Here is a 41293-nt window from a genome sequence, read left to right as displayed (position 1 = left end):
AGCAATTCGGGCTCCAGCCGGGCCCGCGAGAAATGTTTCTCGGCCGCGGTGTAGCCGACATTGGCCGGCGCGCTGGCCGGCATGTAGGGACGCGTGTCGTAACTGGTCTTGTAGCCGGGCAAAGCGATCAGGCCCACCAGCGCCAGCGCGCAGGCCGCGGCGAGAACGGCCCCGGGCCAGCGGACGATGGCGGTGCCGATCCGCCGCCAGCCACGGGTTCTGACCGCCCGCTTGGGGTCGAAGATGCCCACCCTGGCGCCCAGGGTGAGGATCGCGGGCCCCAGCGTGAGGGCCGCGAACAGCGCGACGATGATGCCCAGCGCGGCTGGAATGCCCAGACTCTGGAAGTACGGCAGCCGGGTGAAGCTCAGACAGGCCACCGCGCCGGCCACCGTCAGCCCCGACCCCAGCACGATGTGCGTCGTGCCGTGATACATGGTGTAGAAGGCTTTTTCGCGGTCTTCACCGGCCCCGCGCGCTTCCTGGTAGCGGCCCACGAAAAATATGGCGTAATCGGTGCCCGCGGCGATCACCAGAAGTGTCAACAGATTGGTCGCGTAGGTGGACAAGCCGATGATCCCGGCGTTCCCGAGGAACGCGACAAGGCCGCGGGCGGCCGACATTTCGATCAGGACCGTGGCGAGCACCAGCAGGGTGGTCAGCACCGAGCGGTACACGAAGAACAGCATCAGGGCGATCACGCCGACCGTGATCAGAGTGACCTTCGCGGTTCCCTTGCTGCCGACGTCGAATTGGTCGGATATCAGTGGCGCCGCGCCGGTCACGTAAGCCTTGACGCCGGGCGGCGGCTTGATGCGATCGACGATGTCGCGCAACGCCCCGACGCCCTCGTTGGCCAACGCCGAACCCTGGTTGCCGGCGAGGTTCACCTGAACGTAGGCGGCCTTTCCGTCGCTGCTCTGCGAGCCCGCCGCGGTCAGGGTGTCGCCCCAGTAGTCCTGGACGTGCTCGACGTGCTTCTTGTCCTGCTCGAGCCTGTGGATCATCTCGTCGTAGAAACGGTGCGCGTCCGCGCCGAGCGGCTTGTCGCCCTCCAGCACGATCATCGCCGAGCTGTCGGTGTCGAACTCGCCGAACTTCTCACCGATGCGCTTGATGGCCTTGAGCGAAGGGGCGTCGGGCGAGTTCAGCGCGACATTGTGCGTCTTGCCAACCTCTTCCAGCTGCGGCACCGCGATGTTGGTGATCGCGGCCAGCGCCACCCAGAACAACAGGATGGGCCAGGCGAGCCGGCGGATGGTGTGCGGGACGCGCGCCCGCGGCTGTTCGTGGTCGCTCATCCTGATTTGTCCAAGCAGAAGGTGTAGGCGTCGGCTTTGTCCACGGTGCGTTGGTCTTTCACTTCCCCATTGACGGTGATGCGGCAGCCGAGGCTGTCGCCGTTGCCCTGCGCCACGACGTTGCCCAGGACCGCGGGCTCCGTGGTGGTGATCGTGAACGACCACGGCAGCGGGGCGTCCTTCACCTGCTGCGGTTGGGCGTTGACATCAAGGTAGTTGATGGTCGCGGTCGCGCCGGGCCTGCCGAAGACCTCGAGCACCACCCGCTTGGGGTTGAACGGGACGATTTCGTTGGCCATGGCGCTGTTGGCCGAGGCGCTGCTGTCCGAGCCGAAGATTCCGTGCAGGCGGTAGATGGCAAATCCCGCAAGCGCGACGACTAGCACCGCGACCAGCACCATCCACCCCCGCCTGACGAGGGATGCCAACGAAATCCCCTTCACCCGTTCACCTTTCGATCATCGGGCGACACGACCACCCTCGAGGCGAGTGCGGCTGCCAGCGGGTCGGGCGCGATCGACAGGTATGACAGTACGGTACGGGACCGTACTGTACAAGAGACGCGCGCGTACACATTCCGTCTCGGCGGGTTTACGCCCGGATTACCCGGTGGTTCTGGTCAAGCCCGGGATGAGAAACCCGTCCACGAGGGCTTGGACGGTTCGACGGGTGGGCGGGCGGCCGGGGATGATGGACCGGAAGATGAGATAACCGGGCAACAGATCCCAAAGCTCGTCGCTGATGACGTCCTCGCGGATCTCACCGCGTTCGACGGCCTGGCGCAGCACATGCTGCAGTAACGCCTTGCGCTGCTTGAGGAATTGCTCCTGCATAGCGTCATTGAGCGCCGGGTGTCGCGACACCTCGACCATCACCGCGCGGATGGTGCTGGCGTGTTCGACGCCGTGCTGCCCACACGTCTCCCCCAGGCTCAGCAGGTCGCCGCGCAGTGTGCCGGTGTTGGGCGCGACGGCCACCACGCGGACGCCCTCGATGAAGGCGGCCAACACCAATTCGGCCTTGGAAGGCCAGCGCCGATACACCGTGGCCTTGCTCGCGTGGGCGGCGGCGGCGACCGCGTCGATCGTCAGTTGGTCGTAGCCGTGCTCCTGGAGCAACCGCAACGTGACCGCCAAAATCTCGCCCTCTCGGGGCGACCACGGTGATTCCTGCGTGAACCGGTCCGCCGTCTGGGTCATAGCGCCCACGATAGAGCCGCTTGCGCGGTGCGGACCAATTTCGGGCCAGGCCGTTATCCCGACGCCCGCAGAGCGCGTTCGATGTCCGCGACCAGATCGTCGGTGTCTTCGATGCCCAACGAGATGCGCGCGAACCCGTCGCCGACCACATCGCCCCAGCGTGCCCGGCGATCCACCGACGTGTGCAGGCCGCCGAAGCTGGTCGCCGCGACCAGCAATTCGCTGCGCTCGACGAGGGCGTGCACCGCTGCGGCGTCGGCCAATTCGACCGAGACGAGTGAACCGAACCGGCGCATCTGCGCCATCGCCACGCGGTGAGCGGGGTCCTGCGCCAACCCCGGATAACGCACCACCCGGGCCGCCGGATGGTGGGCCAGCATCGTCGCCACGGCCCTGGCGTTCTGGCATTGCCGCTCGAAACGCAATCCGGCGCTGGCCAGGCTGCGCAACAGCAACCATGCCTCGAACCCGCCCAGGATCGCGCCGGCGAGCAGTCGTTGGCGCTCCACGGCGGCGCGCAACTCGGGGTCGTCGGTTGCGACGTAGCCGGCCAGCAGGTCACTGTGGCCGGACAGCGCCTTGGTGGCGCTGGCCACCACCGCGTCGGTGCCCAGTGCCAGCGGTTGCTGACCCAGCGGCGTGGCGGCGGTGTTGTCCACGATCAACCGCGCGCCGCGGCCGCGGCAGATGCCGGCCAACCGGTGCAGATCAACGACGTCCAGCGCCGGGTTGGTGGGGGTTTCGGCCAGCACGACGTCGGCGCCCACCGCGGCGTCATAGATCCGCGAGCTCGACGCCTCGATGACGGTCACCCCCGCGGGCGCCAACTCTTCGCGGGCGAAGCGGCGGACTTGGTAGTAGCCGTCGGCGGGCACCACCAAGACCGATCCCGGCGTGGCGAGCGCGCGGAGCACGGCGCCGACGGCGGCCATGCCCGAGCCGAACACCAGCGCACCCGTCGCTCCCTCGAGGTCGGCGAGCGCCGACTCCAGCTGCCGCCACGTCGGATTGGAGCTGCGGCCATAGGTGTCCGCTGCACCGGTCTCGTCACTGCTGAGGTGGTAGGCGGCCGCGAGCACGGCCTGCGGCGCCACCGGCTGTCCCGAAATGGCCGGCGGGCCGGCGGCTTTGAGGCTGCGGGTGGAATCGCCGTAGCGACCGGTCATCAGCCTAGCCCGCCGGGGCTTCCGGAGGACCCTCGGCCAACAATTTCCGGAACCCGTCCTCGTCGAGGACCGGCACGCCCAGCTCCACCGCCTTGTCGTACTTGGAACCCGGTGCGTCACCGGCGATTACGAAGTCGGTCTTCTTCGACACCGAACCCGCGGCCTTTCCGCCGCGGGCGATGATCGCCTCCTTGGCGTCGTCGCGCGAAAAACCGGTCAGCGAACCGGTGACGACCACGGTCAGCCCCTCCAGCGTGCGCGGCACGCTGGCGTCGCGTTCGTCGGCCATCCGCACCCCGGCGGCCCGCCACTTGTCGACGATCGCGCGATGCCAGTCGACGGCGAACCACTCGGTGAGCGCGGCGGCGATCGTCGGCCCGACCCCCTCGACCGCGGCCAGCTGCTCGGTCGACGCCGACATGATCGCGTCCAGGCTGCCGAACTCGGTGGCCAGTGCGCGCGCCGCCGTCGGGCCGACATGCCGGATCGACAGCGCCACCAGCACCCGCCACAGCGCCACCGTCTTGGCCTTGTCCAGATTGTCGAGCAGACGCCTGCCGTTGGCCGACAATGCGCCGGCCTTGGTCCGAAACAGCTCGGTGCGCACCAGGTCGTCCTCGGTGAGGGTGAACAGGTCGCCCTCATCGGCGATCACGCCGGCCTTCAGCAGCGCGATGGCCGCCTCGTAACCCAGCCCTTCGATGTCGAGCGCTCCCCGGCCGGCGACGTGGAACACGCGCTCCCGCAGCTGCGCCGGGCAGGACCGCGCGTTGGGGCACCGGATGTCGGCGTCGCCCTCCTTGGCCGGGGCAAGTGTGGTGCCGCATTCGGGACATGTTGTGGGCATGACGAATTCGCGTTCGGAGCCGTCCCTGAGGTCCACGACGGGGCCGAGCACCTCCGGGATGACGTCACCGGCCTTGCGGATCATCACCGTGTCGCCGATCAGCACCCCCTTGCGCTTGACCTCGGCGGCGTTGTGCAGGGTGGCCAGCCCCACGGTCGATCCGGCGACCTTCACCGGCCTCATGAAGGCGAAGGGCGTGACGCGTCCGGTGCGGCCGACGTTCACCCGGATGTCGAGCAGCTTGGTCTGCGCCTCCTGCGGCGGGTACTTGTAGGCGACCGCCCACCGCGGCGCGCGCGACGTCGTCCCCAGTCGGCGTTGCAGCGCGAAGTCATCGACTTTGACCACCACGCCATCGATTTCGTGGTCGATGTCGTAGCGGTGCTCACCCCAATAGCCGATCCGGTCCTCCACGGCGGCGAGGCCACGAACGCGTGCGGTCTCGGCGGCCACCGGCAGGCCCCAGGCCTTCAGCGCCGTATAGGCCTCGTGCAGGGTCTTGGGCGCGAACCCGTCGGTACGGCCGATGCCGTGACAGATCATTCGCAACTTGCGCCGGGCGGTGACCGCCGGGTTCTTCTGGCGCAGCGAACCGGCCGCGCTGTTTCGCGGGTTGGCGAACGGCGCCTTGCCGTCCTCGACCAGGCTGGCGTTGAGCGCCTCGAAATCGGCGAGCATGAAGAAGACCTCGCCGCGCACCTCGAGCACGGCCGGAATCGGCAAATCGGCAGTGGCAGTGAGCCTCTCAGGAACGTCGTCGATGGTGCGGGCATTGAGCGTCACATCCTCGCCCACCCGGCCGTCGCCGCGCGTGGCGGCCCGTTCCAGCCGGCCGTCGCGGTACACCAGCGACAACGCCACGCCGTCGATCTTGAGCTCACACAGGTAGTAGGGCTCGCTGCCGACCTCGTTCTCGACGCGGTTGCTCCAGGCGACCAGCTCGTCGCGGTCGAACACGTCGTCGAGGCTGAGCATCCGCTCGAGATGTTCGGCCTCGGTGAAGTCGGTGGCGAAGCCGGCCCCGCCGACCAGCTGCGTCGGAGAATCCGGGACCCGTAGCTCCGGGTGACGGTCCTCAAGTGCGAGAAGGTCGTTGAACATCCGGTCGAACTCGGCGTCGGAGACGATCGGGGCGTCCTTGACGTAGTAGCGGAACTGGTGTTGACGGACTTCATCGGCCAGTTCCTGCCACTGCCGCCGCACCTCGGGCGACACCTGATCAGCTTCTGCTGAGCTCACCCTCGCAGGCTATCCGAGAGCGCCGACACCCCGCCGGGGCGATGCCGCGTCCGCGACGGCGGACCGATATCAGGCCGATTGTTCGGCCGTATCCGGGAAGCCGCCGAATGGAACTTCCACCCCTTTTTGAAATGACAAAGCCGCGCCCTGGATCAGCAACGTGCCGGCAAGCACGCCGACCCACGACCACGCCTCGGCCGGGCTGATATGGGTGGCGGTATTTGCATAGCGCAATTCGACAATGGACCGCACAATCACGGCGGAGACGACCACGACGGTGAGGTACGGCACGGCCATCCGGAATTGCCGGGCAATGCGGCTGGCGGGCAATTCCGAACGCCGCCTTTTGCTGCCGAGAAACCAAGCCACGGCGCCCACAAATCCGATTGCCAGCGGTATCGGAATCGCGAGCCTGCTGGCCCAATCCCAAAGCGGCTGAAGCGGCCGGTGCGTTTCCGGATCGCCCAGCGCCAGCGCCAGGTGTGTGAGCGTGTCTTCGACCAAGAACACCGAGATCGGGGGCACGAGCACCACCAAGACGAAGACGCAGTGGCGGGCCAGCACGCCGGCGCTGCCCGAGAAGAACTGCACGATGGCGTTGAGCAGCATGTAGATCGAGGCTGCGAACGAGACGGCGGCAAGGACTTCGGCGGAGGCCGCGCGGCCTTCGGTCAGGGCGCATCCGCCTTCGCCGGCCAGCAGGCCATATCGCAGCGTCGTCAAAAACAGCCCCAGAAACGCGCACACCAGCGCAATTCCGACTTGTGTCTCGTGCTCGACCTCACGCGTGACCAGCACGCGACCGTCGGTGCGGCGCCGGTAGGCGCGGTCGATCACCAGATTGATGACGACAAAGGCAAAACCGGCGAGGATTCCGGTGAACTGGGCGTAGGTCCTGGCCACGATCGAGATGTCGAAGCCCGTCCAAAGGGTGCAGGAGTCGGCCATCAGTCGCGTCACCATTGTCGAGATGGTAGTCGCCGCGGCCACGGCCCTCGTGAATTTGCCGCTACGTCGCTAATGGAATTTCCGCCACGAAAAGCTAAATGGCGTCCGGGTCCTCCGCGAATGCCTCGGCCGCCCCGCGGGCGAGTTCGATCGCCAGTCGCGCCCACTCGGGCGTCGCACCGGCCAGGCCACACGCCGGGGTGACGCCGATGCGATCCCGCAACGACGAGCGTCCGAAGCCGAGCCGATCGGTCACCGCGACCAGTGCGGCGGCCACCTCCTCTGTCGAAGGGCGCCGCGGCGGCGCGCTGGCCGCAACCACCCCCAACATGACGGCCCGACCCGATTCGACGAACGCGGCGATACCGTCGAGATCCCCCGCCGCCAGCGTGCTCGCGTCCACCGAGACCGCGCCGATCCGGCTGTCCTGCAACACCTTCCACGGAAGTGCCGGGGCGCAACTGTGCAACAACACCTCGCCTGTCACCGCGGCGACGCACGTGTCGAGCAGGGCGACGGCCACCGCCTCGTCCAGCGGCGCCACCGGGCTCAGCGCCGTCACCCCGGTCAGCTGCCCGCCCAACGCCTTCGGCAGCGACGGCTCGTCGAACTGGACGACCACCGGCGTCTCGAGCCGACGGGCCAGCGCCGCGCGGTGAGCGGCGACGCCTTCGCCCAGCGACGCCGCCAGATCCCGCACCGCGCCCGAATCGGTGATCGCCCGGTGGCCGTTGGCGAGCTCGAGCTCGGCGGCCAGCGTGATCGGCCCGGCGGCCTGCACCTTGACCACGCGACCGCCGCCGCGCAGTCCGGCCACCTCCCAGGCCTCTTCGAGCGCGTCCATGTCCTCGTCGAGCAGGCTCACGGCGCGGCGGGTGACCGCGCCGGGCCGAGCGGCGAGGCGGTAGCCGCGGGGCGCGACGTCGATGGCCACATCGATCAGCAGCGCGCCGGCCCGACCGAGCATGTCGGCGCCGATCCCCCGGGCGGGCAGCTCGACGATGTGGGTCAGCGCGCCGGCCAACTCCCCGACGACGACCTCGGCGGCCGCCCGAGCATTGATGCCGGGCCACGACCCGACGCCGCTGGCCTTCGCGAAAACGCTCACCGGGCCAACCGTATTCGACGTCACCCAACCCGCCGGTGGGCAGGGGTGTCTGCCGCGCCGCGGCACGGTAGGTTCAACGCAAGAAGGGTGCGAAGCGTGTCACGGATGGCGGGATTGGCACGGCCGCTGCTGTTGTGCGGGGCCACGGTGCTGGCTGCGGCGTGCACCCGGATGGTCGACGGTGCGGCGGTGGCCGAATCCGGCGCTCCCCGGAGGGCGGTGCAGGGCGTCAACGTCGACACGATTCTGTTGGACCAGTCGCGGATGCGCGCGATCACCGGCGCGGGCGAACACCTGACGATCATTCCCTCGATGGACGGCACCAGCCCGGTGGACATCGACGCCCTCGCGGACACCACGCCGCGGGAATGCCGGTTCATCTACGCCGAGACGGCGACGTTCGGGCCCGACATCGAAGAGTTCCACAAGACGACCTTCCAAGACCCGCCCGACGGCGCGTTGATCTCCGAGGGGGCTGCGGCCTACCGGGATGCCGACACGGCGCGTCGCGCCTTCGGGGCGTTGGTGAGCACGGTGGGCGATTGCGCGAACGGCTCGGCCGGCCAGCAATACGTCGGCGACTGGAAGTCCGACGCCGCCTCGCTGCACCTGCGCCCGGGTGGCTGCGGCCGCGACTACCGGCTGCGATCGGTCGCGATTGTGGAGGTCACCTTCTGCGGCTTCGCGCAATCGGTGTCCGACATCGTGATGACGAACATCGTCGCGAACATGCCGGCCTAGCGCGCGGTGCCGGCGATGGTGGCGCTGCCGAGCACCTCGTCGCCGTCCGGGTCGGGTCGGTAGAGCACCAGCGTCTGGCCGCGCGCGACGCCCCGCAGCGGCGCGCGTAACCGCACGACGAGCTCGTCGCCGACCAACTCCGCGACCGCATCGGCGGTTTCACCGTGCGCGCGCACCTGAACCGCGCACTCGATGGGGCCCGACGGCGAGGTGCCCGTCGTGAAAACCGGTTCCCGCCCGCGCAACTCGCGCACGTCGAGATCGGCCGCCTGACCCACCCGAACGGTCGCGGTCTCGGCATCGATGGCCGTCACGTACCGCGGGCCCCCGTCGGGCCCCGGCCCGCCGATGCCCAGGCCCTTGCGCTGGCCGATGGTGAATCCGTGCACCCCGTCGTGTTCGGCGAGCACCGCGCCGTCGGCGCCGACGACGGTGCCGCGGCGCACCGCGATGCGCTCGCCCAGGAACGCGCGGGTGTTCCCGGACGGGATGAAGCAAATATCATGGCTGTCCGGCTTTTCGGCGACCGCGAGGCCGCGCCGCGCGGCCTCGGCGCGAATCTGCGCCTTGGGGGTGTCCCCGATCGGGAACGTGGCGTGGCGCAGCTGCTCGGCGGTCAGCACGGCCAGCACGTACGACTGATCCTTGTCCGGATCGACCGCGCGGCGCAGCCGCCCGCCGGAGAGCCTCGCGTAGTGGCCGGTGGCCACGGTGTCGAAGCCCAGCGCGAGGGCCTTCGCGGACAGCGCCGAGAACTTGATCCGCTGATTGCACCGCACGCAGGGGTTGGGCGTCTCGCCGCGCGCGTACGACGACACGAAGTCGTCGATCACGTCCGCTTGGAACCTCTCGGCGAAATCCCAGACGTAGAAAGGTATTCCGAGCACATCGGCGACGCGGCCGGCGTCCGAGGCGTCCTCTTTCGAACAGCACCCGCGTGAGCCGGTGCGCAGGGTGCCGGGCGCGGTCGACAACGCCAGGTGCACGCCCACCACGTCGTGCCCCGCATCGACCATGCGGGCGGCGGCGACCGACGAGTCGACGCCACCGCTCATCGCGGCGAGGACCTTCACTTAGGGAGCCCCCGCAGCGGCCAGGGCGGCCCGGCGCGCCCGGTCCACGGCCGCCGGCAGCACCCGCAGCACGGCATCGACATCGGCGTCAACACTCGTGTGCCCCAGCGACATTCGCAGAGACCCGCGGGCGCTGGCCGGGTCGGCACCCATCGCGAGCAGCACGTGCGACGGCTGCGCGACGCCCGCGGTGCACGCCGATCCGGTCGAACACTCGATGCCGTTGGCGTCCAGAAGCATCAGCAGCGCGTCACCTTCGCAGCCGCGGAACGTGAAGTGCGCGTTGCCCGGCAGGCGCTGCGGGTCGCGCGCACCGTTGAGCGTGACGTCCTCGATGCCGGCGAGCACCCCGTCGATCAGGCGATCCCGCAGGGCCCGCAGCCGTGCGCTGTTGGCCTCGATCCCGTCCACCGCGATTCGGGCCGCGGCCGCCATGCCGACCGCACCGGCGACGTCGGCCGTGCCGGAGCGAATGTCGCGTTCCTGCCCGCCGCCGTGCGCCAGGGGCACGCACGTCACGTCGCGGCGGATCAGTAAGGCGCCCACGCCGGGCGGGCCACCGAACTTGTGCGCGGCCACGCTCATCGCCGAGAGCCCGCTGGCGGCGAAGTCCACCGGTAACTGACCCACCGCCTGCACGGCGTCGCTGTGCATCGGGACCCCGAATTCGGCCGCGACGGCGGCGAGCTCGGCGGCCGGCATCACGGTGCCGACCTCGTTGTTGGCCCACATCACCGAAACCAGCGCTACGTCGTCGTGGTTGCGCAGCGCCTCGCGCAGCGCGGCCGCCGACACCGAGCCGTCGGCGGCGGTCGGCAGCCACGTCACCTCGGCGCCTTCGTGCTCGGCGAGCCAATTGACCGAATCCAGGACGGCGTGGTGCTCGACTTCACTGGTGATGATGCGCCGATGGCGCGGTTCCGCGTCGCGGCGGGCCCAGTAGATGCCCTTGACGGCCAGGTTGTCGCTCTCGGTCCCGCCGCCGGTGAAGATGACCTCCGACGGGCGGGCGCCCAGCCTGTCGGCGATCAGCTCCCGCGACTCCTCGACGCGCCGCCGCGCCGACCGGCCGCTGGTGTGCAGCGAGGAGGCGTTGCCGGGCGTGCCCAGCACCGCCGTCATCGCCTCGACGGCGGCGGGGTGCATCGGCGTGGTAGCGGCGTGATCCAGGTAGACCATGACTTGACCCACGATACCGGCAGGTCTAAGGGCCTTTGACCCGTGGTGATCGCAAGCGCGGCGAAGCCGGGCGCCGCGGGTCGCCACGATCAGGTTCCGTGGTGATCGCAAGCGCGGCGAAGCCGGGCGCCGCGGGTCGCCACCACCTGGCTAGGAGGCCACCAGCATGGACCCGCGACCGGCGGACCGGGCCGTGCCCACGCCCACCACCGACTGGCAGCGGCTCGCCAAGGCCCGCCGATCGGTCCCCGGGAGCTGCAGGGACTCGACGTGCACCCGCGCCAGGGTGCGGCGCACGGTCAGCAGCCTGCGGATGGAGCCCAGCAGCGTCTCGTCGCCGACGAAAGCGGGCACGGTCGAGACGCTGCCGTCGACGTGGTGGTACGTCAGCCGCAGCGGCTGCACAGGACGGCCCGCGTCGATCGCGGCCTGGAACATCGCCGGATAGAACGCCCCCCGGCCCCGGTGCGGCTGCCCGCCCGCAGTCGCGGCCGCCGCGCGGCCGGGATCGTCGCCGGGCGCGCCGCACCAGGTGGTGCCCTCCGGGAAGCACACGACGGTCTGGCCCGCGCCCAGCCGGCGGGCGACGGCGTCCACCACCGCGGGCAGTCGCCGTAGGCTGGCGCGCTCGATCGGGATGATCTTCAAGATGCGGGCCACGATTCCGGTGGCGGGCCCGGTGAACATGTCGGCCCGGGCGACGAACGACCCGGGCAACACCGAGCCGATGGCGAAGACGTCCAGCCACGACATGTGCGGGCTGACCACCAGGACCCCGCTCAGGTTGCGAATCGGGCTGCCCGTGACCGTGATCCGAATTCCGAAGCAGCGCAACACCATCCGGCAGTAGACGCGCTGCACGCGCGTCCGGCCGGGCAGCGGTACCGCCAGCAGCGCCACTCCGGGCGCCAGCAGCAGCGCCAGCATGACGCGAAGCGTCACGCGCAGCGCCACCAACAGCCCCGGCGACCCGGCCACGTCGCCGACGCGCACACAGCGGGCGTCGCACGATGCGCGCGGTAACCAGGAGTGCCCGGTGCGGGCGGGAGCGCTCATCGGTCGCCGCCGGCCAGCTGCGACGCGGCCGAGACCGAGCGCAGCCGCTTCAGATATCGCGTATCGGCGCGCTGCTTTTCCAGTAGGACACAGAAATCGCCCACCCCGAAGTCGGGGTCGTGCGCGGGCTCGCCGCACGCCTGAGCGCCCAGCCGCAGGTAGCCGCGCATCAGCGGTGGGATCGCCGGACGCGCGGGCGCCGGAATCTGGTCGAGCGGCCGCCCGTCGACCACCACCGGCCGGTGCGGACGGACCCGGTACTGCGGCGGCGCCGCATGACGGCTGAGGACGAAGTCGCGGACCCCGCGAAGCTGGCTAGCGGGGGCTTCGGAATCTCCGCCGATCGGCACCGACACACAGCCCGTCACATAGTCGTAGCCGTAGCGATCCAGGTAGGCCAGGATGCCCGCCCACATCAACAGCACGACGCCGCCGTTGCGGTGCCCCTCGCGGACCACCGCGCGCCCCATCTCCACCAGCGACGGCCTGAGCGCGTCGAAGCCGCGGATGTCGAACTCCGTCGCGGTGTAGAGCCCCCCGGCCGCGATGGCGCCTGCCGGGGCCAGCATGCGGTAACACCCCACCAGCTCGCCGGTGCCGTCGTCGCGGACCAGCAGGTGGTCGCAGTGCTCGTCGAACCTGTCGACATCCCGTCGTTCGCCGTCATTGGTCGGCAGCGCGAAGCCGGGCGTGCTGCTGAAGACGTCGTACCGGAGCCGCTGCGCCGCCTCGATCATGCTGGGGTCGGTCGACAGCAACAGTGAGTATCGGGGCCCGGCGGACGACGCCGTCGTCGCGCCGTCGGGCTTGTCGCTGGGGATCAGGACAGAAGCAATGCTCATGTAAACCAACGTTGCGCAATCGGTGAGCGAGTCGGCATCGTGGCTGTGACGTGTCCGTGCACGTCAGATGACGAAATGTGGATGCGGGCCCCGTGCCGCGCGCAGCCGGAAGGGATCGGGCCACGCCATTTCGGGTATGCCGGTCACCATGTGGCCAACCGATTCGCGACCGGCGGCGTCCCCGGCGGCACCGCGGGCCTTCCGCCGGTGGCCCCGGTGAGTCCGGACGTGCGCCGGTGGTGCTTCGCCGACCAGCTGGGTCCGCACTTCCTGGACCATCCCGACCAGCCGGTGTTGCTGATCGAGTCCAGGGCGGCGTTCGCACGCCGCCGGTTCCACCGGCGCAAGGCCCACCTGGTGCTCTCCGCGCTGCGTCATCGCGCCGCCGAACTCGGCGACCAGGCCATGTTTCTGCGGACGCAGGCGTATCGCGAGGCGCTGCGGCACGTCGGGGGCCGCATCAGCGTGTGTCAGCCGACGTCGCGGGCGGCGGATCGTTTCGTGCGCTCGCTCCCCGATGTCGAGGTGCTGCCCGGGCGTGGCTTCTGCACCGGCCGCACCGAATTCGAGGAATGGTCCGGACGGCAACGAACCCTGCTGCTGGAAAACTTCTACCGCGACGCGCGCCGTCGGTTCGATCTGCTGATGGAGGGCGACCAACCCGCCGGGGGCAGATGGAATTTCGACGCCGACAACCGGCAACCGGCGCCCAAGAACGCCGACGCCCTGCCCGTGCCCGCGCCGTGGCAACCCGAAGAGGATGAGATCGACGAGCAGGTGCGCGCCGACCTGGACCGGTGGGAACGCGACGGCGACGTGGCCTTCGTCGGCCGCGACGGCCCGCGCGAATTCCCCGTCACCGCAACCGAAGCGCGCGCAGCGTTCCAAGTGTTCCTGCGAGATCGCTTGCCGCACTTCGGTCCCCACGAAGACGCCATGCTCTCCGGCGATCGGTTCATGGCGCACAGCCTGTTGTCGGCGCCCATGAACCTCGGCCTGCTGGACCCGTTGGAATGCGCCTACGCCGCCGAAGACGCCTACCGGGCGGGGCATGCCCCGCTTGCCAGCGTCGAGGGTTACATCCGCCAGCTGATCGGGTGGCGCGATTACATCTGGGGCGTCTATTGGCATTTCGGCGCGGATTACCGCCATCGCAACGCGCTGCGGGCGCACGCGGAATTGCCCGACTGGTTCGCCGAGCTGAACGCCGACGCGGTGCGCGCGCATTGCCTCAAAGACGTCCTGGCCCAAGTGCGCGATCACGGCTGGGTTCATCACATTCCGCGATTGATGGTGCTGTCCAACTACGCGCTGCAGCGCGGCTGGAAGCCCGCCGCGGTCACCGACTGGTTCCACCGCTGCTTCGTCGACGGCTACGACTGGGTGATGGTGGCCAACGTCGTCGGCATGTCCCAACACGCCGACGGCGGGCTGATGGCGACCAAGCCGTATGCCGCGGGCGGCGCGTACATCAACCGGATGAGCGATTACTGCGGCCGCTGCCCCTACCGGCCGACGGAGCGGGTCGGCGAGCGGGCCTGCCCGTACACGGGTGGCTACTGGTGGTTCCTTGACCGCAACAAGCAGCACCTCGCGGGCAACCGGCGGATGAGCCAACCGCTCGCCGGGCTGCGCCGGCTCACCGATCTGGACGAGGTCGTCGGGCAACAGCGCCGACTCGGGCGGTCGGCGCCGTGATGGGCGGCGGCCTCATGCTCACGGTCGACCGCACGGTCGCGGCGCCGCCGTCGGCGGTGTGGGAGCTACTGGTCGACCTGGACGCGTGGCCGAAGTGGGGTCCGACGACCCGGGGCGCCCGCCTCGACGAACCGCACACCGAACTGGCATTGGGCGCGACGGGCGTGGTCCAGACGTCGCTCTTGGTTCCGGCCCCGTTCGTCGTGACCGACTTCGAGCCGGGCCGGCACTGGGCCTGGCGGGTGGCAGGCGTCCCCGCGACGCGCCACTGGGTGGACCCGGTGGGCGAGGGATCGCGGGTCGGCATGGCCGCGCCGTGGTGGGCGGCGCCCTATGTCTCGGTGCTGGCAATCGCGTTGCGGCGCATCGACGCGATGGCGACCGCGGCGCGATAGCCGCCGTGATGCGCGAGAGCCCCCGACACCGTGGCGTCGGGGGCTCCCGGGTCGAAGACTCAGCCCTTGCGCTGCTTGATGGCGTCGGTCAGCTGCGGGGCGACCTTGAACAGGTCGCCCACCACGCCGTAGTCGGCGATCTCGAAGATCGGCGCCTCTTCGTCCTTGTTGACCGCGACGATCGTCTTGGACGTCTGCATGCCCGCGCGGTGCTGGATGGCCCCGGAGATGCCCAGCGCGATGTACAGCTGCGGCGACACCGTCTTACCGGTCTGGCCGACCTGGAACTGGCCCGGGTAGTAGCCGGAGTCGACCGCGGCCCGCGACGCGCCGACGGCGCCGCCCAGCGAGTCGGCCAGCTCCTCGACCACGTGGAAGTTGTCCGCGCTGCCCACGCCGCGACCGCCGGACACCACGATGGTGGCCTCCGTCAGCTCCGGACGGTCGCCGGCGACCGCCGGCTCGCGCGCGGTGATCTTGGTGGCGTTCTCGGCGGCGGCGGGCACCTCGACGGTGACCTGCTCCCCCGCGCCGGCCTGCGGCTCGGCGTCGATGGCGCCGCCACGCACCGTGACCACCGGGGTGTCGCCGTTGGCCTGCGCCTCGACGGTGAACGCGCCACCGAAGATGGAGTGCACGAACTTGTTGCCCTCCTGGACGCCGACCACGTCGACCAGCAGGCCGGACCCGATCCGGGCCGCCAGCCGGCCGGCGACCTCCTTGCCGTCGGCGTTGGCCGACAGCAGCACGGCCGCGGGCGCGTTCGACTCGGCCAGCGAGGCCAGCACGTCGACCACCGGGGTGATCAGGTAGTTCTCGGCGTCGTCGGACTCGGCGACGTAGATCTTGGCGGCACCCGCCTCCTTGAGGCCCTCGACCAGCGGCTCGGCCGTGCCCGGCTTGCCGACCACGACGGCGGCCGGGTCGCCCAGCGCGCGGGCGGCGGTGATCAGTTCGGAGGTGACCTTCTTCAGGGCGCCTTCGGCGTGCTCAACGAGCACCAAAACTTCAGCCATGGTTTCTTCGCTCTTCTCGTCTGTGGGATGGGTGCTCGTCTAGATGATCTTCTGGGCCACGAGGTACTGGGAGATCTGGTTGCCGCCCTCGCCCTCGTCGGTGACCTTCTCGCCCGCGGTCTTCGGCGGCTTCGGCGTCGACGACAGCACCGTCGACCCGGCGTTGTCCAGCCCGACCTCGTCGCTTTCGACGCCGATTTCGGCCAGCGTCAGCACCGTGACCTCTTTCTTCTTGGCGGCCATGATGCCCTTGAAGGAGGGGAAGCGCGGCTCGTTGATCTTCTCGGTCACGCTCACCACCGCGGGCAGCGAGGCCTCCAGCGAGAACACGCCGTCGTCGGTCTCGCGCTCGCCGGTGACCTTGCCGCCCTCGATCGACAGCTTGCGCAGGTGGGTCAGCTGCGGCAGGCCGAGGTACTCGGCGATGATCGCCGGCACCGCGCCGCCGGAGCCGTCGGTGGACTCGTTGCCGGCGATGACCAGCTCGGTGCCCTCGATGGTGCCCAGCGCGCGCGCCAGCGCCCACGCGGTTTGCACCACGCAGGAACCGTGCATGCCGTCGTCCTTGAGGTGCACGGCCTTGTCGGCTCCCATCGACAGCGCCTTGCGGATCGCCTCGGTGGCGCGTTCGGGACCGGCGGTCAGCACCGTGACCGATCCCTCGCCGCCCTCCCGCTCGCGGATCTGCAGGGCCTCTTCGACGGCGCGCTCGTTGATCTCGTCCAGCACTGCATCGGCGGCCTCGCGGTCCAGCGTGTAGTCGCCGTCGTTCAGCTTGCGCTCGGACCAGGTGTCTGGGACCTGCTTGATCAGGACCACGATGTTCGTCATGAGTGTGGTTCGTCCTCCTCGAAGGAGTCTCGCAGCAGTCGACCACGAGACTTTCAGTACGCGTTTCGCAGCGCACGGTCGTGTTACTACTCGGTAACTTTGTGCAGCCTGCCTTCACACCATAGCGGGTGGTACTGCGGGTTCTTCCGGCGTGTCCACCCTCGGTAAGCGGGGGCGCCCCGTTCCCGGTTCGCGAATCCGACACTTCGCGTTAGCCTGCCTATGCGATGAGCGCAACCGTCCCCGACGTCCCCTGGCACAGCCCCGGCGATCCCTCGCCGGCGGCTGATCCCGTGCTGGCGTTGACAGGTGAGCGCACCATTCCGGGCCTGGATGTCGAAAACTACTGGTTCCGCCGCCACGAGGTGGTCTACCAGCGGCTGGCCGGACGCTGCGCGGGCCGCGACGTGCTCGAGGCCGGCTGCGGAGAGGGGTACGGCGCGGACCTGATCGCCGCCGTCGCCCGCCGGGTGGTGGCCGTGGATTACGACGAGGCCGCCGTGTCCCACGTGCGCGCCCGCTACACGCGCGTGGAGGTGATGCAGGCCAACCTCGCGGCGCTGCCGCTGCCCGACGCCGCCGTGGATATTGTGGTCAACTTCCAAGTCATCGAGCACCTGTGGGATCAGGCACAATTCGTCGCCGAATGCGCGCGGGTGCTGCGCCGCGGCGGGTTGCTGATGATGTCGACACCGAACCGGATCACCTTCTCGCCCGGCCGCGACACCCCGATCAATCCGTTCCACACCCGTGAACTCAACGCCGCCGAGCTCACCGAGTTGCTCACCGACGCGGGCTTTCGCGACGTGTCGATCAGCGGGCTTTTCCACGGTCCGCGGCTGCGGGAAATGGACGCCCGCCACGGCGGCTCCATCATCGATGCGCAGATCGCCTTGGCGCTGGCGGGCGCGCCGTGGCCGCCGGAGCTGGTGGCCGACGTCGCCGCGGTGACATGCGACGACTTCGACATCGAATGCGGTCCCCGCGACATCGACGACAGCCTGGATCTGATCGCGATCGCGGTGGCGCCGTGAGCAATTCGCATGACCGGGTGCCCGGCATGTTCACCCTGGTCCTGCACACCCACCTGCCGTGGCTGGCCCATCATGGCCGGTGGCCGGTCGGCGAGGAGTGGCTCTACCAGTCCTGGGCGGCCGCCTATCTGCCGCTGATGCGGGTGCTGACCACGCTGGCCGACGAGGACCGCCGTGGGCTGATCACGCTCGGCGTCACCCCGGTGGTGAACGCGCAGCTCGACGACCCGTACTGCCTGGACGGCATGCACCACTGGCTGGCCAACTGGCGGCTGCGGGCCGCCGAGGCGGCCAGCGTCCGGTCCGCGGCGCGGTCGAAGTCGGCCGACTACCAGTCCTGCGCGCCGGACGCGTTGCGCACGTTGGGGATTCGGGAATGCGCCGAGGCGGACGGGGCGCTGGAGGACTTCGCCACCCGGTGGCGGCACGGCGGTAGTCCGCTGCTGCGCGGCCTGATCGACGCCGGCACGGTGGAATTGCTCGGCGGCCCGCTGGCCCACCCCTTCCAGCCGTTGCTCGCGCCGCGGCTGCGCGAGTTCGCCCTGCGCGAGGGGCTGGCCGACGCGCGGTCGCGCCTAGGGGCGCGAAACGGGCAGGGCCCCACCGGAATCTGGGCGCCCGAGTGCGCCTACGCCCCAGGCATGGAGCACGACTACGCCGCCGCGGGTGTCACCCACTTCATGGTCGACGGCCCGTCGCTGCACGGCGACACCGCGCTGGGCCGGCCCGTCCGCGACACCGACGTCGTCGCGTTCGGGCGCGACCTGCAGGTCAGCTACCGGGTGTGGTCACCCAAATCCGGCTACCCCGGGCACGCCGCCTACCGCGACTTCCATACCTATGACCACCTCACCGGGCTGAAGCCGGCGCGGGTGACCGGCCGCAACGTGCCGTCGGAGACCAAGGCGCCCTACGACCCCGAGCGCGCCGACCACGCCGTCGACGTCCATGTCGCCGACTTCGTCGACGTGGTCCGCAACCGGCTGACAAGCGAATCCGAGCGCATCGGGCGGCCCGCGCACGTGGTCGCCGCCTTCGACACCGAGCTGTTCGGCCACTGGTGGTACGAGGGCCCGACGTGGCTGCAGCGGCTGCTGCGCGCCCTGCCCGCCGCCGGTGTGCGGGTGGGAACGCTCAGCGACGCCATCGCCGGCGGATTCGTCGGGAGCTCGGTGGCGTTGCCGCCCAGTTCGTGGGGCTCGGGCAAGGACTGGCAGGTGTGGGCCGGCGAGAAGGTGGCCGATCTGGTCCAGCTCAACAACGAAGTGGTCGACACGGCGCTGAGCACCGTCGACAAGGCGCTGGCGGAGCGGGCCTCGCTGGACGGGCCGCTCCCCCGCGACCACGTCGCCGACCAGATCCTGCGCGAGACCCTGCTCACCGTTTCCAGCGACTGGCCGTTCATGGTGAGCAAGGACTCGGCCGCGGACTACGCGCGCTACCGCGCCCACCTGCATGCGCACGCCACCCGCGAGATCGCCGGGGCGCTCGCGTCCGGGCGGCGGGACGCCGCCGGGCGCCTGGCCGAGGGATGGAACCGCGCCGACGGACTGTTCGGCGCGCTCGACGCGCGCCGGCTGCCCCGATGAGCTGGGCGGCCGCGTGAAGATCCTGATGGTGTCGTGGGAGTACCCGCCGGTGGTGATCGGCGGGCTCGGCCGGCACGTGCACCACCTGTCGACCGCGCTGGCCGCGGCCGGGCACGAGGTCGTCGTGTTGTCCCGCCACCCCACGGGCACCGACCCCAGCACGCACCCGTCGTCCGACGAGGTGGTCGACGGCGTCCGGGTGATCGCCGCCGCCCACGACCCGCACGAGTTCTCGTTCAGCACCGACATGATGGCCTGGACCCTGGCCATGGGCCATTCCATGACCCGCGAGGGCCTGGCCCTGAAGAAGCGGGGCACGAACCGGCCGTGGCGTCCCGACGTCGTGCACGCGCACGACTGGCTGGTGGCCCATCCGGCCATCGCGCTCGCGCAGTTCTACGACGTGCCAATGGTTTCCACCATCCACGCGACCGAGGCCGGGCGGCACTCCGGCTGGGTGTCCGGCGCGATCAGTCGTCAGGTGCATGCGGTCGAGTCGTGGTTGGTGCGCGAATCCGATTCGCTGATCACCTGTTCGGCGTCGATGGCCGACGAGATCACCGAATTGTTCGGACCCGGCCTCGCCGGAATCACGGTGATTCGCAACGGGATCGACGCGGCGCGCTGGCCGTTCGCCGACCGCCGACCGCGCACCGGTCCCGCCGAACTGCTCTACCTCGGGCGCCTGGAGTATGAGAAGGGTGTGCACGACCTCATCGCGGCGCTGCCCCGCATCCGGCGCACCCACCCCGGGACCACACTGACCGTCGCCGGGGAGGGCACCCAGCAGGAGTGGCTGGTCGAGCAGGCCCGAAAGCATCGGGTGCTCAAGGCAATTCGGTTCGTCGGGCACCTCGGCCATGCCGAGCTGCTCGCGGTGCTGCACCGGGCCGATGCCGCGGTGCTGCCCAGCCATTACGAGCCGTTCGGGATTGTCGCGCTGGAGGCCGCCGCGGCCGGCACGCCGCTCGTCACGTCGAACATCGGGGGCCTGGGCGAGGCGGTGATCAACGGCGAGACCGGGGTCTCCTGTCCGCCCCGCGACGTCGCCGGGCTGGCGTCGGCGGTGCGGGCCGTGCTCGATGATCCCGACGCCGCGCAGCGGCGCGCCCGAGCCGCTCGCGAACGGCTCACCTCGGCCTTCGACTGGAAGACCGTGGCCCGGGAGACCGCGCAGGTGTATCTCGCCGCCAAGCGCGCCGAGCGGCAACCGCAGCCGCGGATGCCCATCGTCGAGCACGCCCTGCCCAACCGCTAACCTGCGGTATGGGATTGGAATATTCGAGCGTCGTCGACGCACCGATCGCCGACGTTTTTGCCTGGCACGCCCGGCCGGGCGCGTTCGCCCGGCTCTCGCCGCCGTGGCAGCCCATGCGGCTGGTCACCGAGGCCGCCTCGCTCAAGGACGGGCGGGCGACGCTGGCGTTGCCGGGTGGCCTGCGCTGGGTCGCCGTGCACCAGGCGGCGGACTACGACCCGCCGCGGCGCTTCGTGGACGCCATCGGCGGCGACGGCCTGGCCACGCTGCCCACCCGAATGGCGGTGCGCTGGCGGCACACCCACGACTTCGAGGATGCCGGCGACGGCCGCACCCGGGTCATCGACCGGGTGGACACGCCGGTGCCCGGGTCGTTGCTGCGGCCCATGTTCGCCTACCGGCACCGCCAGCTGGCCGACGATCTGGCCGCCCACCGGCTGGCCGCCGACAACGGGCTGGCTCCGCTGACCGTCGCCGTCACGGGAGCGTCCGGGTTGGTGGGTTCGGCGTTGACGGCGTTTCTGAGCACGGGCGGCCACCGTGTGATCCGGCTGGTGCGCCGCTCGCCCCGCGGCGAGGACGAGCGAGCGTGGGATCCCGACGACCCCGACCCGGCGTTGTTCGATCGCGTGGACGCCGTCATCCACCTGGCGGGCGCCTCGATCGCCGGCCGGTTCACCGAGAAGCATCGACATGCCGTCCGCGACAGCAGGATTGGCCCGACCCGCCGCCTCGCCGAGGCGCTGGGCCGCGCCTCGCGCCGCCCGGCCGTGCTCGTCTCGGCGTCGGCGATCGGATACTACGGGTCCGACCGTGGCGACGACATCCTCATCGAGGACAGCGACCGGGGCGGGGGTTTCCTCGCCGACGTGGTCGCCGACTGGGAGGCGGCGACGGCGCCCGCGGAACAGTCCGGGACGCGCGTGGTGCGGGTGCGCACCGGGATCGTGCAGTCCCCGCGCGGCGGCACGCTGAGGCTGATGCGCCCGCTGTTCAGCGCCGGGCTGGGCGGGCGGCTGGGCGACGGCCGGCAATGGCTGTCGTGGATCGGGATCGACGACCTGGTCGACATCTACCACCGCGCGCTGTGGGACCGGGCGCTCTCGGGTCCCGTCAACGCCGTTGCCCCGCAACCGGTCCGTAACAGCGAGTACACCGCCACGCTGGCGCGCGTCGTGCACCGGCCCGCCGTGTTGCCGGTGCCGGCGCTGGGCCCGCGGATTTTGCTCGGCGAGCAGGGCGCGCGCGAACTCGCATGCGCCAGCCAGCGAGTCCTCCCGCACAAGCTGAGCGCGGCCGGGCACCGGTTCCGCCAGCCCGACCTCGACCAGGCGCTTCGCCACCTGCTCGGGCAAGCCCGCTGAACTGCGCATCGCGGCATTCGGGGCCGATTAGACCCCATTTAAGTAACTTAATGGTTCAATCCCTTAATGAAACTTGGTGCGCTGACCTGGCGTGCCCGTCGGACCACCGCGATCGGGATCGGCATCGTCGCGCTGGCCGCGATCGCGTTTGCCCCGCGCCCCGCCCTGGCGGAATCCACGGAGGCGGACAGCACGACCGAGGTCACCTGCGCAAGCACGACGCAGGCGGTCCCGACGACGTGGTATTTCCCCAGCACGCCCCCGGTCGGGTTGGTCTGGCTGCAGCACGGCTTCGTCGAAGGCAAGAAGGTGTGGTCCGCCTTCGGCCCCGAGCTCGCCGGCAGCGGTTACCTGGTGGTGGCCACCACGCTGCCCACCCTCAACATCTTCGGCTGCACCGTGGAGCACCTGATCGACAATCGAGGGTTCCTGGACAACATCGCCGAGGTCTTCGCCCGCAAAGGCGACCCGCATGGCGCGTTGGCGGCCTCGTTCGCGACGGCGGCGGAGAAGGCCGGCCGGCCCGTTGCGCCGCTACCCGACAACGTCGTCTTCGTGGGCCACTCGGCGGGGGCCGAGGCCGTCGAATACGTCGCCGAGCGCCTGCACAGCTCCTACCCCACCGCCTTCACCCAGCTGCGCGGCATCGTCAGCGAAGACGGCGTGAAGTCGTTCCTCGGGTCCAATGCCGACGACGCCCTCGCCGGCCTCGCGGGAACCGCGCTGCCCATCTACGCCACGGCTTCACCGCATCTGCTGTGCAACTTCTTTCAACGCGGCACCAAGGCGATCGAGCGGTACTTTCCGGACCGCACGTTCCACGGGGTGAAAGTCACGACCGGCGCCCACGGCGATGCGCTCGGCCCCGCGTCGCCGGTCTACGAAAACCTGGTGTGCGGTCGCCCCAAGCCGGACAACATCGCCGCGGTGTGGGGCCTGACTCGGGGCTGGATCGGCGACATGCTCGCGGGCACCACCACACCCGACTTCTACCCGGGCGGAAGCTACTACACCGAACTCCTGACCGCCGGCACGATCAGCACGCTGCCGTGACGAGTCAGGGCACCGGGCGAACGGTGAGCGGTCCGGCCGACGCGTCCCGGGTGACCGCCTCGACGAACGACCGTGAATCCAACACCGGGCTGGGTGTGTCGGACCCGTGCTGGAAGCCGTCGATGACCTCGGCCAGGAGTTCGGCGGACCCCCACCGCGGCGACCAGTCCAGCAGCGTCCGGGCGCGTTGCGTGTCGACCAGCGGAACGGAGAACATCATGTCCAGCCATCCGCGGTCGATGGGCTGCAGTCTCGTGCGCCAGGACGCATCGGCCAGCAATCCGAGCAGGGGCGCGGGAACGTGAACGGGCCACGCCCGCAACGCTCGTGCGATGTCCTCGCGGTGCACCGGCGGTTCGGCGGCGAGGTTGAACGGGCCCAGCGCGCATCGCTCGACGGCCCGCACGCAGGCGTCCGCGACGTCGTCCGCATGCACCATCGGAATGGCCAGGCCGCGGTCGAGCGGTAGCACCCGCAACCACCGCACCCACCGCGGGTGGATGTAGGCCGGCAGAATGTAGCGCCGCAGTCCCATGGCGGCGTCGCGCTGACCGATGAATCCGGGCCGCATCCGGGTGATGCCGACCCCGTCGGGATTGCGATGCTCGTAGCCGTCCAGCATCTTCTCCACCGCGGACTTCGCCCTGCTGTACGCGGACGACTTGATCCCCGCGGTCGACCACGTCTCGTCGACCCGCTCCCCGTACCGCCCGGGCGCGTAGGTGCCCACGGACGACATGTGCACCAGGTGAGGCACTTTCGCGTTGTGGGCCGCGCTCAGCACCGCGGAACTGCCGTTGATGGCGACCGCGTCGAGGTACCGCGTGTTGCGGGTGGGCTGGAATCCCCACGCCAGATGAACCACGCAGGCGGCGCCGCGAAAGATCCTCTGCAGCTGGATTTCCACCCCGGGCTCGGCCAGGTCCACTTGATGCCAGTCAGCGCAGGCGTACACCCCTTCCGGCGGCGGCTCCCGGCGACTGACACCGACGATGTCGTAGTCATGGCCGTCCTGAACCAGCCTGCGCAGCAGCGCCGTTCCCACATTCCCGCTCGCGCCGGTGATCACGATTCTCTTGGACACGGCGACCTCCTATTCCGCGTCCCTGCCGTGACGGCTTCGCCGGTAGGCACGGGCGCGTAGATCGGCGAGCCACCGCGGGCGCAGGCTCAGGCCGGGCGGCGTGTTGATCACGGGATCGAACGACACGTCCGCCGCGCGGTCTGGGTCGATGGCGCGGGTCAACGTGAGCCGGCCCAACGGTGTGAAATCGCCACTGCCACAGGCTTGGTCGAGCGACACCTCGATGTCGTCGTGCTCGAGGCGCTCGCGCACGCTGTCCAGCGACAGGCCGAGACCGTCGATTTTGCTGACGATGCGGGCCCGGAGCCACCAATTGGCTCCTTGGTAGTGCAGCGGCATCAGGGTGGTCAGGGTCTGATCGCTCCACGAGATGGCCGGGCGCAGCGCCAGCGCCCGGGACAGCAGGCCCGAGCCCGAGGAGACGACCAGGATGTCCCATGGCCCGCCGCCCTGCGGCGGTGTGACCCGGAAGGCCAGGCCGATGAAGTCGGGCAACGCCCCGGGGGTGCCACTGGCCTTCGACACCCTGGCGACCACCTCGGACGACGGAATGGGCAGCCCCTCGCCTGCGGGGGCGACCCGTTCGATGGAGCCCTCCGCCAACACCCCGACCGGATGGAACAACCGTTTCCCCCGGATGGCGGAACCCCACTGGAACGGCAAGGCGACAAGATCGGAAACGCTCACCGGCGGCGGGTTCCCGTTTCCCCGCGACGGAAACGCGGCTAGGGCTCCTTACCCGATCACGCGGTGGTCAACGAGGTCTCGTCGTGATCGGCCCGGCCGGCCGGCCGGGCGCCCGCGTGGCCGATCGGCGGCACCCGAGTCGCCCGCACGTACACCGTGTCACCGTCGCGCAGGGCCAGCGCTTCGGCGTCACCGCGGGTGATCTGGGCCGTGAACGGCGCACCGCTGGCGGCGCTGGTCAGCTCGACCCGCACCTCGAAGCCCAGCGTGACCACCCGGTCGACGGTGGCGGCCACGACGCCGACGGATGCCGCGCTGCCGTCACCGCCCGCGATCGCCATCTCGGGATTGCGGCCCACGCGGATGTCGTGCGGGCGGACCAGGGCGCCGTTCAGTTCCGACACCGCACCGAGGAACGACATGACGAACGGGTTCGACGGGGAGTCGTAAACGTCGCTCGGCGATCCGACCTGTTCGATGCGGCCCTTGTTGAGCACCGCGATCCGATCCGCGACGTCCAGCGCCTCCGTCTGATCGTGGGTGACCAGCACGGTGGTGACGTGCACCTCGTCGTGCAGGCGGCGCAGCCAGGCGCGCAGGTCTTCGCGCACTTTGGCGTCCAGGGCGCCGAACGGCTCGTCGAGCAGCAACACTTGCGGGTCGACGGCCAGCGCCCGGGCCAGCGCCATGCGTTGCCGCTGACCCCCCGAAAGCTGGTTGGGGTAGCGGCGGTGAAATCCGCTCAGGCCCACCACCTCCAGGAGGTAGTCGACCTTCTCCTTGATTTCGGCCTTGGGGCGTTTCCGGATCTTCAGCCCGTACGCGACGTTGTCCCGGACGGTCAGGTGCTTGAACGCCGCGTAGTGCTGGAATACGAATCCGATGCCGCGGCGCTGCGGCGGCACATGTGTCACGTCGCGGCCGTGGATCGTGACCGTTCCGCTGTCGGGCTGGTCCAGGCCCGCGATGGTGCGCAAGAGGGTCGACTTGCCCGATCCGCTGGGTCCCAATAGCGCCGTCAGCGACCCGGTGGGTACGACGAAGTCCACGTGATCCAGCGCGACGAAATCCCCGTAACGCTTGTAGGCATCGTGCACCGTGATCGCGTTCGTCTCGGCGGTGCTGTCCGGATTCATCTGTGAGTCTCCTTGTCACGCTTGAATTTTCGCGCGCCTTCGGCGCACTTGAAGGATTACCTTGACGATCAGGAACGTCACGGCGACGCCCATCATCAACGTCGAGAGCGCGTAGGCGCCGTACTCCGCCCCCCGGTTGTAGCGGTCGTTGACCAGCAACGTGAGCGTCTGTGATTCCCCCGGCAGGTTGGACGACACCATGATCACGCCGCCGAATTCGCCGAGCGTGCGCGCGGTGGTCAGCACGATTCCGTAGGTCAAGCCCCATCGAATCGACGGCAGCGTGATCCGCCAAAACGTCTGCCGCCACGTAGAACCCAGAGTGGCCGCCGCCAGCTCCTGCTCGATCCCCACCTCTTCGAGCACCGGCTGAACCTCGCGCACCACGAACGGCAGCGTGACGAAGATGCTGGCCAGCACGATGCCGGGGGTGCTGAAGATGATCGTGACACCGAGGTCCTTTTCGACGAACCCCAAAACTCCCGCCGAACCCCACAGCACGATCAGGGCCACGCCCACGATGATCGGCGAGACGGCGAACGGCAGGTCCACGACCGTCTGCAGCACGCCCCGGCCACGGAATCTGCCGCGGGCCAACAGGACTGCCACCAACACGCCGAAGACCACGTTCAGTGGAACGACGATGGCCACCACGAGCAACGACAGCTGCAACGCCGAGATCGCCGCCGGCGTGGTGATCCAGTCGTAGAACTGATGCAAACCGGGCCGAAACGCCCGCCATACGATGATCGCCACCGGAGCGATCAGCATCACGCCCAGGTACGTCAGCACCGCGAATCGGGTCAGGTAACGGCTCCAGCTGACCCGGCTCACGGCGCCCTCTCCTCGCGGCGGGCCCGCCGGCCGCCGACAATCCGCAAGCAGAACAGCACCGCGAACGAAATCGACAACAGCACGATCGATATCGCGGCGGCGCCCGTCCGGTCGTCGTTCTCGATCAGGGCGCGTATCCACTGGGAGGACACCTCGGTCTTGCCGGGCACCTGGCCGCCGATCGTAACCACGGAGCCGAATTCGCCGATGCAGCGTGAGAATGCCAGGCCCGCACCGGATAGCAGCGCGGGAAGCAGAGACGGCAGGACGATCGACGTGAAGATCTTCGGACCCGTCGCGCCCAGTGACGCCGCCGCCTCCTCGGCCTCACGGTCGATTTCCAGCAGCACCGGCTGGATGGCGCGCACCACCATGGGCAGTGTCACGAAGATCAAAGCGACCGTGACACCTGGCGGCGTGTGCTGCAGGTGGATCCCGATTGGGCTGTTCTTGCCGTACAGCGCGAGCATCACCAGGCTGGTGACGATGGTCGGCAGGGCGAACGGCAGGTCGATGATGGCGTCGATCACGCCTTTACCGATGAAGTCGTCGCGCACAAGCACCCACGCGGTCGCCAAACCACACACCAGGTTGATGGCCGTCACGACGACGGAAACCATCAAGGTCACCCTGAATGACTCCAGCGCGGCGTGTGAGGTGATCGCCAACCAGAAGGCCTGCCAGCCCCCGCCGACAGCCTGCCAAGCGATCGCGGCCAATGGCATCAGCACGATCAGCGAGAGCCACAGGGTCGCCACCCCCACTTGGAGCGACAGCCCGCCCGAACGGGACCGCGGGATCACCGGGTCGGCCGGGCGCGCCCGGCGCGGAAGGAGTTCCGGCCGGACCGCTTCCGGTTCGGGGATGACGGTGGTAGTCATCCGGTGGCCTTCAGATAGACCTTGGTGATGCTGCCGGTGCTCTTGTCGAACAGCTGCCTGTCGACCTCGGCCCATCCTCCGAGGTCCGTGATCGTCCAGAGTTTGACCGGCACCGGATAGAGGTCGCGGAACTTGTCCGCCACGGCCGGCTCGACCGGCCGGAAACCGGCCTCGGCCCACAGCCGTTGCGCCGCAGCCGTGTACTGGAAGTTCTTGAACGCGATCGCGGCGTCCAGGTGCGGGCTCGTGGCGATGACCGCGAGCGGGTTCTCGATCTTGAAGGTCTGTGACGGCGTAATGTGTTCGACCGGTTTCCCTTGCCGTTCAACGGCGATGGCCTCGTTCTCGTAGCTGATCAGTACGTCGCCGCTGCCTTCGGCAAAGACGTCGGTGGCCAGGCGGCCCGAACTTGGTCGCAGTTTCACGTGCTCGTGCACCAGTCTGCTGATGAAATCGATGCCGGCGCGGGCATCCTTGCCCCCGCCGCTCTTGGCCGCGTAGGGGGCCAGCAGATTCCATTTGGCCGAGCCCGAACTCAGTGGGCTGGGCGTAACGACCTCGATGCCCGGCCGCAGTAGGTCATCCCAGTCCCGAATCTGTTTCGGATTTCCTTTGCGCACAACCAACGTCACCACCGAGCCGAACGGGATTCCCTTGGTGGCATCCTTGTCCCACTCCGCGGAGACCTTGCCGGCCTTGACCAACCGGGTGACATCCGGTTCGACCGAGAAATTCACGACGTCGGCCGGTTTGCCTTCGACGACGCCGCGGGACTGGTCGGCCGAGGCGGCGTACGAGGCGACCACCTGCACCCCCCTGCCCTCCGCGGAAGCGTTGAACGCCGGAATGACCCTGCTCCAACCGGGTTCGGGGACCGAGTAGGCGACCAGGGTGATCTTGGTGTTGGCGTTCGTCGGTCCCGTCCCGCCCACGGCGTCACTGGCGCCCCCGCCGCAAGCGGTGACCAGGCCGCACAACAGCGCGAGAGCGGCGCCTTGCCGCCGACGCGGTACGCAGCCGGTGCGGTGGAGCATTGGTGGCCTTCCGTCGCGGGGTTTGGATCCATCCGTGCCCTGGCGGCGGGTACCTGAGAGGCATCACAGGGTGATCAACTCATACCGTGGGCCGCGGCACGGGCTCGAGGAGTCAGCGACAACAATGCGCGGCTACCGAGCAAACACTCTCCGCCACGCGCATGGGGGAAGCCTAACAACGCGCGAACGACCCCGCTCTCGACGACAACGCGACGCAACCGCCACGACGGGCCGTCAGGGAGTGAACGTTTCGGCAGAACCGGCCGCGTTAACTAACGCGTAACACCAACGCGGTGACCGGGGCGCTTTGCCTGCCCACCCTGGCTGGCCGCGCCGGTCAGCAACCGTGTTCCACTGTGGCTCCGGACCGATCCCGAACGCGCAGGCCACGCCCCCGGAGCCGATGGCGGTGATTGAGGGGTCCGCGAGCATCGCCGGCGGAGGCCGGCGGAGTCGGGCCGCACCGCTCGTTCCAATCGGTGGCGCCCGGGTCGCCGTGGTCGTGGAGTCGTCCCGGGAGAAGCGACGTAAAAGTCACGGTGATGCAAATGAACGGTCCACCCGCCGGCCGACCATGCGGGGTTCCCCGGGCGACTGCGGCTGCTGATTCTGCGCGCGGCCGTCGACGTAGACCTGCTGCATCACCGCCTGCCAGGACTCCATCTCGGGCACCGCTCCCCACATGCCCTCGTACAGCCCCACAATCACGGCGCCGTCGTCGGTCAGGGCGTAGACCGGTCCACCGAAGTCACGACTGTCGACGGCCACGTCGGCAATGATGAACCGGCCGGCGTTGACGGAGCTGATCGTTGCGCACCGCTGGCCGACCGATCGACGAAACTGGCACACCGGCAGCCCCGGCTGCGCACGCAGGCCCGGGGAGGACTTCAGTTGCCGGCCGGTGGGCAACAGGTCCGAGGCCGTCACGTCGGGGCCGAGCGCGATGACTTCGTATTCGACGGGCGACATCTCACGGTTCGCCGCGGGGTCGTCGGCGGACTGGCGGCGGGCGAGCACCACCTTGCCCACCGGGTTTCCGTCATGGTCGGTAACGTCGGCCTCTGAGTTCCCGCATTGACCGCTGGTCACCGCGACCCGCAACCGGGGCTCGACCAACCCCACCATGCACACCGTGGCGCCTTGACGAATCTCCATACCGGGAAAGGCCGTGACGGCCGGGCTCGCGCCTGCCTGGCCGGGGCAGCCGGCCATCGTCACCACGAACGCGAAGGCGATCGCCAGGCGACCACCCCGCCAGCTGACCACTTCCATTGGGCGCCACCACCCCTCACGCCCGTCCGAGGCATTGTGTCGGACACGCTATTGGGCACGCGTATACCCGCGGTCAGCGCCGCCAAACGGCCCGAAAAGTGGCAGGAGTGGACGCGGTGACGGAAAGCGCAATCGGCGTTCAGTCGCCGGCGACGTCCAGCTCGAGCTGGAATCGTTGCATGGCGTCGATCACGGCACCGAGCACCCGATGGGCTGCCATCAGGTCGGCGTCGGGCAGCTCCTCGAGGGCGACCCGGCTGTGGGCGTCGAGCGGACTGAAGAACGACCGGGCGGTCGCCAGGCCGGATTCCCCATGACGCAGGATGACCTTGCGGCGGTCGTCCGGGTGGGAATCGCGCCGGATGTGGCCCGAGTCGATCAACCGATCCACCAGGTACGTGATCGCCGAACCCGATAGCCCCATCCGTTGGCTGAGGTCGCCCGAGGTCATCGGCCGCCCCGCGGTCTCTGCCACCATGATGTACATCAACGCCCGGAAGTCGTTGGGCCGCAAGTGATATAACAGCGCGAACTGCCGACCGATCTGGTCGGATTCGGTCGATATCTCCCGCAGATCGGCCGAGATCAGCGACTCGAGCGCTTCACGGCGCGGGCGCTGCTCATCAGCTTCCATAACAAAGTGAGCATATCCCTGAACCGCCACACAGTTCAGTTCGTTAATGGTTAATTGAGTGAAATGGACGCGAGGTGAGGATTGCGCGGGGAGCGCGAGCGGCCGACCGCAGGCCACTTTCGACTGGCGAACCGACGAGAATTTCAGTAAGTTAATGTTTAAGTTATTGAAGATGATGGGTAAAGTCATCCGAGACTGAGACGGGCGGCCGGGAGCGGGATCGCGGCGGCGGCGTGGCCGGTTTTTGCCTGCGAACAGCGGCGATGACCGGGTGTGTTTGAGCCGTCCCAGCCCGGGAATGCCAAGCCGTCCAGGAGGGAGCGCGTGGCCAAGATGGGTGCTTTGTCTTTGACACCCGCCACGGAGTCGCCGGCATCCGCCGCCGACTGGCCGGGCACTACCCCCTTCGACGAGTGGCGCTCGAGCGTGCGGCGGGGCGTCCTCGCCCTCCTCGGCGACTTCGTCGAACCCCGGCGCTCCCAGCTGGACGACACCCGCGTCGATGCCGCCGGCGACATCCTGATGGCGTTCGCCTCCGGCGGCAAATGCCTGCGATCGATGTTCTTGTACCTGGGGTGGCTATGCGGTGCCGCGCCCGACGAGGCGGCGTTGCGGGCGGCGGCAAGTTTCGAGCTGCTGCACGTGTTCGCGTTGCTGCAGGACGACGTGATGGACGGTTCGGCCGAACGGCGGGGGCGCCCGTCGGCACACCTGCAATTCGCCCAATGGCACCGCGAACGCGGGTTATCCGGCTCGTCAGCGCGGTTCGGTGAATCGGCCGCAATCCTGCTGGGCGACCTCTGCCTGATCTGGTCGGAGCAGATGCTGCGCGAGAGCGGTGTCGACGCCCGGCGGTTGCAGCGGGCATGGCCCCGCTACGACACGATGCGCACCGAGCTGGCGGTGGGTCAGTTCGCGGACCTGACGAGCGACGTCCGGCGCATGCCCTCCCTGGAGGCCGTGCTGGATGTCGCGCGACGCAAGTCGGGCAACTACACGGTGCGGCGGCCGCTGGAAATCGGCGCGGCGATGTCCGATTGCGACGATCGGACGCTGACCCAGCTCGGCCGCTACGGGGCCGCCATCGGAGAAGCATTCCAGCTTCGCGACGACGTGCTCGGCGTCTTCGGTTCGCCGGCGGTCACCGGGAAGCCGGGCGCCGGAGACCTGTTGGAGCGCAAGGCAACCAGTGTCGTGGTGACCGCTCACCAGCTGGCCGATCCGCCCGCCCGGGCCGAGCTGACCGAACTGATGAACGGCCACGCCTTTGACGACAACGCGATCGACCGGTGCAAGGCGCTGATCATGGCGACGGGGGCGGTCGAGATGATCGAGCAGATGATCACCGACCGGGTCGCGTCCGCGCGCGAACACCTCGACGACACCTCGATCGACGAATCCGTTCGCGCCGCGCTGGACGAAATGGCGGCCGCCTGTACGGATCGTGCCGAATGAGCCGCACAAATTTGGGAGCATGCTGACATGCGGACCGTCGAAGGACGCAGCGAGCGCGTGGTGGTGATCGGGGCCGGCCTGGCCGGCCTGTCGGCCGCGCTGCACCTGGCCGGCCGCGGGCGCACGGTCACGGTCGTCGAGCGTCACCCCTGGCCGGGCGGGCGTGCCGGCCGCCTCGACATCGACGGCTACCGCATCGACACCGGGCCGACGGTGCTGACGATGCCGGACATCATCGACGAAACCTTCGCGGCCGCGGGCCAGAGCCGGTCGGGCCGGCTGGAACTGCTGCCGCTCGACCCGGCCTACCGGGCGGTGTTCGCCGACGGCAGCGCGCTCGACGTGCACACCGACCCGGACCGGATGACCACCGCCATTGAGGAGTTCGCTGGCTTCGGGCAGGCAGCGGGCTACCGGCGGCTACGCGAGTGGCTGCAGCGGCTGTACCGGATCGAATTCGACGGATTCATCGCCGCCAACTTCGACTCGCCGCTGTCGTTGCTGACGCCGCAGTTGGCGCGGCTTGCCGCGATCGGCGGCTTCCGCAAGTGGGATCGCGTGGTCAAGCGCCACATCAGCGACCCTCGGCTGCAACGGGTCTTCACGTTCCAATCGCTGTACGCGGGCGTGGCGCCGCGAAACGCCCTGGCCGTGTACGCGGTCATCGCCTACATGGACACCGTCGCGGGCGTGTTCTTCCCGCGCGGCGGCGTGCGTGCGCTCCCCGACGCGCTGGCCGCGGCGGCCGCGGACGCCGGCGTCGAATTCCGCTACAACGCCACGGTTACCGGGCTCGACCGCGCCGCCGGCCGGGTCAGGGCCGTGCTGACGGATCGTCTGGATCCGATCGACTGCGACGCCGTCGTGCTGACCACCGAACTGCCGCAGACCTACGACCTGTTGGGGCGCACACCGCGCCGCCCCGTGCGGCTGCGACCGGCGCCGTCGGCGGTCGTGGCCCACCTGGGCTGTTCCCGCGTCGCTTCCGACGCGGCCCACCACACGATCCTGTTCGGTGACTCCTGGGATCAGACCTTCACCGACATCATCCGCGATGGCCGCCTGATGCAGGATCCCTCGCTGTTGGTCACCCGGCCCACGGCGAGTGACCCGACCCTGGCACCGGACGGGCGCGACCTGCTGTACGTGCTCGCCCCGGCGCCGAATCTGGATCGCGGGGCCATCGACTGGGGCGCCGTCGGGCCGCGGTACATCGACAGCCTCATCGACGAGGTCGCGGCGCGGCTGTTGCCCGGGTTGCCCGGCGACGCAACGGTGTTGGACGCCGTCACACCCGCGGACTGGGCGCGTCAGGGCATGGCCGCGGGCAGCCCCTTCGCGCTGGCCCACACGTTCGGGCAGACGGGCCCGTTCCGGCCGGCCAACATGGTGCGCGGCGTCGAGAACGCGGTGCTCGCCGGGTCGTCAACGGTGCCCGGTGTCGGGGTCCCCACCACGCTGATCTCGGGCCGGCTCGCCGCCGACCGCATCACCGGCCCCAGCGCCGGCCGAGCCAACCGGATGGTGACCCACCACGACATGAGGGCCGGGCTGACATGATTCGCAGCGAACTGGACGCGGCCGGCATCGACGATCCGCGCCTGCGCGAGGGGTATCGGCGCTGCCGCGAACTCAACGCCGCGCACGGCCGCACCTTCTTCCTGGCCACCCGCCTGCTGGCGCCCGACCAGCGTCCGGCGGTGCACGCCCTCTACGGTTTCGCGCGCTACGCCGACGACATCCTCGACGACCTCGACCCCGCGCTCAGCGCCGACGTCCGCGGCCTACGGCTGCAGCAGCTGGCCGACCAATTCTTCTCCGGCGGAGACCATCTCGATGACCCCGTGCTCGCCGCGGTCACCCACACCGCCCGCCGGTACCGCATCGCCACCGAGTTGTTCGACGACTTCCTGGCGTCGATGCGGATGGATCTGACGGTCACCGACTATCCCGACCGCAGGGCCCTCAACCTCTACATGCGCGGATCCGCCGAAGCCATTGGCCTACAGGTGCTTCCGGTCTTGGGCACGGTGGCGCCGGTCGAGGAGACCGCGCCCTACGCCGCCGCGCTGGGCAGGGCGTTTCAGCTCACCAACTTCCTGCGCGACGTCGACGAAGACCTGTTGCGGCAGCGGGTCTACCTGCCGGCCGACGAACTGGCCGCCCACGGTGTCGACCGCGAGCTGTTGACCTGGTGCCACCGGAATCGCCGCACCGACCCGCGGGTGCGCGAGGCGCTCGCCGCCCAGCACGAGATCACCCGCGAGACTTACCGTTTCGCGGCCACCGGCATCGCCATGCTGCACCCGCGCTCGCAACCGTGCGTGGCGACCGCGGCTGCGCTGTACTCCGAAATCCTGGACCGCATCGAAGAGAGCGACTTCGCGGTGTTCAGTCACCGGGCCACCGTCGGCAGAGCTCGACGACTGCAGGTCGCCGGCATCGGGCTGATACGGTCGTGGCGGGCGCGCAATAGTTCGCCCGGCGTTTCCGATGCCCCGGGGGCCGCATGACCGATCGCTGGCAATATCTTCTGGTCCTGGCCGCCTGCCTGGCGATCACCGCACCACTGGAGTTCTTCGGTCCCGGCGTCTACCGGCAGTGGCGGCGGCTGGTGAAAGCCGTCTTCCCCGTGGCCGTGGCGTTTCTGCTCTGGGACGAGATCGCCATCGCCGCGCACGTATGGACATACAACGGCGCGTACATCACCGGGCTGGACATCCCGTTCCGGGTGCCGATCGAAGAGGTGCTGTTCTTCGTGGTCATTCCGATCTGCGCGTTGCTCACCTACAACGCCGTGAGCACCATCCTGGACAGGGTCAACCGGCGGTGAGCGGTCTGGGTTACACCGTTCCGGCAGTGGCGTCGGTAATCGCCGTTTGCGCACTGGAATTGGCGGTCCTGCGCACCGGGATCTTCCGGCGACCGGCCTACTGGCTGTCGATGCTGATCATTCTCGGGTTCCAGGTTCCGGTCGACGGGTGGCTGACCAAACTCAGCTCCCCCATCGTCAGCTACGACCCCCGCCACATCACCGGGCTGCGCTTCCCGTTCGACATCCCGGTCGAGGATTTCTTGTTCGGCTTCGCACTGGCCACCGCGGTGCTGCTGGGATGGGAACGCCAACGTGCGCGTCGGTGAGGCCGGCCCGACCCCCGGCGAACTGTCGGCCGCCTTCGACGCCGGGGCGACGGCGTACGACCGGCTGGTGGGCGCCAGCCCCGGCTATCACAAGCAACTGCTTCTCTCGGCCCGCCGCATGCGAATACGCGATCGCGGCAAGGGCTTACGGCTGCTCGACGCCGGGTGCGGCACCGGCGCGTCGACGGCCGCGCTGCTGGCCGTCGCCCCGGAGGCCGAGATCGTCGCCGTCGACGCGTCGCGAGGCATGCTCGACGCGGCGGCCGCCAAGGACTGGCCCCCGTCGGTGCGGTTCGTGCACACCCCCGTCGAGCAGCTGGCCGATCACGGGATCACCGGGCCGTTCGACGGCATCCTGGCCGCCTACCTGATCCGCAACCTCGCCGAGCCGGACGGTCAATTGCGGAAACTTCGAACGATGCTGCGCCCCGGTGCCACACTCGCGGTGCACGAGTACTCGGTACGCGACTCTCCCGCCGCCACCCGCATCTGGCACGCCGTGTGCTGGGGCATCATCATTCCCGCCGGATGGTGGCGCACCCGCGACGCGGCGCTGTACCGCTACCTGTGGCGCAGCGTGCTCGCGTTCGACGGCGCGGCCCGATTCCGGGACCGCCTCGCCGAAGCGGGCTTCACCGCGGTGCACAGCGAGACGATGCCGGGCTGGGAGGCCAACATCGTGCACACCTTCCTGGCGGACGCGCCGCTATGACGGCCCTCGCCACCGATCGCCGGCGCGAAACGTTACCCGCGCCAACCGGATTCCCGGACGCCGGCGCGCTCGCGTCGCGACCCCGAGTGGTCGTCGTCGGCGGCGGCATCGCGGGGCTGGCCGCCGCAACCGGCCTGGCCGAACGCGGCGTCGCCGTCGACGTGCTCGAGCGCGAAAATTACCTCGGCGGTCGGGTGGGTGGCTGGTCCGAGCGCGAAAACGGGACCGACCTCGCGATGAATCGGGGCTTCCACGCGTTCTTCCGGCAGTACTACAACCTGCGCGCCCTGCTCCGCCGCATCGAACCGCAGTTGCGGATGCTCACGCCCGTCGACGACTATCCGCTCATCGACGGTGCGGGCCGGCGCGACACCTTCCGGGGGCTCCCGCGCACCCCACCGTGGAACGCGGTGGCCTTCGCCGCCCGCAGCCCCACCTTCCGCCTTCGCGACTTCCTCCAGATCGACGCTCGCGCGGCCGCGCCGCTGGCCGCGGTGTCGGTGCCCGGGATCTACGAACGCCTCGATCACTTCGATGCCGCGACGTTCCTCAAGAGCATCCGATTCCCCGAGGCCGCAAGGCATCTGGCGTTCGAGGTGTTCTCCCGCAGCTTCTTCGCCGACCCTTCGAAGCTTTCCGCGGCGGAGCTGGCGGCCATGTTCCACATCTACTTCCTCGGCTCGTCCGAAGGCCTGATCTTCGACGTCCCGACATCCAACTACGACACGGCCCTCTGGGAGCCGCTGCGCCGCTACCTCGAGGGGCGCGGCGTGGGATTTCGGCTCGGCACCAGCGCCTCCCGCATCGAGACCGCGTCGACGGATTCGTTCCGCGTGCACACGGATTCGGGCGATCACCTGGACGCGGACGCGGTGGTGCTGGCCACCGACGTGGCCGGCCTGCAGCGCGTCGTGGGCGCATCGACGGGCCTGGCCACCGACGACTGGCGCACACAGATCGCGCGGATGCGGACCGCGCCGCCGTTCGCCGTCCATCGGCTGTGGCTCGATCGCCCCGTCGCTGCGCAGCGGCCGGCGTTCCTGGGCACGGCAGGCCACGAGCCACTGGACAACATCAGCGTGCTGGAGCGCTACGAACGCCAAGCCGCCGAGTGGTCGGGCGCGCACCGGGGTTCCGTCGTCGAACTGCATTCCTACGCACTCGACGCCGCGCCGTCGCGCGCGGCGGCGCTGCGCCAGCTGCGCAAGGTGTATCCGGAAACCGCGGCGGCGCAGATCGTTTGCGAGCGACTGCTGCATCGCAGCGATTGCCCGCTGTTTGCACCCGGCTCCTACGCGCACCGCCCGGCGGTGGTCACTCCCCAGCCGGGTCTGCTGTTGGCGGGCGACGCCATTCGCGTCGACCTGCCGGTCGCGCTGATGGAGCGCGCCGCCACCACTGGTTGGTGCGCCGCGAACCATTTGCTGCGAAGATGGGGACTGGCCGGGCACGCGTTGGTCACCGTACCCACCCGGGGCCGGTCGGCCCTGTTGCGATGGCTCGCCACCCGCGAAGGATCCACTCGACGATGAATATTCGCGAACAACTCCACCACCTCTGGCCGGGCGCGCGGCCCAAAGATTGGCCCCTGCAGGTGATCCCGCGCACGCCGTGGGCCGACCAGCGCCCGACCTACCGGGAGGCGCAGCCGGTCATCATCGACGGTGCTCTGAAACGCGCCCAGGGCAGGCCGACCGGGAATTGGTTCGCCTTCGCCGGCAGCACCGACGTGCGTTGCGGGCGGCCGTTCGGCGCCCGGGTCGCCGGGGTTGACATCGTCGCCTGGCGCGACGAGGCAGGCCGGCTGCGCATCGGTCCACGCAGCTGCCCCCACCTGGGGGCGGACCTGGCCACCGGGAGGGTGCACGGCGGCACCCTGATCTGCCGATGGCACGGACTGGCCCTGGACGGCAAGGCGCGTGAATTCGGCTGGAGCCCGTTGCCCAGCCACGACGACGGCGTCCTGGTGTGGGTGCGGCTCGACAAAGCGGGCGGGGAGGAGCCGACGGCCGAACCCGTGATTCCGGCCCGGCCGACCGGCGACACCTTGGCCGCCGTCGCCCGCATGTCCGGTGTCTGCGAGCCCGCCGACATCATCGCCAACCGGCTGGATCCCTGGCACGGCGCCTGGTTTCACCCCTATTCGTTCACCCGGCTCGAAGTACTCACCACCCCAACCGAAACCGTCGATCGCTTCTTGGTGGCGGTGACCTTCCGGATGGGCCGCCTCGGCGTCCCGGTCGTCGCGGAATTCAGCTGCCCGGAGGCCCGCACGATCGTCATGCGCATCGTGGACGGCGAGGGAACCGGCAGCACCGTCGAGACCCATGCCACCCCAATCGGATTGGGCCCCGACGGCCACCCCCGCACGGCCGTGCTGGAGGCCACCATCGCCCATTCGGACCGGCCGGGGTTCGCGCGCGCGTCGCGGGCCGCCCCCTTGATCGCCCCACTGATGCGCTTCGCGGCCAACAGGCTTTGGCGTGACGACCTCGCCTACGCCGAGCGCCGCTACCAGGTGCGCGCCGGTTCGGGCTGACGGGTCACTGCCGTGCGGAAAGGGTATGTCGCCGCCGTCGTCCTGACCGTTGGCGCGCACCTCGCCTACCTGGCCTACGTGCCCGTCGGCGGCTTCCTCGCGCTGCGCTGGCCGCGCACCATCGTGCTGCACCGGGCGGCCGTGGCGTGGGGCGTCGCCGTCATCGCGCTCAAGCTGCCCTGCCCGTTGACGTCAGCGGAATCGTGGGCGCGCCGCCGCGCCGGCATGGATCCCCTGCCCAGCACCGGGTTCGTCGACCGCTACGTCGCGGGCCTGCTCGTGCCGTCCGGCCGCATCGGTGTCGCGCAAGCGTTCGCCTTCGGGTGGGCCGCCATCTCCTGGGGCATGTTCGCGCGTCGCGTCAGCCGCTGAGGCCGGGCTGTCCCCCCGAAACGCCGGCGACCGCCGAATCCGTGACGGGCGGCGCCGCTTCGTGTTGAGGCCGACGGGACCTGCGCTGCCACAACGCCCAACCGGCGACCGAAACCCCAATGGCCGCGAGGATCACGGTCGGCCAGAGGGCCAACTGCGCCAGCCACAAGTCCCGCTGTAAGCGCACCACCGTCCGCCGGCCACGCCAGACGCGCCGCGGCATCTCTTTGACAGTCATCGCAGCCCTCATACCCGGGCACGCGCGAATCAAACGCCACGGCGCGGGACTATTGCAAGCATCAGGGGTTTGGCTCACCGCGTTGGCGGCTAGTCACCAGCATGAGCACTGAGTCGCACGCTTCCGCCGAGCCGTCATCGCGATCGTTCACCCGATTGGCGGCAGCGTGGTGGGCTCTCGTTGTCGGCCTGCTGATCCTGATCGTGCTGCTCATCTTCGTCGCGCAGAACACCGACTCGATCACCGTGCACTTCCTCGGGTTCCACTGGAACCTGCCGGTCGGGGTGGGCTACCTGCTGTCGGCGGTGGCGGGCGCCACGACGACGGTGCTGGTCGGGGCGGCCAGGATGATCCAGTTGCGCAGGGCGGCGAAAAAGCAGCTCAAGGCGATTTGATTCGCACCCGTGCGCAAACCCCTTGGTTAGCAAGCCTTCCCAAAGGCAGCCCGCTGGCGCCTCCGGGATCTGACCAGTAACTTAAATATTAATTAAATTAACCGGCTGGGGCGCCTCCCAGCGATTCGGCGCGGGTCTTACCGGGAATGCCACGGCGACGGGGTTGGGAGGACACCATGAGCCAGAACGGAATCAGCGATGCGGCCGCGCAGGCGGTAGGCAAAGTCACCGAGGCTCTGGAGACCGTCGAGCGGGCCCGGGGACACCTGTATTCGTTTCACCAGCTGACCGGGCGCGCCGACCTGCAGCTCGACGAGGCGGTGGCCCGACTGCAAGATCTCGGGCACGCCGACCTGGCGCGACACATCAGCCAGGAACTGATCGGGCGCAACGTGTTAGCGGGAAGGTGGAGCTTTCAGGTCGTCGACGAATATGACGACGGCTACTACCGCTGTTTCCGTGAGGTCGAGCGCCTCGTGCGCGACCGGCTCACCGACGGACGTCGTCATGTCCACGAGGCGCAGCTGAAGGAACGCCGGCGCACGGCGGGGCATCCGGCCCACACCGCCAGCCCCCACGACCACTCGTCGAAGGAGTGAATTGATGCATTGCGTCGTGTTCGGCGCCACGGGATACCTGGGCACGCGGCTCATCCCCCAACTGCTCGCGAGCGGGCACACCGTGCGCGTGCTGGCCCGTGACCCAGCCAAGCTCGACGACGTCGCCTGGCGCGACCACGTCGAGGTCGTTCAGGGCGACGTCATCGACACCGGCGCCGTGCGGCGGGCACTCGAGGGTCAGCAGGTCCTGTACTACCTCGTGCATTCGCTGATGCGCTCCGATTTCGTCGACTTCGACCAGCGCGCCGCGCGCAACGTGGCGCAATGCGCAACGCGGGCCGGCCTGTCGCGCATCGTCTACGTCGGCGGCATCACGCCCGATGGGCAGCGGCTCTCCGACCATCTGGCCTCACGAGCCCAAGTGGGGCGGCTGCTGCGAATTTCGGGCGTGCCGACCGTCGAGTTGCGCGCGGCCGCGATCATCGGGGCGGGCTCGGCCAGCTTCGAAATGCTGCGGTACCTCACCGAGCGCCTGCCGCTGATCGTCGCCCCGCGCTGGCTGCGAACCTGCGTGCAACCGATCGCCGTGCGCGATGCGCTCTATTACCTGCTTCACGCGGCGGAGTTGCCCGCCGAGGTCAACCGTCCGTTCGACATCGGCGGGCCCGACCGCTTCACCTACACCGAGATGATCCGCAAGTATGCCGTGATCGCGGGTCTGCCCCGGCGGCCCGCGGTGCCGGTGCCGCTGTTGAGCCCGCGGCTGTCGGCACCGTTTGTGGACCTGCTCACCCCGCTGCCTCGCCAACTCGCCGTCTCGTTGATGGAGTCACTGGAAAACGACGTGGTGTGTGCCGACCACGACATCGCGCGTTACATCCCCGATCCCGAGGGCGGGCTCACGCACTACGAAGAAGCCGTCGAACTCGCCCTGGCGCACGTTCGTGAACAGGACCTGCGCACCCGGTGGTCGCGCGCCGGCACCAACGGTGCGCCTTCCCAACCGCTGCCGACCGACCCGGAATGGTCCGGCGGGTCGCTGTATGAGGATGTGCGCCAACGCGATAGCCGCACGGACCCCGAAACGTTGTGGCGTGCCATCCAAACCGCCGTCGCGGAGCGCAACTGGTCTGCGTTTCCGCTGGAATGGCCACTGCGCGGTTGGGTCAACGGCGCGCTCGGGGCCGTGCGGCCGCGACGCCGGCCGCTCGACGGGCAGGGGGATATCGGCGCGCAACCGGAGCAGCCGGGGCGTGTCGATGCGCTCCACCCGCCACCAGTCCAGCGCCTCGCCTTCGTGCAACTCCTGCCCGTCGAGCGGCCGGCGTCGCGGCCGCACGGCCCCGAGCGCGCCGTTGACCCAACCGCGCAGTGGCCATTCC

Annotated in this window: 41 protein-coding genes; 20 read left to right on the top strand and 21 right to left on the bottom strand. The window is 69.5% G+C overall.

Annotated elements, in window-relative coordinates; translation table 11 throughout:
- The 7 genes from A5681_RS03250 to A5681_RS03220 form a co-directional block, all read right to left on the bottom strand.
- On the bottom strand, window positions 1–1301 hold a 1301-nt coding region (locus A5681_RS03250), incomplete at its 3' end, for an MMPL family transporter (RefSeq protein ID WP_156737824.1).
- Window positions 1298–1744, bottom strand: coding sequence for an MmpS family transport accessory protein (locus tag A5681_RS03245; RefSeq protein WP_197498497.1), 447 nt, complete (start codon window positions 1742–1744; stop codon window positions 1298–1300). The genes A5681_RS03250 and A5681_RS03245, both read right to left, overlap by 4 nt.
- A gap of 159 nt (window positions 1745–1903) precedes the next feature.
- Window positions 1904–2500, bottom strand: coding sequence for a TetR/AcrR family transcriptional regulator (locus A5681_RS03240; protein WP_067269318.1), 597 nt, complete (start codon window positions 2498–2500; stop codon window positions 1904–1906).
- A 53-nt stretch (window positions 2501–2553) separates the two neighbouring features.
- Window positions 2554–3666: a cystathionine gamma-lyase gene (locus A5681_RS03235; RefSeq protein ID WP_067269317.1), complete on the bottom strand. Its 1113-nt coding sequence runs from the start codon at window positions 3664–3666 to the stop codon at window positions 2554–2556.
- A gap of 4 nt (window positions 3667–3670) precedes the next feature.
- The gene (ligA, locus tag A5681_RS03230; RefSeq protein ID WP_067269315.1) at window positions 3671–5752 is read right to left on the bottom strand and encodes an NAD-dependent DNA ligase LigA; all 2082 of its coding nucleotides are present in this window, start codon (window positions 5750–5752) and stop codon (window positions 3671–3673) included.
- A 69-nt stretch (window positions 5753–5821) separates the two neighbouring features.
- Complete coding sequence (locus tag A5681_RS03225; RefSeq protein ID WP_067269314.1) at window positions 5822–6715, bottom strand: hypothetical protein; 894 nt, start codon at window positions 6713–6715, stop codon at window positions 5822–5824.
- 79 nt (window positions 6716–6794) lie between these two features.
- Window positions 6795–7808, bottom strand: coding sequence for a methionine synthase (locus A5681_RS03220; protein WP_067269312.1), 1014 nt, complete (start codon window positions 7806–7808; stop codon window positions 6795–6797).
- A 105-nt stretch (window positions 7809–7913) separates the two neighbouring features.
- On the opposite strand from A5681_RS03220, the gene A5681_RS03215 reads away from it, so the two are divergent.
- On the top strand, window positions 7914–8549 hold the full coding sequence (locus A5681_RS03215; RefSeq protein WP_067269310.1) for a sensor domain-containing protein: 636 nt from the start codon (window positions 7914–7916) through the stop codon (window positions 8547–8549).
- On the opposite strand, the gene mnmA is transcribed toward A5681_RS03215, so the two are convergent.
- From mnmA to A5681_RS03195, 4 genes are all read right to left on the bottom strand, one after another.
- The gene (gene mnmA / locus A5681_RS03210; RefSeq protein WP_067269308.1) at window positions 8546–9622 is read right to left on the bottom strand and encodes a tRNA 2-thiouridine(34) synthase MnmA; all 1077 of its coding nucleotides are present in this window, start codon (window positions 9620–9622) and stop codon (window positions 8546–8548) included. The two genes, A5681_RS03215 and mnmA, sit on opposite strands and share 4 nt — an antisense overlap.
- Window positions 9623–10801 (bottom strand): cysteine desulfurase family protein, encoded by a 1179-nt coding sequence (locus A5681_RS03205; protein ID WP_067269307.1) that lies wholly within the window; start codon window positions 10799–10801, stop codon window positions 9623–9625.
- A gap of 150 nt (window positions 10802–10951) precedes the next feature.
- Entirely contained in the window at window positions 10952–11857 is a 906-nt protein-coding gene (locus A5681_RS03200) for a lysophospholipid acyltransferase family protein (RefSeq protein WP_067269305.1), read from the bottom strand.
- Window positions 11854–12699 (bottom strand): GNAT family N-acetyltransferase, encoded by an 846-nt coding sequence (locus A5681_RS03195; RefSeq protein WP_067269303.1) that lies wholly within the window; start codon window positions 12697–12699, stop codon window positions 11854–11856. Before A5681_RS03195 ends, A5681_RS03200 begins: the two co-directional genes overlap by 4 nt.
- A gap of 150 nt (window positions 12700–12849) precedes the next feature.
- Here A5681_RS03195 and A5681_RS03190 point away from each other — a divergent pair, with 150 nt between their 5' ends.
- Window positions 12850–14397: a cryptochrome/photolyase family protein gene (locus A5681_RS03190; protein ID WP_331710624.1), complete on the top strand. Its 1548-nt coding sequence runs from the start codon at window positions 12850–12852 to the stop codon at window positions 14395–14397.
- Window positions 14398–14411: 14 nt separating this feature from the next.
- Complete coding sequence (locus tag A5681_RS03185) at window positions 14412–14792, top strand: SRPBCC family protein (protein ID WP_197498495.1); 381 nt, start codon at window positions 14412–14414, stop codon at window positions 14790–14792.
- Window positions 14793–14851: 59 nt separating this feature from the next.
- Here A5681_RS03185 and A5681_RS03180 read toward each other — a convergent pair whose 3' ends face one another.
- Window positions 14852–15808 (bottom strand): electron transfer flavoprotein subunit alpha/FixB family protein, encoded by a 957-nt coding sequence (locus A5681_RS03180; RefSeq protein WP_067269300.1) that lies wholly within the window; start codon window positions 15806–15808, stop codon window positions 14852–14854.
- Window positions 15809–15847: 39 nt separating this feature from the next.
- The gene (locus A5681_RS03175; RefSeq protein ID WP_067269298.1) at window positions 15848–16639 is read right to left on the bottom strand and encodes an electron transfer flavoprotein subunit beta/FixA family protein; all 792 of its coding nucleotides are present in this window, start codon (window positions 16637–16639) and stop codon (window positions 15848–15850) included.
- Window positions 16640–16866: 227 nt separating this feature from the next.
- Between A5681_RS03175 and A5681_RS03170 the strand changes: the two genes are divergently transcribed.
- The 5 genes from A5681_RS03170 to A5681_RS03150 all read left to right on the top strand — a co-directional run bounded on the left by A5681_RS03170 (window position 16867) and on the right by A5681_RS03150 (window position 22937).
- Complete coding sequence (locus A5681_RS03170; RefSeq protein WP_067269297.1) at window positions 16867–17673, top strand: class I SAM-dependent methyltransferase; 807 nt, start codon at window positions 16867–16869, stop codon at window positions 17671–17673.
- A 26-nt stretch (window positions 17674–17699) separates the two neighbouring features.
- Window positions 17700–19262: a glycoside hydrolase family 57 protein gene (locus tag A5681_RS03165; protein ID WP_156737825.1), complete on the top strand. Its 1563-nt coding sequence runs from the start codon at window positions 17700–17702 to the stop codon at window positions 19260–19262.
- Between the two features lie 13 nt (window positions 19263–19275).
- A complete protein-coding gene (locus A5681_RS03160) occupies window positions 19276–20520 on the top strand; it encodes a glycosyltransferase family 4 protein (protein WP_067269293.1) in 1245 nt (414 codons plus the stop codon).
- 8 nt (window positions 20521–20528) lie between these two features.
- Window positions 20529–21884: a TIGR01777 family oxidoreductase gene (locus tag A5681_RS03155; RefSeq protein ID WP_067269291.1), complete on the top strand. Its 1356-nt coding sequence runs from the start codon at window positions 20529–20531 to the stop codon at window positions 21882–21884.
- A 66-nt stretch (window positions 21885–21950) separates the two neighbouring features.
- Complete coding sequence (locus tag A5681_RS03150) at window positions 21951–22937, top strand: hypothetical protein (RefSeq protein WP_067269289.1); 987 nt, start codon at window positions 21951–21953, stop codon at window positions 22935–22937.
- Between the two features lie 4 nt (window positions 22938–22941).
- Here A5681_RS03150 and A5681_RS03145 read toward each other — a convergent pair whose 3' ends face one another.
- The 8 genes from A5681_RS03145 to A5681_RS03110 all read right to left on the bottom strand — a co-directional run bounded on the left by A5681_RS03145 (window position 22942) and on the right by A5681_RS03110 (window position 30499).
- On the bottom strand, window positions 22942–24021 hold the full coding sequence (locus A5681_RS03145) for an NAD-dependent epimerase/dehydratase family protein (protein WP_067269287.1): 1080 nt from the start codon (window positions 24019–24021) through the stop codon (window positions 22942–22944).
- Window positions 24022–24030: 9 nt separating this feature from the next.
- Window positions 24031–24708: a phosphodiesterase gene (locus tag A5681_RS03140; protein WP_067269285.1), complete on the bottom strand. Its 678-nt coding sequence runs from the start codon at window positions 24706–24708 to the stop codon at window positions 24031–24033.
- 56 nt (window positions 24709–24764) lie between these two features.
- Complete coding sequence (locus tag A5681_RS03135) at window positions 24765–25844, bottom strand: sulfate/molybdate ABC transporter ATP-binding protein (protein ID WP_067269283.1); 1080 nt, start codon at window positions 25842–25844, stop codon at window positions 24765–24767.
- Window positions 25845–25859: 15 nt separating this feature from the next.
- The gene (cysW, locus tag A5681_RS03130) at window positions 25860–26678 is read right to left on the bottom strand and encodes a sulfate ABC transporter permease subunit CysW (protein WP_067269281.1); all 819 of its coding nucleotides are present in this window, start codon (window positions 26676–26678) and stop codon (window positions 25860–25862) included.
- Window positions 26675–27559 carry a sulfate ABC transporter permease subunit CysT gene (cysT, locus tag A5681_RS03125; protein WP_067269279.1) on the bottom strand — a complete coding sequence of 295 codons (885 nt, stop codon included), beginning with the start codon at window positions 27557–27559 and terminating at the stop codon, window positions 26675–26677. Before cysT ends, cysW begins: the two co-directional genes overlap by 4 nt.
- Window positions 27556–28593 carry a sulfate ABC transporter substrate-binding protein gene (locus tag A5681_RS03120; RefSeq protein WP_067269277.1) on the bottom strand — a complete coding sequence of 346 codons (1038 nt, stop codon included), beginning with the start codon at window positions 28591–28593 and terminating at the stop codon, window positions 27556–27558. The genes cysT and A5681_RS03120 overlap by 4 nt, the downstream gene beginning before the upstream one ends.
- A gap of 534 nt (window positions 28594–29127) precedes the next feature.
- Window positions 29128–29865, bottom strand: coding sequence for a hypothetical protein (locus tag A5681_RS03115; protein ID WP_067269275.1), 738 nt, complete (start codon window positions 29863–29865; stop codon window positions 29128–29130).
- A gap of 139 nt (window positions 29866–30004) precedes the next feature.
- Window positions 30005–30499: a MarR family winged helix-turn-helix transcriptional regulator gene (locus tag A5681_RS03110; protein ID WP_067269271.1), complete on the bottom strand. Its 495-nt coding sequence runs from the start codon at window positions 30497–30499 to the stop codon at window positions 30005–30007.
- 273 nt (window positions 30500–30772) lie between these two features.
- Between A5681_RS03110 and A5681_RS03105 the strand changes: the two genes are divergently transcribed.
- The 12 genes from A5681_RS03105 to A5681_RS03045 all read left to right on the top strand — a co-directional run.
- Entirely contained in the window at window positions 30773–31954 is a 1182-nt protein-coding gene (locus tag A5681_RS03105; RefSeq protein WP_067269269.1) for a polyprenyl synthetase family protein, read from the top strand.
- Between the two features lie 27 nt (window positions 31955–31981).
- Window positions 31982–33514: a phytoene desaturase family protein gene (gene crtI, locus A5681_RS03100; protein ID WP_067269268.1), complete on the top strand. Its 1533-nt coding sequence runs from the start codon at window positions 31982–31984 to the stop codon at window positions 33512–33514.
- The gene (locus A5681_RS03095) at window positions 33511–34467 is read left to right on the top strand and encodes a phytoene/squalene synthase family protein (protein ID WP_067269266.1); all 957 of its coding nucleotides are present in this window, start codon (window positions 33511–33513) and stop codon (window positions 34465–34467) included. The genes crtI and A5681_RS03095 overlap by 4 nt, the downstream gene beginning before the upstream one ends.
- A complete protein-coding gene (locus A5681_RS03090; RefSeq protein ID WP_067269264.1) occupies window positions 34464–34787 on the top strand; it encodes a lycopene cyclase domain-containing protein in 324 nt (107 codons plus the stop codon). The genes A5681_RS03095 and A5681_RS03090 overlap by 4 nt, the downstream gene beginning before the upstream one ends.
- Window positions 34784–35095 carry a lycopene cyclase domain-containing protein gene (locus tag A5681_RS03085; protein ID WP_067269262.1) on the top strand — a complete coding sequence of 104 codons (312 nt, stop codon included), beginning with the start codon at window positions 34784–34786 and terminating at the stop codon, window positions 35093–35095. Before A5681_RS03090 ends, A5681_RS03085 begins: the two co-directional genes overlap by 4 nt.
- Window positions 35082–35807: a class I SAM-dependent methyltransferase gene (locus tag A5681_RS03080; RefSeq protein WP_067269260.1), complete on the top strand. Its 726-nt coding sequence runs from the start codon at window positions 35082–35084 to the stop codon at window positions 35805–35807. Before A5681_RS03085 ends, A5681_RS03080 begins: the two co-directional genes overlap by 14 nt.
- Entirely contained in the window at window positions 35804–37339 is a 1536-nt protein-coding gene (locus A5681_RS03075; protein WP_067269258.1) for an FAD-dependent oxidoreductase, read from the top strand. The genes A5681_RS03080 and A5681_RS03075 overlap by 4 nt, the downstream gene beginning before the upstream one ends.
- The gene (locus A5681_RS03070; protein WP_067269256.1) at window positions 37336–38346 is read left to right on the top strand and encodes a DUF5914 domain-containing protein; all 1011 of its coding nucleotides are present in this window, start codon (window positions 37336–37338) and stop codon (window positions 38344–38346) included. Before A5681_RS03075 ends, A5681_RS03070 begins: the two co-directional genes overlap by 4 nt.
- A 12-nt stretch (window positions 38347–38358) precedes the next feature.
- Complete coding sequence (locus tag A5681_RS03065; RefSeq protein WP_067269254.1) at window positions 38359–38718, top strand: DUF2784 domain-containing protein; 360 nt, start codon at window positions 38359–38361, stop codon at window positions 38716–38718.
- Window positions 38719–39057: 339 nt separating this feature from the next.
- Window positions 39058–39351 (top strand): LapA family protein, encoded by a 294-nt coding sequence (locus A5681_RS03055; protein WP_067269250.1) that lies wholly within the window; start codon window positions 39058–39060, stop codon window positions 39349–39351.
- A 176-nt stretch (window positions 39352–39527) separates the two neighbouring features.
- Window positions 39528–39950 (top strand): hypothetical protein, encoded by a 423-nt coding sequence (locus A5681_RS03050; protein ID WP_067269248.1) that lies wholly within the window; start codon window positions 39528–39530, stop codon window positions 39948–39950.
- 4 nt (window positions 39951–39954) lie between these two features.
- Window positions 39955–41293 (top strand): NAD(P)H-binding protein (locus A5681_RS03045; RefSeq protein WP_231996201.1); only part of this gene is annotated, 1339 nt, incomplete at its 3' end.

The sequence above is a fragment of the Mycobacterium scrofulaceum genome, assembly GCF_001667885.1.
In the GTDB taxonomy this organism is placed as follows: domain Bacteria; phylum Actinomycetota; class Actinomycetes; order Mycobacteriales; family Mycobacteriaceae; genus Mycobacterium; species Mycobacterium scrofulaceum_C.
Note: the sequence above shows the minus strand (reverse complement) of the source record. Positions and strands in the feature narration are given on the sequence as shown.

Coding starts and splice junctions, on each gene's coding strand:
- A5681_RS03240 (WP_067269318.1), bottom strand. CDS start 2,500: ATGACCCAGACGGCGGACCGGTTCACGCAGGAATCACCGTGGTCGCCC.
- A5681_RS03235 (WP_067269317.1), bottom strand. CDS start 3,666: ATGACCGGTCGCTACGGCGATTCCACCCGCAGCCTCAAAGCCGCCGGC.
- A5681_RS03225 (WP_067269314.1), bottom strand. CDS start 6,715: ATGGTGACGCGACTGATGGCCGACTCCTGCACCCTTTGGACGGGCTTC.
- A5681_RS03215 (WP_067269310.1), top strand. CDS start 7,914: ATGGCGGGATTGGCACGGCCGCTGCTGTTGTGCGGGGCCACGGTGCTG.
- A5681_RS03205 (WP_067269307.1), bottom strand. CDS start 10,801: ATGGTCTACCTGGATCACGCCGCTACCACGCCGATGCACCCCGCCGCC.
- A5681_RS03200 (WP_067269305.1), bottom strand. CDS start 11,857: ATGAGCGCTCCCGCCCGCACCGGGCACTCCTGGTTACCGCGCGCATCG.
- A5681_RS03195 (WP_067269303.1), bottom strand. CDS start 12,699: ATGAGCATTGCTTCTGTCCTGATCCCCAGCGACAAGCCCGACGGCGCG.
- A5681_RS03185 (WP_197498495.1), top strand. CDS start 14,412: ATGCTCACGGTCGACCGCACGGTCGCGGCGCCGCCGTCGGCGGTGTGG.
- A5681_RS03180 (WP_067269300.1), bottom strand. CDS start 15,808: ATGGCTGAAGTTTTGGTGCTCGTTGAGCACGCCGAAGGCGCCCTGAAG.
- A5681_RS03175 (WP_067269298.1), bottom strand. CDS start 16,639: ATGACGAACATCGTGGTCCTGATCAAGCAGGTCCCAGACACCTGGTCC.
- A5681_RS03170 (WP_067269297.1), top strand. CDS start 16,867: ATGAGCGCAACCGTCCCCGACGTCCCCTGGCACAGCCCCGGCGATCCC.
- A5681_RS03165 (WP_156737825.1), top strand. CDS start 17,700: ATGTTCACCCTGGTCCTGCACACCCACCTGCCGTGGCTGGCCCATCAT.
- A5681_RS03155 (WP_067269291.1), top strand. CDS start 20,529: ATGGGATTGGAATATTCGAGCGTCGTCGACGCACCGATCGCCGACGTT.
- A5681_RS03150 (WP_067269289.1), top strand. CDS start 21,951: ATGAAACTTGGTGCGCTGACCTGGCGTGCCCGTCGGACCACCGCGATC.
- A5681_RS03135 (WP_067269283.1), bottom strand. CDS start 25,844: ATGAATCCGGACAGCACCGCCGAGACGAACGCGATCACGGTGCACGAT.
- cysT (WP_067269279.1), bottom strand. CDS start 27,559: ATGACTACCACCGTCATCCCCGAACCGGAAGCGGTCCGGCCGGAACTC.
- A5681_RS03120 (WP_067269277.1), bottom strand. CDS start 28,593: ATGCTCCACCGCACCGGCTGCGTACCGCGTCGGCGGCAAGGCGCCGCT.
- A5681_RS03115 (WP_067269275.1), bottom strand. CDS start 29,865: ATGGAAGTGGTCAGCTGGCGGGGTGGTCGCCTGGCGATCGCCTTCGCG.
- A5681_RS03110 (WP_067269271.1), bottom strand. CDS start 30,499: ATGGAAGCTGATGAGCAGCGCCCGCGCCGTGAAGCGCTCGAGTCGCTG.
- crtI (WP_067269268.1), top strand. CDS start 31,982: ATGCGGACCGTCGAAGGACGCAGCGAGCGCGTGGTGGTGATCGGGGCC.
- A5681_RS03095 (WP_067269266.1), top strand. CDS start 33,511: ATGATTCGCAGCGAACTGGACGCGGCCGGCATCGACGATCCGCGCCTG.
- A5681_RS03090 (WP_067269264.1), top strand. CDS start 34,464: ATGACCGATCGCTGGCAATATCTTCTGGTCCTGGCCGCCTGCCTGGCG.
- A5681_RS03075 (WP_067269258.1), top strand. CDS start 35,804: ATGACGGCCCTCGCCACCGATCGCCGGCGCGAAACGTTACCCGCGCCA.
- A5681_RS03070 (WP_067269256.1), top strand. CDS start 37,336: ATGAATATTCGCGAACAACTCCACCACCTCTGGCCGGGCGCGCGGCCC.
- A5681_RS03055 (WP_067269250.1), top strand. CDS start 39,058: ATGAGCACTGAGTCGCACGCTTCCGCCGAGCCGTCATCGCGATCGTTC.
- A5681_RS03050 (WP_067269248.1), top strand. CDS start 39,528: ATGAGCCAGAACGGAATCAGCGATGCGGCCGCGCAGGCGGTAGGCAAA.